Annotated in this window: 45 protein-coding genes and 1 tRNA gene (1 of these 46 cut by a window edge); 25 read left to right on the top strand and 21 right to left on the bottom strand. The window is 39.9% G+C overall.

Features of this window, described 5'->3' with window-relative positions:
- The first annotated feature begins 265 nt into the window (after nt 1-265).
- The 10 genes from allW (at nt 266) to ACPFYS_RS00570 (ending at nt 15091) form a co-directional block, all read left to right on the top strand.
- Nucleotides 266-1750, top strand: a complete 1485-nt coding sequence (gene allW / locus ACPFYS_RS00615; RefSeq protein WP_427876914.1) for an allantoin permease — start codon at nt 266-268, stop codon at nt 1748-1750.
- A gap of 1 nt (nt 1751) precedes the next feature.
- Nucleotides 1752-3128, top strand: coding sequence for an allantoinase AllB (gene allB, locus ACPFYS_RS00610; protein ID WP_427876912.1), 1377 nt, complete (start codon nt 1752-1754; stop codon nt 3126-3128).
- Nucleotides 3129-3190: 62 nt separating this feature from the next.
- Complete coding sequence (thiS, locus tag ACPFYS_RS00605) at nt 3191-3388, top strand: sulfur carrier protein ThiS (protein WP_004106666.1); 198 nt, start codon at nt 3191-3193, stop codon at nt 3386-3388.
- Nucleotides 3389-4012, top strand: coding sequence for a sulfur carrier protein ThiS adenylyltransferase ThiF (thiF, locus tag ACPFYS_RS00600; RefSeq protein ID WP_427876909.1), 624 nt, complete (start codon nt 3389-3391; stop codon nt 4010-4012).
- Complete coding sequence (locus ACPFYS_RS00595) at nt 4002-4769, top strand: thiazole synthase (RefSeq protein WP_427876907.1); 768 nt, start codon at nt 4002-4004, stop codon at nt 4767-4769. The genes thiF and ACPFYS_RS00595 overlap by 11 nt, the downstream gene beginning before the upstream one ends.
- A gap of 315 nt (nt 4770-5084) precedes the next feature.
- Nucleotides 5085-6941 (top strand): zinc-ribbon domain-containing protein, encoded by a 1857-nt coding sequence (locus ACPFYS_RS00590; RefSeq protein WP_427876905.1) that lies wholly within the window; start codon nt 5085-5087, stop codon nt 6939-6941.
- Between the two features lie 210 nt (nt 6942-7151).
- Nucleotides 7152-7227 (top strand) — tRNA-Gly (locus tag ACPFYS_RS00585).
- A gap of 201 nt (nt 7228-7428) precedes the next feature.
- Nucleotides 7429-10872, top strand: a complete 3444-nt coding sequence (locus ACPFYS_RS00580; RefSeq protein ID WP_427876903.1) for a tetratricopeptide repeat protein — start codon at nt 7429-7431, stop codon at nt 10870-10872.
- A 331-nt stretch (nt 10873-11203) separates the two neighbouring features.
- Nucleotides 11204-13948, top strand: coding sequence for an NAD-dependent DNA ligase LigA (gene ligA, locus ACPFYS_RS00575; RefSeq protein WP_427877545.1), 2745 nt, complete (start codon nt 11204-11206; stop codon nt 13946-13948).
- 3 nt (nt 13949-13951) lie between these two features.
- The gene (locus ACPFYS_RS00570) at nt 13952-15091 is read left to right on the top strand and encodes an Mrp/NBP35 family ATP-binding protein (protein WP_427876901.1); all 1140 of its coding nucleotides are present in this window, start codon (nt 13952-13954) and stop codon (nt 15089-15091) included.
- 82 nt (nt 15092-15173) lie between these two features.
- Here ACPFYS_RS00570 and ACPFYS_RS00565 read toward each other — a convergent pair whose 3' ends face one another.
- Nucleotides 15174-16544, bottom strand: coding sequence for a DUF349 domain-containing protein (locus ACPFYS_RS00565; protein ID WP_427876900.1), 1371 nt, complete (start codon nt 16542-16544; stop codon nt 15174-15176).
- A gap of 96 nt (nt 16545-16640) precedes the next feature.
- Between ACPFYS_RS00565 and hisS the strand changes: the two genes are divergently transcribed.
- The 12 genes from hisS (at nt 16641) to ACPFYS_RS00505 (ending at nt 31682) form a co-directional block, all read left to right on the top strand.
- Nucleotides 16641-18041: a histidine--tRNA ligase gene (gene hisS, locus ACPFYS_RS00560; protein WP_427877544.1), complete on the top strand. Its 1401-nt coding sequence runs from the start codon at nt 16641-16643 to the stop codon at nt 18039-18041.
- Between the two features lie 91 nt (nt 18042-18132).
- Complete coding sequence (gene aspS / locus ACPFYS_RS00555; protein WP_427876898.1) at nt 18133-19929, top strand: aspartate--tRNA ligase; 1797 nt, start codon at nt 18133-18135, stop codon at nt 19927-19929.
- Nucleotides 19930-20234: 305 nt separating this feature from the next.
- Nucleotides 20235-21005 (top strand): amino acid ABC transporter ATP-binding protein, encoded by a 771-nt coding sequence (locus ACPFYS_RS00550; protein ID WP_427876897.1) that lies wholly within the window; start codon nt 20235-20237, stop codon nt 21003-21005.
- A gap of 70 nt (nt 21006-21075) precedes the next feature.
- Nucleotides 21076-21909 (top strand): glutamate ABC transporter substrate-binding protein, encoded by an 834-nt coding sequence (locus tag ACPFYS_RS00545; protein ID WP_427876895.1) that lies wholly within the window; start codon nt 21076-21078, stop codon nt 21907-21909.
- On the top strand, nt 21909-22586 hold the full coding sequence (locus tag ACPFYS_RS00540; RefSeq protein ID WP_427876893.1) for an ABC transporter permease subunit: 678 nt from the start codon (nt 21909-21911) through the stop codon (nt 22584-22586). Before ACPFYS_RS00545 ends, ACPFYS_RS00540 begins: the two co-directional genes overlap by 1 nt.
- A gap of 5 nt (nt 22587-22591) precedes the next feature.
- Entirely contained in the window at nt 22592-23683 is a 1092-nt protein-coding gene (locus ACPFYS_RS00535; protein ID WP_427876891.1) for an amino acid ABC transporter permease, read from the top strand.
- Nucleotides 23684-23839: 156 nt separating this feature from the next.
- Nucleotides 23840-25270, top strand: a complete 1431-nt coding sequence (locus tag ACPFYS_RS00530) for a UTP--glucose-1-phosphate uridylyltransferase (RefSeq protein WP_427876889.1) — start codon at nt 23840-23842, stop codon at nt 25268-25270.
- A gap of 307 nt (nt 25271-25577) precedes the next feature.
- Nucleotides 25578-27497, top strand: coding sequence for a helix-turn-helix transcriptional regulator (locus ACPFYS_RS00525; RefSeq protein WP_427896785.1), 1920 nt, complete (start codon nt 25578-25580; stop codon nt 27495-27497).
- A complete protein-coding gene (locus ACPFYS_RS00520; protein WP_427876886.1) occupies nt 27498-27830 on the top strand; it encodes a hypothetical protein in 333 nt (110 codons plus the stop codon). It abuts the gene before it with no gap.
- Nucleotides 27831-27887: 57 nt separating this feature from the next.
- Nucleotides 27888-30503: a DEAD/DEAH box helicase gene (locus tag ACPFYS_RS00515; protein WP_427876884.1), complete on the top strand. Its 2616-nt coding sequence runs from the start codon at nt 27888-27890 to the stop codon at nt 30501-30503.
- Between the two features lie 95 nt (nt 30504-30598).
- Entirely contained in the window at nt 30599-30946 is a 348-nt protein-coding gene (locus ACPFYS_RS00510; RefSeq protein WP_427876882.1) for an RNA polymerase-binding protein RbpA, read from the top strand.
- Nucleotides 30939-31682 carry an HAD hydrolase-like protein gene (locus ACPFYS_RS00505; protein ID WP_427876880.1) on the top strand — a complete coding sequence of 248 codons (744 nt, stop codon included), beginning with the start codon at nt 30939-30941 and terminating at the stop codon, nt 31680-31682. The genes ACPFYS_RS00510 and ACPFYS_RS00505 overlap by 8 nt, the downstream gene beginning before the upstream one ends.
- Nucleotides 31683-31784: 102 nt before the next feature.
- Here the strand turns inward: ACPFYS_RS00505 and ACPFYS_RS00500 are convergent, their stop codons facing one another.
- From ACPFYS_RS00500 to ACPFYS_RS00420, 17 genes are all read right to left on the bottom strand, one after another.
- Nucleotides 31785-32231: a hypothetical protein gene (locus ACPFYS_RS00500; RefSeq protein ID WP_427876878.1), complete on the bottom strand. Its 447-nt coding sequence runs from the start codon at nt 32229-32231 to the stop codon at nt 31785-31787.
- Between the two features lie 51 nt (nt 32232-32282).
- Entirely contained in the window at nt 32283-32807 is a 525-nt protein-coding gene (locus ACPFYS_RS00495) for a MerR family transcriptional regulator (protein WP_427876876.1), read from the bottom strand.
- Between the two features lie 201 nt (nt 32808-33008).
- A complete protein-coding gene (locus ACPFYS_RS00490) occupies nt 33009-33458 on the bottom strand; it encodes an FHA domain-containing protein (protein WP_427876874.1) in 450 nt (149 codons plus the stop codon).
- 18 nt (nt 33459-33476) lie between these two features.
- A complete protein-coding gene (locus ACPFYS_RS00485; RefSeq protein WP_427876872.1) occupies nt 33477-34310 on the bottom strand; it encodes a DUF881 domain-containing protein in 834 nt (277 codons plus the stop codon).
- Between the two features lies 1 nt (nt 34311).
- Entirely contained in the window at nt 34312-34644 is a 333-nt protein-coding gene (locus ACPFYS_RS00480) for a small basic family protein (protein WP_427876871.1), read from the bottom strand.
- A gap of 38 nt (nt 34645-34682) precedes the next feature.
- Nucleotides 34683-35684 (bottom strand): DUF881 domain-containing protein, encoded by a 1002-nt coding sequence (locus ACPFYS_RS00475; protein ID WP_427877542.1) that lies wholly within the window; start codon nt 35682-35684, stop codon nt 34683-34685.
- Between the two features lie 93 nt (nt 35685-35777).
- Nucleotides 35778-36380: a CDP-alcohol phosphatidyltransferase family protein gene (locus ACPFYS_RS00470; protein ID WP_427877540.1), complete on the bottom strand. Its 603-nt coding sequence runs from the start codon at nt 36378-36380 to the stop codon at nt 35778-35780.
- A 176-nt stretch (nt 36381-36556) separates the two neighbouring features.
- Nucleotides 36557-37222 carry a ribulose-phosphate 3-epimerase gene (gene rpe / locus ACPFYS_RS00465; RefSeq protein ID WP_427877538.1) on the bottom strand — a complete coding sequence of 222 codons (666 nt, stop codon included), beginning with the start codon at nt 37220-37222 and terminating at the stop codon, nt 36557-36559.
- A 42-nt stretch (nt 37223-37264) separates the two neighbouring features.
- A complete protein-coding gene (lgt, locus tag ACPFYS_RS00460; RefSeq protein WP_427877536.1) occupies nt 37265-38170 on the bottom strand; it encodes a prolipoprotein diacylglyceryl transferase in 906 nt (301 codons plus the stop codon).
- Nucleotides 38171-38216: 46 nt separating this feature from the next.
- On the bottom strand, nt 38217-39242 hold the full coding sequence (locus ACPFYS_RS00455; RefSeq protein WP_427876870.1) for a phosphatidate cytidylyltransferase: 1026 nt from the start codon (nt 39240-39242) through the stop codon (nt 38217-38219).
- A 42-nt stretch (nt 39243-39284) separates the two neighbouring features.
- Nucleotides 39285-39839 (bottom strand): ribosome recycling factor, encoded by a 555-nt coding sequence (frr, locus tag ACPFYS_RS00450; RefSeq protein ID WP_427876868.1) that lies wholly within the window; start codon nt 39837-39839, stop codon nt 39285-39287.
- A 79-nt stretch (nt 39840-39918) separates the two neighbouring features.
- Nucleotides 39919-40668 (bottom strand): UMP kinase, encoded by a 750-nt coding sequence (gene pyrH, locus ACPFYS_RS00445; protein WP_427876865.1) that lies wholly within the window; start codon nt 40666-40668, stop codon nt 39919-39921.
- Nucleotides 40669-40826: 158 nt separating this feature from the next.
- Nucleotides 40827-41678 carry a translation elongation factor Ts gene (gene tsf / locus ACPFYS_RS00440; protein ID WP_427876863.1) on the bottom strand — a complete coding sequence of 284 codons (852 nt, stop codon included), beginning with the start codon at nt 41676-41678 and terminating at the stop codon, nt 40827-40829.
- A gap of 99 nt (nt 41679-41777) precedes the next feature.
- On the bottom strand, nt 41778-42596 hold the full coding sequence (rpsB, locus tag ACPFYS_RS00435; protein WP_427876861.1) for a 30S ribosomal protein S2: 819 nt from the start codon (nt 42594-42596) through the stop codon (nt 41778-41780).
- 319 nt (nt 42597-42915) lie between these two features.
- Nucleotides 42916-43401, bottom strand: coding sequence for a peptide deformylase (gene def, locus ACPFYS_RS00430; RefSeq protein ID WP_427876859.1), 486 nt, complete (start codon nt 43399-43401; stop codon nt 42916-42918).
- Between the two features lie 96 nt (nt 43402-43497).
- Entirely contained in the window at nt 43498-45549 is a 2052-nt protein-coding gene (locus ACPFYS_RS00425; RefSeq protein WP_427876857.1) for an AMP-dependent synthetase/ligase, read from the bottom strand.
- 224 nt (nt 45550-45773) lie between these two features.
- Nucleotides 45774-46385 (bottom strand): hypothetical protein, encoded by a 612-nt coding sequence (locus ACPFYS_RS00420; RefSeq protein WP_427876855.1) that lies wholly within the window; start codon nt 46383-46385, stop codon nt 45774-45776.
- Between the two features lie 297 nt (nt 46386-46682).
- On the opposite strand from ACPFYS_RS00420, the gene ACPFYS_RS00415 reads away from it, so the two are divergent.
- A complete protein-coding gene (locus tag ACPFYS_RS00415) occupies nt 46683-47813 on the top strand; it encodes a GuaB3 family IMP dehydrogenase-related protein (protein WP_427876853.1) in 1131 nt (376 codons plus the stop codon).
- Nucleotides 47814-47979: 166 nt separating this feature from the next.
- Here the strand turns inward: ACPFYS_RS00415 and uvrC are convergent, their stop codons facing one another.
- Nucleotides 47980-50280, bottom strand: a complete 2301-nt coding sequence (gene uvrC / locus ACPFYS_RS00410) for an excinuclease ABC subunit UvrC (protein WP_427876851.1) — start codon at nt 50278-50280, stop codon at nt 47980-47982.
- Between the two features lie 93 nt (nt 50281-50373).
- A complete protein-coding gene (uvrA, locus tag ACPFYS_RS00405) occupies nt 50374-53331 on the bottom strand; it encodes an excinuclease ABC subunit UvrA (protein WP_427876849.1) in 2958 nt (985 codons plus the stop codon).
- Between the two features lie 226 nt (nt 53332-53557).
- Here uvrA and ACPFYS_RS00400 point away from each other — a divergent pair, with 226 nt between their 5' ends.
- Complete coding sequence (locus ACPFYS_RS00400) at nt 53558-55159, top strand: ABC-F family ATP-binding cassette domain-containing protein (RefSeq protein ID WP_427876847.1); 1602 nt, start codon at nt 53558-53560, stop codon at nt 55157-55159.
- A gap of 74 nt (nt 55160-55233) precedes the next feature.
- Nucleotides 55234-57543 carry a beta-carotene 15,15'-monooxygenase gene (locus tag ACPFYS_RS00395; protein WP_427876845.1) on the top strand — a complete coding sequence of 770 codons (2310 nt, stop codon included), beginning with the start codon at nt 55234-55236 and terminating at the stop codon, nt 57541-57543.
- A gap of 35 nt (nt 57544-57578) precedes the next feature.
- Here ACPFYS_RS00395 and ACPFYS_RS00390 read toward each other — a convergent pair whose 3' ends face one another.
- Nucleotides 57579-57671 carry the 3' portion of a pyridoxal phosphate-dependent aminotransferase gene (locus ACPFYS_RS00390; RefSeq protein WP_427876843.1) on the bottom strand. The gene runs 1107 nt beyond the window's last position, so only the last 93 of its 1200 coding nucleotides appear in the window; its start codon lies off the right edge, out of view; its stop codon occupies nt 57579-57581.

The following is a 57671-nucleotide window of genomic DNA, read 5'->3' as shown; positions in this document are numbered from 1 at the left end:
TTAGGAAGGACACCAAAAGGCATATATTATGCAAACTTCACTGCTTAATTAATCGCAGCGAAGAAAAGTGAATATCGAATGAGAGTACAACACTTATTCACGAATAAGAGGCTGATACGAAGGGGCGCACCACCACGGGTACGACATCCTTTCGTATCTTTTTTTATTTTTGGACAAAATTGTTATCTTTCTTTCGAAAAACCACGAAACGAAACAAAACCACAAAATCTAATTACAAAACAGCAGAACACATAAGGAGGTGTTGATGAAGAACAGCATACTGTTAAAAGACGAATCAGTGAGTATAGAGCAGCTAAAGCGTTATCGCGAGCGCGGCTACACTAACGAAGATTTACTGCCGAAGCCGCAAGAAAAACGCACAATGAGCGCTCTTAATTTTTGCACTTTGTGGATGCAGTCTGTACACAATATTCCTAATTATGCTGCAGTTGGTGCGTTCCTTTTAATGGGATACTCTCCAATTTACGTAATGATTGGTATCATGCTTGGCGCAATTCTTACAGCAATCGTTATGGTTGCTAACGGTGTTGTAGGTTCCAAATATGGCATACCGTTTTCTATGCATTTGCGTGCAACATACGGAAAAGCAGGCGCTCAACTACCAGGATTCCTTAGGGGAGTAGTCGCCGCAATCTGCTGGTATGGTATTCAAACATATATTGGTGCTAAAGCTTTAGAGATTCTAGTTGGCAAAATTTGCCCTGAATTTCTTACGTTTGGAAATAAAATACCATTTGTAGGTGCGCACATACCTATTATTATTTCCTTCACAATATTCTGGTTGCTTAATTTGGCAATTGGTTTAGGTGGAGGAAAAACTCTTAATAAGCTAACTGTAGTATTAAGCCCGCTTATTTACGTTGTTTTTGGTTGCATGAGCGTATGGGCTATTAGTTGTGCTGGCGGATTATCTGCAATCATGCAATATCATGCTGCTGTTCAAGCTCCAACTAATTACGGTCTTGGCCTTTTCATGATGATGGTTGTAAATTCTGTGCTAGGCGTGTGGGCTGCTCCTGCCGTTTCTATTGCTGATTTTACGCAGAATGCAAAATCAACAATGGCTCAGCTAAAAGGTCAAATTGCTAGCTTCTTGCTTAGTTACGCACTTTTTGCTTTTACAAGCGTAGTTATTTTAGTGGGCGGATCGCTTTTTTACCATGAAACCATTACAGACGTGCTTGTTATCATAAACAAGTGGGATAATCTTCCCGCAATTGCAATAGCTACTGGGTTGCTTCTACTCACTACAGTTTGTACAAATGCTACTGGAAATATTGTTCCTGCAGCATACCAACTAACTGCTTTAGCTCCGCGATTTGTAAATTATAAGCGTGGCGTAATTATTGCAGCTCTTGTAAGCACTGTGTTAATGCCGTGGAAGTTTATGGCTAATATTACTGGCTTCTTGAATCTTATTGGCATGCTTTTAGGTCCTATTGCAGGTGTTCTACTTGCTGACTATTACGTGGTAAAACGTAGAAATATTGATATTGATCAAATTTACTACAGTACAAACAGCTCGTCGAAATCTGCTTATTCTGGAACTAACTGGATATCTTATACTGCTACGATACTTGGGCTTTTATTTGCTCTTTCCGGGCAGATAATTCCGCCACTTTCACCGCTTACTCAAATCTCATGGATTGTGGGATGCGCTGTAGGCTTCGTGTGTCAAATATTACTATCAAAAGTTTTTCAGCCAACAATGGCTAAAGAAAGGAAATAATATGAACTACGATGTAGTAATTACAAATGGTTTGGTTGTATTCGATAATGAAGCAACTAAAGCTGATATAGCAATTAAAGATGGCAAGTTTGCTGCTTTCGGAAGCAACTTTGCAGCAGAGAAAACTATTGACGCAACTGGTTTAATAGTTGTTCCTGGAAAAGTTGATTCTCATGTTCATATTAACGCTCCAGGCGGCGGAGTTCGCGACGATTGGGAAGGTTTCGTAACCGCAACTTCTGCCGGCGCAAAAGGCGGTATTACAACAATGCTGCAAATGCCTTGCAATCAGATTCCTGCAACTACTGATGGAAAATCGTTTGAAGCAGTGCTTGAAGAAGCCGACGGAAAGCTCAAGGTTGATGTTGGTCAAACTGGTGGCTTGGAACCACAGAATCTAAACGGTGGAATATGCGAGCAAGATAAGCAGGGTGTTGTTAACTACAAAGCCTTCCTTGGCACTACTGGCGACAAGGATTTGCAAGTTGATTTGTACAATTGCGACGACTACTCCTTGTACACCGGTATGCAGCAAATTGCTAAAACAGGCAAAATTTTGATTATGCATTGCGAAAACGCTCCTATTACAGATCAGCTTGGAAAGAAAGCTCATCAAATGGGAGCTAGAAAACTTTCTGAGTTTGTAGCAACCAGACCTGTTTTCACTGAAGTTGAAGCTATTGAACGCGCTTGCCTTTTTGCTAAAGAAACTGGATGCAGAATTCATATTGTTCATGTTTCTTCCCCAGAAGGCGCTCAAGCTGTTGCTAATGCTCGTAAGAATGGCGTTGACGTAAGCTGCGAAACTTGCAACCATTACCTGTATTTCGACACTTCTGAGCTTGACGAGATCGGAAATATTGCTAAGTGCACTCCGCCAATTCGCGACAAGGAAAACCAGAATGGCTTGTGGGAAAAGGTTTTTGACGGTTCTATTAACTTCATTGTTTCCGACCATTCGCCAGCTCCTCTAAGTTTGAAGCAAACTGATGATGCTTTCACAGCTTGGGGCGGTATTGGTAGTGTTCAAAATGATGTTGATGTGTTCTTTGATGAGGCTGTACAAAAGCGCGGAATGTCGTTAACTCAGTTTGTGGCATTGAATTCTAGCAATTCTGCAAAACGCTTCGATCTGAAAGGAAAAGGCAGCATACGTTTGGGTTATGACGCAGACTTGGCATTCATTAAACCAAATGCTCCTTATGTTCTTAAGGCTGAAGATCTTGAGTATCGAAACAAGTTCAGCCCGTACGTTGGCCGCACTATTGGCTGCCAGGTGGTAAGAACTTTGCTTCGCGGTGAAGAAATTTACAGCCAAGAAAATGGCGTTTGCAAAGACTTCAAGGGCAAGTTTATTCTTCATCCAGCTAAGGATTAGGTAGAATATACAAACGTAATATTTAAAAACTTAAAACATATATCTACAGAAAGGAGGTAAGTGTGCTGAAACTTAATCACGATACTGTGGATTATGTTGAGAACGAGAATTTACTTGAACTACTTAAGCGCGAAGGTTACGACAGTACTTTTGTTGCAATAGAAGTTGATGGTGAATTAGTAAAACGCAAAGATTTTGAAACTTTCATAGTTAAAGATAACGCAAAAATTGAAGTATTTAGCATTATGGGAGGAGGATGAATGGAAAGTGACGATATTCGCGCAAAAGTTCTTAAGCGCCAGCTAAAAGAAGATAATGATTTGTTTGCTCAACAATCAGTTTCAATACTTGGCTGTGGCGGTTTAGGATCAAATATTGCGTTAATGCTTGCGCGAGCCGGCGTAAAAAAGTTGTTCATTTACGATTTTGACAGCATCGAGTATTCGAATTTAAACCGTCAAAATTATACGATTAACGAAATTGGACAGCACAAAGTGTCTGCTACTAAAGCGCGACTTAAGGAAACTTTGCCGTACGTTGAAGTAGAAGCTTTTGTGCAGAAAGTTACGCCGGAATCGTTAGACGAGATTGCTGAACGCTCCGACTTGTTTATTGAAGCATTCGACAATCGAGAATCGAAAGCAATGGTTCTTGACTATTTCATGAATCATCCTAACAAATATGTTATTACTGCTTCTGGCTTATCTGGACTTGGAGATATTAGGAACGTCAAAATTAAGCATATTTCAAACGTGTGCTTAGTGGGTGATTTTAAGTCTTCTCCTGAAGACGGCTTGTATTTGCCTTATGTTTCGATTATTGCGAGTTTAGAAGCGTTAGAAGCGCTGAAATGGATAAAAAATGGAGGAAATTATGGAGAATGAAGATTATTTAGAATTGGGTGGTAAGAAGTTTACTTCTCGATACATTTTAGGTTCTGGAAAGTATTCTGAGGAACTTATTGACGCAGCAGTAAATAGTGCTAAAGCTGAAATGATTACTGTAGCAATTCGCTATAGTGAGAAAGCTGCAGGAATTTTAAAGCATATTCCAGAAGGCGTTACTATTTTGCCTAATACTAGCGGCTGCGTAACTGTAGAGGAAGCAGTAAACACTGCTCATATTGCTCGCGAAATGGGTTGCGGTAACTTCATTAAGTTGGAGATTATTCCAGATCGCAAGTATTTGCTACCAAACAATGAAGCCACTTTGCAGGCAACAAAGATTTTGGCTGACGAAGGTTTTACTGTTCTTCCTTACATGTATCCTGACCTTTATTTTGCTAAGGCAATGCGCGATGCTGGCGCTGCTGCAATTATGCCTCTTGGCTCTTTGATTGGCTCTAACAAGGGTCTTGAAACTAAGAAGTTTATTCAGCTTATTATTGATGAGATCGATCTTCCTGTTATTGTCGATGCTGGTATTGGTGTTCCAAGCCAGGCTGCTGAAGCAATGGAAATGGGCGCTGCTGCAGTAATGGCAAATACTGGCGTTGCTACTGCAAAAGATATCGTGCTTATGGCTAAAGCATTCAAGCTTGGTATTGAGGCAGGCCGCGCAGCTTATCTTGCAGGGCCAGGTCGAGTACTTGAAAAAGGCGCAACACCATCTTCTCCAAAGCGCGATGATGAAAATAAATAGAATAATAACTTTTTGAAATACCTAAATAATACTAAGTAATTTAAATAGTTATTTTTACGAAAGCCTCGCATTATTTGTAACATATTTTGCGGGGCTTCCGTTATAAACATAATTATTTACTATTTTTAGAAAATTTTTGATTTATACAATTTACTAATATTTTTTAATACCAACTGAAAAATCAGCAATATTCTCAAATTTGCTTTTATATTTTATGTATATTTTGTATTCTTTTAGCAGAACAAAAGTAAGTATTACTTTGTATGGCGTATTCTTATAAGAGATGTGATTGACTCAAGCAAAGGAGAGAAGCATATGGTGTACTGCAATTTATGCGGAACTGATAATGCCGATAATATGAATTTCTGTCACGCATGCGGTGCTGCATTAACAAAATACTCATACCAGCAAAATAATCAAGTAGATACTTGGAGTACAGCGCCTTTGGTAAGTCACACATCTTCAAGTTATAATACGCCATTAAGAAATGGCAATTATTCCTCCTACCAGCAGCCTATGCAGCCTATGCAGCCTGCACCATACGGACAGCCTACACAATACGGACAGCCTACACAATATGGCCAGCCGCAATACCAGCAGCCTATGCAGCAAACTTACCAGCCAGCTCAGCCTACTGAATACACTCAGCCAAAACATGCTCAACCAATGAATCCAACTCCTGCAGAAACTGCAGCAGCAAAAAATGAAGAGCCTGTATACGAATCAAATAATCCAACAGAAAAACAGAATACGGAAAACACTGCAAACACTGCAAACACTGCAAACACTGAAGATATCAATTCTGCACAATTAAATACAGAAACTGTAAATCAAACTACATCTTTTGAAGCATCTAACGAGGCAGAAAATAAAAATACTGAATCTGCTAAAGAAATTAACCAAAACGAGAATAGCGAAACAGTTAATTCAGCTATACAAAATAATTTAGCGAATCAACCTGTCAGCAATCAAACTTACCAAAATCCACAACAAGAAGCAGCTGCAAGCAACCCTGTAGCATACTACGAAAATATGCAGCCAGCTACTACAGCACAATCCTATGCGCAAAATCAAGCGTACGAAGCGCCATATAATTCATATGACCAACCGCAGTACAATGTTGCGCCTGTACAAGAGTATGATCCAAATGCTCAAGCGTATCAGAACTATCCTCAAGATGCTCAGCAGCAGTACTATCCAGAAAATCAACAATATTACGACACAAATGCGAATCCAAATCAAGAATATGCTTATACGCCTGAAGACTATGCAAATCAGCAGGAGTATGCACTTAACAATAAGAAGCGCAAGACTAAGCGAAACATAATCATAACAGTAGTAGTTTTGCTAATTCTTATTGCTGGATCCGTGGGAGCATATTTTGCATTAAGCAATTTTGTATATTCTCCTAAAGCTGTAGTCACTAATTATTTGAATTTGCTAGCTCAAGGAAAATATACGGAAGCAACGAACAAATATAACGAAACACAAGCTGATAAATATAAGCTCACGGGAATTGTTACAGACGAATTTGCAAAAGATGCAAAGTCACATATGTACAATCCTCAAGTTCTGTCCGTAAAACCTTATGATTGTGTTGTTGGAACATACTATGAATATAAATATGCTAAATATCTTCCAGGAAAATTCGCGAACAAAAAAACTACTTGCTACAATGCTGATGTAAGTTACTATGTTGGTGGAAATCTTATTAAAAAGAAAATAGTAGTAAGACCTAACGGTACGCAAATGTTTATGTTCACTAAGTATCAGGTATCTCCAAGAAGCATGACAAGATTATTGCGAATAAGAGTTCCTGAAAATTCTAAAGTTATAAAAGTGAATAATAATAATCTTGATCTTTCTACTTCCAGCTTCAGCTCTTCCAATAACGAATACGATGTTCTTGCTTATCCTGGAATTTATAACATAGTTGCGCAAAATAAAGATGGTGAAGAGCAAAGTTTCACAGTAGATACAGAAAAAAGAGTATCAATATATGGTTATTCCGTAGATACTGCAGGAGACGACGATGATACTGATTCAGACACTGATGTAGATGACAGTGATGACGACACTAGTAGCGACGACGACAGTAGCAGTAGCGACGACGACACTAATAGTGACGACAGTAGCAGTAGCGACGACACAAGTAGCAGTGACGACAACTAAAATAAAATCACTTAGGTTTTGCTAGTGATCATAGTGAAACCTAATAAATCATGGTGAAGCCGGCAGTAATATGTCGGCTTCACTGTTTTTTAAAGCACAATCAACACACCGCAGAAACCCAAATATAGCAAAGAATTTAACCATGTAAAATGCAAAAACATATTAAAATTTGCATTCGCAATAAAAAGCAAGTAGAATACTTTATGTTTTGCGGACATAGCTTAGTTGGTAAAGCGCAACCTTGCCAAGGTTGAGACCGCGGGTTCGAGTCCCGTTGTCCGCTCCATTTTTTCTCAATATTCGAAGTCGTCATATTCTCTTATTAGCAATCTATTGATGAAATAATTTCGATAAATAACGTCTCACGTTTTATAACATGCATAATTTCTTATATACTAAAATAATGTGATTAAACGCCACATTATGTGCGCTAAAAATATAAAACAAAAACTCACATGCCACAAAGCAAAGTGAAAGAATGGGGATTATGACTAACAACATGCAAACTACTGAAAATTCAGAATCTCAGGAAGATAGTATGTTGCAACTACAAGAATCTCTTAACTCGTTGTGGTCAGAAGGCAATTCAATAGATATTTCGTCGCGCGCTAAAAAGTGCGTTATTAAAGATTTTCCACAAACAAATATCAACAATCAATTAGGCTGGGTTCAGCTTAGCAAGAAAAAAGAATACACGTCAATTGGATTATTTAAAGAAGACGGAAGAAAATTCCTTCAACTAGCGGTAGCAGACTCAGAAGGGCGAATATTTCTCGGCAGCAAACTTAGCTACGAAGATGTTCAAGACATGAGACCGCAACTTTCTTTTGTAGAAAAAAATAATTCTTCACTGAAAGATTTACACCGTTTTTATGGAAAACAATATAAAAAAACAAAAATTACTCTAAAATGTGCATTTTCGGAAGCGTTTGACGAAACATACATCAAACATACAGACTATGAGATGGATAATATCGTAGAATCCTATTTAAATGGCGACGCAACCGTAAAAGATTTTCTCGCTTCTTTAGAAAGCAGTAAGTCTAAAAGCGCGTTAAAATCAGAACAACGCTCTAAAACTTTTGCTGGAAAAATAAACTACTTTTCTAAAACTTTTTCAAAAATTAGAAAAGAAAACGTATTTTGCGTATCAAATGGAGATTTAGTTTTACAACTTTCAGATGATGACGGTTTAATTAAAATCGGATCATGGATGGCACACGGGTTCGGATCTAAAAAAACTTATACGCTTGAAGAGTTAAGAACTAAACTTCCAGAAAACTTGCGATGCAATCTTACGTACAGAAAAGCAATAACAATAGCATTCTTTGCAGCATTATTCATTCCAGACATGCACAAGTCTTTAACCGGATTTGGCTACAACAATGTACTTCGCAGACTAGAACACGAAGCACCTTTAGGAGCAATACGAAGAAGCGTAGAAGACATAAAAATAGCAAAAAAAGAGAATTTAAGAGTTTCAGGTTTAGAAGAATATTTCGAAAAATTAATGCGCTCAACTGGAGCTTTAGAAACAGAGCGCAGCCTGGAAGCAGTGCACGGTGCAGAACGCCTACACATGCAAAAATATCAGCAAACAGAAGCAAACTACTTACTTTGGGATGACGCATTGGAACCAAATGCTGCACTCAAAGTACTTAAAATAGAAGGCGCTATTAACCGTTTATATTCAATTTATGATTGTCTGCAAATTAACTCCATTGCAGGAGGAAAAACTTGCGAAAATACTATAAAAGAAGAGCAGGCATCACAAATCGACATTGCAATGATTAAAGATGTTGCTTTTGCAGCAAGCGGTTCAATAGGTATGCAATTTTTCGGCAATCCTTTGATGGACGACAAAATAAGACCTATTTTGCACATGTGGAGAAGAGCAAAGCAGGTAAAAAATAACGATAAGTATTTCAATAAGATAGATAACGACAGTGAATGGTCTTATAGACAGCGTCTTTCTAATCTTATTAGAAGCGTATACTTGCCGTTCCGTTTTGACGCGGAATTTAGATCTAATTTAGAAGATGGTAACGTGGCAATAAACCTTACTACAGCTGGCGCTGCACTTATGCCATCTGTAGCTTACGTTAATGAGGATAAATCTTGGAAAAATCTAAACGACGACGATAAAGAAAAACTAGCTACAAACTACAATCTTCAAGTTGGAATGATAATGTCTACTCTAGCTTTTGGAGCAAGCAGCAAAGTAAAAAATGTTTCTATACGCTTAGATTCAATAGGCTTAGAAGAGATGGTTACAGCACAAAACAATGCTATGAACAATCTTGTAAATCGTACTCTTAATGCGCTTAACGTTATGAATAGTGACGCTGCAAATAATGATTCATCTAAATCAAAAGGAGAGCCAAAAGACGGTGACGTTCATGGAGACCCGTCTAAATTGCAAGAAATACAGCAGATTAATCTTAGTAACGCAAACAAGACAAACAATAATGTCATATCAATACATGCGAGCGCAAGTAGCCAAGAATTAAACTCAGAAACAGGCACAAACGCAAATTCTAGCGAAAATCAGCTGTCCGAAAACAGCATGGATAAGTCTAAAGAAGAAAATCCATTTGCAGCTTTTACTACAGCACCATCCATACGAGCTCTAACTACAGTTACGTTTAGTAGAGACAGATTTATAAAAATTATTCACCAAAACGGATTAAATAATCCTATAAAAACATACGAAAAATTTAATGCCAAATTAAACATTGATTCTCATGGAAAATTAAATACCATCGAACCAGATTTTGATGTTCACAGTAGCCGTTTTTCTCCTCATGGATCACAAGAAGAACCTGAATTTTCTGACAAAATTTTTACAGCAGATCAGGAAAACATACTGGGAACGCAATACGCACAAGGGCTTTCTATACAGCGTGAAGATCTTCTGCAACAAGCTGTTGCTGACTTCCATCATATTGCTTCAGAACTTATGCCAACAACTGCACAAAAAGCTCACGAAGCTATGAGTATTATTGAAAGCATTGACGATCCTGAACTTAACGCTCAAGCAGATTCAATAACACGAGCGCTAATTGACGAAACAGATTTACCTAATCTTTCATTTACTTCAGCAAAGCGTATAAGAGATATTCGTACAAAAGCTCACGAACAGTTTATGAATGGGGATCTTAGTGAGGCTTTAAAAGAGTATGAAAATTCTGTGGCACAATTCGATACTATGTTTACTAGTAGCGAAGCTGTACCAAGATACTTTAATTCCTACGCTGAAAGAGTAATTTATAATCATCTATTTGCAACTAAAGAAGAACGAACAAGACTTATTCCTGACGGTCTTTTCTACGCGCATATGGAACTTGCTGATTTGCTTTCGCAATTAAACCAACATGACGAAGCTTTACGTCATTTAAATATTATGGTTTCGTACGCTCCTACTTACGCTCTTTCTCATTTGAGATTAGCTGATATACTTGCGCAAAAAGAGGATTGGCCATCTGTTATTGCGGCTTGCATTAACGCTTTGAATGTGTCTCTCGATAGGGATGACGCTGCTTTTGCTTACTATAAGCTCGCTTATGCGGAATGGATGCAGAATAATTTCCTCATTGCTGCATCTTCGTATAGAATGGCACAATACTTAGCTCCAGGAAAGATTGAGCCACTAGAAATGGAACTTGATGAGCTTCTTTCTAGAATGAGATCGCAGTGCAAGCTAATACCGAGCAATATACATGAAGCACAAATGGCTCTTCTTTCTGAAGACATACCAGCTTGGCCTGATATTGAAGCAGAAGAGATTATTGATAAAGCAGCAAAATTAACTGTGAACGATGGAATGTTTGTTATAGCAAGAACTTTATGTGTTGCAAATATTCGAATGACTTCTAGAGAAGATATAAGTAGCACAGTACAAACACAGTTCTTAAGATCTTTGAACGCTTAAGAAATAGGGCAAACAGTTTTAAAATTTATTAGCTTAATACTCAATACATCATTGAATAGTTTTTACTGTGCTTATACAGTCTTATTAGATACTGTTTATAGGCGTTAGTAAAACGTAGCTGAAGGGAATATTCATGAGTGAAAATAGTATTCGCGAAGAGTCAACAGGGAGCGAACAGTTATCGCTTTTTGACGATTTTGACGAGCAAACTATATCTCATGAAGCGCAAAAAAACGAAACTAATAGCATGAGTACAGTTAAAACAGATACTGTTACTCAGTCTGATAGCAAAACTGACAGTAAAAATAGCAAAACTGATAGCAAAACCTACATGCATGAAGCGAATGAGTGGAACTCAACAATAGACACTGAAAAGTGGATTGCAAACTTGAAGCCTACAGACTCTGATGCTTTAGCTCTTTCAAGTCTACAGCCAGCAATTTTAACCACACAGCAAGCTGCAAAACTTTGGGCAAAATTGGCTGCATGGGTACAATCTGATCAGATCGCGTACTATGTTGAAGATGCTCCTACGAGTTCAGACGCGGCATACGATGCACGCATGCGAATGTTAAATGCTCTTGAAGCAACATTCCCAACTTTAGATACTCCTCAATCTCCAACACATCGCGTGGGCGGAACTTTTTCAAATGATTTTGCTTCTGTAAAACACCCATCTCGAATGATGAGCTTGGATGACGTTTTTTCAATTGAAGAATTGCATGACTGGTATGATGGGGTAATTCGAGATCTTAACTGGCCTGAATCTAAACCTCTTCCAATGACTTGCGAAGTAAAAATTGACGGCCTTGCGTTGAATTTGATTTATCGAAACGGCACACTTGAGCAGGGACTTACTCGAGGAGATGGCGTAACAGGTGAAGATATTTCACTTAACGTTAGGACTATAGAAGCTATACCTACGCAACTACATGCTGAAAATGTAGATGACATTCCAGAATTCGTAGAAATACGCGGCGAAGTATTTATGACCTGGAATGATTTCAGAAAATTAAATGATGAGCAAGAAGATGCTGGAAAAGCACCTTTTGCAAATCCTCGAAATGCAGCGGCAGGCTCTTTACGTCAAAAAGATCCTCGCATTACAGCAACTCGCAGATTAAGTTTCTTTGCACACGGACTAGGCGAGTTACGTTGGAACACTTCATCTAGTCACGAAAATAGTGAAACATCTTTTAATCAGTCGGACGCGTACAAGTTATACAAACAGTGGGGTATTCCTGTTTCTCCATACACCAGAAAAGTTACGAATTTTTCTGAAATTGAGGAAATGATTAACTACTACGGAGATAATAGAGCAAATGTTTTACACGCTTTAGACGGTATTGTAGTTAAAGTTGATGATCGCGCTTTGCAACGTCGACTTGGTGCAACTTCTCGCGCTCCACGTTGGGCAATAGCGTATAAGTACCCGCCAGAAGAAGTAAATACTGTTCTTAAAGATATTGTTGTACAAGTTGGTAGGACTGGAAGAGTAACTCCAGTAGCAGTTCTTGAACCCGTAACTGTAGCAGGTTCCACTATATCTCGCACAACTCTTCATAATGCTTACGAAGTTGAACACAAAGGTGTTCTAATTGGAGACACTGTTGTAGTTCGCAAAGCTGGAGACGTAATTCCAGAACTAGTAGGACCTGTTTTAAAAGCTAGAGAAGGACGCGAAAATGAGCTTCGCAAATTTGTTATGCCGCAATATTGTCCTTCTTGCGGAACTAAATTAGCTCCAGATAAACAGGGAGATAAAGATATTCGCTGTCCAAACGTAGAAAGCTGCCCAGCACAACTTACAGAGAGAATAATTAACTTAGCTTCCAGGAATGCTTTTGATATTGAAAATCTTGGTGATAACGCTGCTTTAGCTCTTACGAATCCTGAAGATTCTAGGCCAAACACTGTGGAAGTTTACTGCCCAAATATGGATAAAATCGTAATAAAACGTGGCTCTTCTCAGCAAACTTACACGCCAGATCCAAATTTAGTATTGCCTGAACCACAAGACCCTGTACTTAGTAGCGAAGCAGAAATTTTCAACATAACCGCAGATGATTTGCGCAAGGTAATGGTTTGGAAAGAAATTCCTCTAGTTGAGGAATGGCAAGAAGTAAGCAAAGATGGAAAACTGAAAAAACGCACGCGCAAAATTGGCGGATCTGGTCTTTGGAGAAAAGTTTCAGCTTTTTGGACTCGCACTTTAGAAGCAAAATTTATAGATAATAGTGTTGAAAATTCTTCAGAGGAAGAAGACAAAAATATAGCTGATAACGAATCCCAATGGAACCCACAATATCCTCAATTTGAGGTTCCAAATGATGCGTTTGTAAATGGTTTTACGATTAAACGTATCAAAAAAGGAAATGATCTTGTAACTGTAAAAGTGCCAACTTACACAAGACCTTCAGAAACAACACGCAGTATGCTTGAAGAAATAGCTCAGAAAGGCAAAAAAGCCACATTGTGGCGTGTGCTAGTAGCTCTTTCTATTCGTAGACTAGGTCCTCCAACTGCGCGCGTTATAGCGGCAAATTTTGGATCTTTAGATAATATTGCTAAAGCTTCTGTTAAAGAGCTTACAAGCATAGACGGCGTAGGCCCTGAAATTGCGCAAGCCGTGTACGACTGGTTTAAGCAAGCACAAATTGCAGAAAACTGGAGATCTGAAATCTTATGCGCTTGGAAAAAAGCTGGGGTAGTAGGTCAAGTTGAAACTTCAACTCTTTTACAAACTTTAACCGGAAAAACTGTTGTTGTTACAGGATCGTTGCAAGGTTTTACTAGAGATACAGCTAAAGAAGCTATTGTTTCTAGAGGAGGAAAAGCCTCAAATTCTGTAAGCAAAAACACTTATTGCGTAATACTTGGCGAAAACCCTGGCTCCAAAGCAACTAAAGCACAAGAGCTTGGAATTCCTATGTTAAATGAGAACCAATTTAATATTTTACTTGAAACAGGCAGTTTAGAAGAAGCATTGCAAGCGGAAACAACACTCGACGAATCTTTTGACACTTCGCTTGACAATGTAAATACAAATACAGGCGAAAACGAAATGGAATCTTAATAAATGGAAGATTCAAATCAGATAGCAACAAAAGTTTACGATCTTCTTAGCAGCGTAATAGATCCAGAGCTAGGACGTTCTGTAACTGAACTAAATATGGTAACTGGCGTGAGTGTATCTAAATGCGACACTTCAACGTGCGAAAATTCACAGCCAACTTACAATGTTGATATCAATCTTGAACTTACTGTACCAAACTGTCCTCTTGCAGAGGTTATAACAGAAAGAGTAAAAGAAGCAGTATCTAAATATCCTAAAATTAAACTTATACCGCAAATAACTACTGCAGCTATGAGCAAAGATAAACTAGAGAAGCTAGTAGCTGACTTAAAAGCGGAGCGTAAAGAAAATCCATTTAATAAATCAGGAAATCACACAAGAATATTTGCAATAGCTTCCGGAAAAGGCGGAGTTGGAAAATCTTCAATAACAGCTAATCTCGCTGCAACCTTCGCTGCTTTAGGATACGATACTGCAGCTATAGACGCAGATGTTTACGGTTTCTCATTACCGCACATGTTTGGTGTTCATAACCAACCTACTAATTTAAACGGCATGCTTATGCCAGTAGTAGCTTGGGGAGTAAAACTTATATCAATTGGAATGTTTGCAGGAACAGACAGAGCGATTTTATGGAGAGGACCTCGATTACAACGCTCCTTAGAACAGTTTTTATCTGATGTTTGGTGGGGAAATCCTGACGTTTTACTACTTGATTTAGCACCTGGAACAGGAGATATGGCATTAGCTGTAGCACAATCACTTCCAAACGTAGAACTTGTTGTTATTACTACGCCTCAGCCAAGCGCATCAGACGTAGCAGTTAGAGCAGGACTTATGGCATTACAAATACCAGTAAAAGTGCGCGGCGTAGTTGAAAACATGAGTTGGTTTGAAAATAATGGCGAGCGCATAGAAATTTTTGGTTCAGGAGGTGGAAAGCGAGTAAGCGAGCAGCTTTGCAACGCACTTAAAACTGATGTTCCACTTCTAGCACAACTTCCTTTAAACACATCCATACGCGAAATAGGAGAAAGCGGACGACCTGCTGTGCTAAATGAGGAAGGAAAATTGTCAGATTCTAAATTAGCTGCTACTTTTGTTAAACTCGCTAATTCTTTAATGGAAAAATCCGACTTATAGTTAATTTCACAAAAAGAGGCTACTTGAATTTTCAAGCAGCCTCATAAATGTATTTAGAGAAGTTTATAAGCTAAAAGCAGAATTACTTAATAGCGTTAAGCCACTGTTCCTTAGTTGCCTTCTCAGCTTCTAACTTAGCTTTGCGCTTCTTGTCTGTTTCTTTGGCAATAGCAGCATTAAGCTCATCAAGCTGTGCCTGCAATTGTGCAGCAAAACTAGACTTACGAGCATTAGCTTCAGGATCTTCATCCTTCCACGCAGCATCCTCAACAGATTTAATCTTCTTATCTACATCGTTCAAACGAGCTTCAACTCGACGCATGTCTTCACGAGGAACATAGCCAATAGTATCCCACTCATCTTGAATAGCAGACAAAGCCTTACGAGCTTTCTTAGCTTCTTCCTCATTTGCTACTGGAAGCAAAGCTTCGGCTTTAACTAAAAGTGCTTCCTTCTTAGCAAGATTTTCTTTCTCGTCAGCATTAAGCTTTTCACGATCAGCTTGACGAGCATGGTAGAAGACATCTGCAGCTTCACGGAACTTAGCCCACAATTCATCATCATGTTGACGGCCAGCATTACCTGCCTTCTTCCAACGATCCATCAAAGCGTTGAACTTCATAGAAGTTTCACGCCAATCAGTGGAATTCTTTAAGACTTCAGCTTCTGCAATAATCTCTTCCTTAGCATGTTTTGCTCCTTCGCGAACATTATCACGCTCTTTAACCCATGCACTACGAGCCTGAGAGAAAGATGAACGAGCTTTAGAGAAGCGCTGCCAAAGAGCATCTGCATCAGCTTTGTTCAAATGAATTGTAGTGCGCTGGTGCTGCTGCCATTTATCGAAGAGTGAACGCAGCTTGTCTCCTAATGAACGCCAATTGGTCGACTCACCCATATTCGCTACTAATGCTTCAGCCTGCTCAACAATAGAAGTTCTCTCTTTCAAAGCCTTTTCCAAAGCTTCTTTACGAGCTTTAGCAATTTCTTCCTTTTTTGCATCAGCTTTTACTTTAAGCTCGGCGTGTCGAGTACGCAAAGCTGCCACATCTCCAACAACTGCAGGATTTTCAAGATCTGCTTCTAAAGTGTTGAGAGTTTCGTCAATTTCTTTTGACTTAACGTTAGAAGCTTCAAGTCGCTTTTCAAAAAGATCAAGCTTAATCTTCAAATCAAGATAACGATGAACATAGAAAGTTAAAGCTTCATCTGGAGTGCCAGTGGAGTACTGTCCAACCTCCCTTTCATCACCATTTTCACGAATATAAACAGTGCCATTTTCGTCAACACGCCCAAAAGTTTTTGCAGCTTTTACATCCTCATCACTATACGAAATAGTTGGGGCTTGAGCTACAACTCTAGTTTTATGGGCAAAGCTCGCAGGCGACGGCGCATGCGGCTTTGTTGTAGCGGTGGATTGGGTATTTTCTTCAGGTTTAGTCTGTTCGGTCACGGGACGACTCCTTACAGCATATGCACGGTAACAGTGTTACGAATAAGTATGACGGTAAGCCATGATTTTTCCGTAACATAACCTATTATAGTGGACATGGTACAAGGCTCATCAATATCTGGTTTTCCCGAATGGCTTCCAAGCGAACGTGCTGTTGAACAGAAAGTAATTGACACACTTAGGGAAGTATTCGAACTTAATGGCTTTATTGGCATTGAAACGCGTGCAGTAGAGCAGGGATCAAGCCTTTTGAAAAAAGGTGAAACAAGCAAAGAAATTTATTTATTATCGCGCTTACAAGAGGTCGGTCATGAGTCCGACACGCCTGTAGAAGATCGCATAGGTTTACACTTCGATTTAACAGTTCCGCTTAGCCGTTACGTTGTTGAACACACTGGTGATTTAGCGTTCCCATTTAAGCGTTGGCAAATGCAAAAAGTTTGGCGTGGCGAGCGTCCTCAAGAAGGTCGATTCCGCGAGTTTGTGCAAGCTGATATTGATGTTGTAGGAAATGGTGAATTACCATCTCATTACGAAGTTGAGCTTCCTCTTGTTATGGTTGAAGCTCTTGAGCGCTTAAGAGAGTTTGGCTTACCAAAAGCTACAGTTCACGCCAATAATCGTAAGCTTTCTGAAGGTTTCTACCGTGGTATTGGACTAAAAGATATTGAGGGTGTTCTTAGAGAAATCGATAAGTTAGATAAAATCGGCTCTGAAGAAGTGTCTAAACTCCTGGTAAAAGAGTGTGGAGCTACAGATTCTCAAGCTGCTGCTTGCTTAGAATTAGCTGAGCTTACTGCAGAAACTGGCGAAGAACTTAAAGAACGCTTTAATGCACTATGCGATAAGCATAATATTTCTAGAAGTGAAGATAATGAATCTTACTCTCTTGCAGTAGAAGGCGTAGAGACTCTCGCAATGATTGTAGATGAAGCAGCTCGCATACGTCCTGGTGCTGTTGTTGCTGATTTGAAGATTGCTCGTGGACTTGACTACTACACTGGATCTGTTTATGAAACTTTCCTTGATAATGCTGCGTCCCTAGGCTCCATCTGTTCCGGTGGCCGTTACGACAATCTTGTTTCTCAAGGAAAGAAAAAATATCCAGGCGTTGGCCTTTCAATCGGCCTTTCGCGATTGATCTCATATATGCTTCACACAGCTAAAGCTACAGTTTCTAGAGTTTCTCCTGCAGCTGTGCTTGTTGCAGTGTGGAATGAGGAAGATCGACCAAAGTGTAATGCTATTGCAAAAGTATTACGCGATCGCGGTATTGCAACTGATGTTGCTCCTACTGCAGCAAAACTTGGAAAGCAAATCAAGTATGCTGACAAGCTTGGTATTCCTTACGTTTGGTTCCCTGCAGACAGTACCGAATCTGAGTCTTCTCAAGATGAAGTAAAGAACATAATTACAGGAGACCAAGAATCAGCAGATGTCACGTCGTGGCAACCAGATACTGTGTATGCCCGGCAGACAGTTTCCTGTGCTAAATAGTTTGCGTGTATTTTTACTCGCATAATAAGCACAGATTTGTGTCAATGAAAAAATGATTACATCATTATTAGAACATAGAGGAAGTGGACTTATGAGCCAAACGGCGTATCGTACGCACCATGCCGTTGAAGTGACTGAAGCATTGGTCGGGCAAAAAGTAACCATCGCAGGTTGGGTTGATCGTCGCCGTGATCACGGTGGCGTTGCCTTCGTCGATGTCCGCGATAATACAGGATTAGTACAAGTTGTTATTTACGATGAGGAGACGGCACGACCATTGCGCAGCGAATTTGTTGTGCAAATAACCGGCGAAGTTCGTCTGCGTCCAGATGGTAACGAAAATGATCACTTGGCAACAGGTAAGATTGAAATTGTTGCTGAAACAGTTACTGTTCTTGCAAAGTCAGATGCATTACCATTCCAAGTTTCGACAGCTTTGGAAAACGAGTCCGAAAACAAGCTTCCTAGCGAAGATGTACGTTTAAAGTATCGTTATCTTGATTTGCGTCGCCCGTTTATGCAGCGCAATTTGAAGTTGCGTTCCGATATGGCCAAGGCTGCTCGTCACGCTTTGGAAGATATGGACTTCACTGAGGTTGAAACTCCAACCTTTATTAAGTCCACTCCAGAAGGCGCACGCGACTTCGTTGTTCCAGCACGCTTGGTTCCAGGCTCTTGGTATGCACTTCCACAGTCTCCTCAGCTCTTAAAGCAGTTGCTCATGGTTTCTGGTGTCGAACGCTACTATCAGCTTGCACGCTGCTACCGAGACGAAGACTTCCGTGCAGATCGTCAGCCTGAGTTCACTCAGCTTGATATGGAAATGAGCTTTGCCAGCCAGGAAGATGTTATGGCTATGGCAGAGCGCGTTATTGCTGCTATTTGGAAGGAAGCAGGTCACGAAATTACTCTTCCTTTGCCTCGTATTACTTGGCAGGAAGCAATGGATAAGTACGGTTCCGATAAGCCAGATTTGCGTTTTGGAAACCCACTTATTGAGTTGACTGATTTCTTTAAGAACACTCCATTCCGCGTGTTCCAGGCTCCGTATGTTGGTGCTGTGCTCTTTAAGGGTGGTGCTGAAACTCCTCGTCGTCAGTTTGACGCTTGGCAGGATTGGGCTAAGCAGCGTGGAGCTAAGGGATTAGCTTACGTTGTGTTTGGTGAAGATGGCGAGTTAAAGGGTCCTGTTGCTAAGAATCTTAGCGAAGAAGAGCGCGCAGGTCTTAAGGAAGCAGTTGGTGCAGAAGATGGCGACGCAGTGTTCTTTGCAGCTGGAAGCCGCGAATCTTCCCAACTTCTTCTTGGAGCTGTTCGCGTAGAGCTTGCTAGCCGCGCAGGATTGCTTCACCCAGATGAGTTTGCTTTTACTTGGGTTGTTGACTTCCCACTGTTTAAGCGCACTGATGATCCAGATGATGACGATGTTGCAGTTGGCCACTCCAAGTGGACTTCTATGCACCATCCATTTACAATGCCATCTGCCGATTGGATTGATAAGTTCGATAAAGATCCAGAGCATGCTATGAGTGATTCTTACGATATCGTGTGCAACGGTAACGAAATGGGCGGCGGATCCGTTCGTATTCACCGTGACGATATTCAAGACCGCGTTCTTAACGTGCTTGGAATCGATAAAGCTGAAGCTGACGAAAAGTTCGGCTTCCTGCTTGAAGCTTTCAAGTATGGTGCTCCACCTCACGCTGGTATTGCTTTGGGCTGGGATCGTACTGCTGCTATTTTGGCAGGCGCAAGCTCGATTCGCGACGTAATCGCCTTCCCTAAGGCTGGCGGCGGACGCGACCCTCTGACTGGCGCTCCAGCCCCAATTTCGGACGAGCAGCGTGCAGAAACTGGCGTTGATTATGATCCAGAAGAAGACGAGTAAATTATTTCGTAACATTTACGAATAATATTAAGAATAGTTTTGTTTACTAATTGTTCTTAATAAAATTTAATTATTAAATACCGCTGAGGGGTTACAAAAACGCCTTTCAGCGGTATTTTTTATATAATAAAAGTAGTTTTGTGTAAATATTACAGAGCAGAGTCAGAATATTACAGTAATTCGCAACATATTAAAGAAAAATTGACTATTTTTAACATATTTTACATATCGATGCAACGAAGTTTAAGTAAAAAAGTAACGTATGCGATAACTACACGTAACACAAATCTACTAGCATTCTTTCCATGGATACACAAAAAAATACTACTAAAAAAACAGTTCTTCCATTGGTAGAACTCAGCCATGTTGAAAAACATTTTGGCAAATTGCACGTTCTAAAGGATATCAACCTTTCCATTAATAAAGGCGAAGTAGTTGTTATCATCGGCCCATCTGGTTCTGGAAAATCAACAATGTGCCGCACTATTAATCGATTAGAAACGATCGACTCCGGAGATATTCGTATAGATGGTAAAGCTTTACCTCAAGAAGGTAAAGAACTTGCTGCTTTACGAGCCGAAGTTGGTATGGTTTTCCAATCTTTTAATCTTTTTGCTAACAAAACTATTCTAGAAAACGTAACTCTCGCACCAATGAAAGTACGTCACATGAGCCAAGACGAGGCAGAAAGCCTTGCAATGGATCTTCTTGCAAGAGTTGGCGTTGATAATCAAGCTCAAAAAATGCCGTCTCAGCTTTCTGGTGGTCAGCAGCAGCGTGTTGCAATCGCTCGCGCACTGGCAATGCAACCAAAAGTTATGCTTTTTGACGAACCAACATCAGCACTTGATCCTGAAATGGTAAACGAAGTTCTTGATGTTATGGTCGAACTTGCAAAAGAAGGCATGACAATGATTTGCGTAACGCACGAAATGGGATTTGCTCGTAAAGCAGCCGACAGAATAGTGTTTATGGCAGATGGTCAAATACTTGAGCAAAACACTCCAGAAGAATTCTTCGAGCATCCACGTACAGATCGCGCAAAAGACTTCCTCTCAAAGATTCTTACGCACTAAACATCACAAGTATTTTAAGTTTTCGTAAGTTTTTCACTGCTAAAAGCAGATATAGAGGGGATTTACAAACATGAAACTATTACACAAACGAATACTACGTTCGCTGATAGCTATGATTTGTAGCATATGCTGCGTGTTCCCGCTCACTGCATGCGATCGTAGCGATGGCAAAAAAGTAATTCGCATCGGCATCAAATTTGATCAACCAGGTTTAGGTTTTAAAAAATCTGGAACATACGTAGGATTCGATGTTGATGTAGCCAAATACGTTGCTAAAAAACTAGGCTATTCAGAAGATCAAATCGTATGGAAAGAATCACCATCGAAGCAACGCGAAGCAATGCTTCAAAACGGTGACGTAGATATGATTGTTGCGACATACTCAATTACTGATGCGCGCAAAAAGACAATTTCCTTTGCAGGACCTTACTTTGTTGCAGGTCAAGATTTGTTAGTTCGTAAAGACGAGCACAAAGTCAGCGGACCTAACGATTTGAATGGAAAACGACTATGCTCAGTAACTGGTTCTACTTCTGCAATTGTTATAAAAAAGCGTTACGCATCAAAAGTACAGCTTATGCAACAACCGGGTTACGCAGAGTGTGCAACAGCATTGTTCTCAGGAATTGTTGACGCTGTAACTACAGATGATATTATTCTTGCAGGCCTTGCAACCGCTTCTAGAGGCAGACTAAAGCTTGTTAATAAACCATTTACTGCCGAATATTACGGAATTGGCATCAAAAAGGGTAATACGAAGCTTGCTAAGCGCATTAATGCCGCTTTGAAAGACATGATTCGAAATGGGTCTTGGCAACGAGCCTTAGATGATAATCTTCGAGGTACTGGATTCAAGCCTAATAAAAAGTACAATCCTCCAGTTCCAGCGGAAGGGGAGAAGTGATGCAAGATTTTATACAATTATTTAGTGAATACAATATTCCAGGAGCGTTTCTTGTAAATATTGAAATAACCTTATGCTGTGTAGTTCTTTCGACTATTATCGGCGTAATTTTAGTAACTATGCGAATATGCCCAGTATCTTCACTGAGGACTATAGCAACTATTTACGTTGAACTGTTTAAGAACATGCCGCTCACTATAATCATGGTTTTCATGGTATTAGGTGTGTACGCTCAGCTGAAAATAGGTTTTTCACAAATTTTCGACATAAACTTCTTCTGGCTTGCAGTAGCAGGTTTATCTCTTTACACAGCAGCGTTCGTATGCGAATCGCTCAGATCAGGATTAAACACTGTTCCTCTTGGACAGGCAGAAGCTTGTAGAGCTTTAGGTCTTAATTTCTTCCAATCAGCTACGCACATAATTTTGCCGCAAACTTTCTGCGGTTCTGTAGCTCCTCTCGGTAACACTTTCATAGCCTTACTGAAGAATTCTACGGTAGCTGCAGCAGCGTCAGTAGCTACTGAAACTTCGTCACTTATGAGCGAAATGATTGAGAAGAACGCAGATCTTATAATCCCAATATTCCTCATATTCGCCGTAGGATACATCATTTTGATTATTCCTATTGGCATTTTAACAACGTATCTTTCAAACAAGCTCGCTGTTAGAAGGTGATGATCATGGCTAAAAATCAAGAACAATCACTCTTATTTGATGCGCCAGGTCCTCGCGCACTTAAGAAAATACGAATAGCTAATATTATTGCAGGATGCTTATTTGCAATCTTTATTATTGCTGTTCTTATGCGATTAAGTAATCCTCCAGACGGCGAAAATCAGCTTTCGCCCGTACTTTGGAATCCTGCAGTAGATTCCGAAGCTTGGGTTGATTTTTATCTTCCAGGATTGTGGATGACATTAAAGGCATCTCTTGTTGCTATTGTCGGATCTATAGCATTTGGCTTATTCTTCGGCATGTGCCGACTTTTACCAAATTTGCTTACTCGTGTAGTTTCCGCAATAATAGTTGAGTTTTGCCGAGCAGTACCAGTACTTCTTCTTATGATCTTCTTGTGGAGAGCTTTTGCGCTTTCTGGAATGAAAGAAGCATCATATTGGGCTGTAGTGTTAGCTCTGATTATGTACAACGGTTCCGTTGTAGCAGAATTAGTTCGTTCTGGTGTTGGTAATTTGCCAAACGGTCAGCGAGAAGCTTCTTTAGCTTTAGGATTAACAGAATATCAGTCACTTACTCAAATAGAAATGCCACAGGCAGTTATTGCTATGCTTCCGGCTGCAATAACTCAGATTGTTGTCGTACTTAAGGATACTGCTCTTGGATCGATTATTATGTATACTGATCTTCTTCAAGAGTCACGCAGACTTGGATCAATGTACTTCAATATCTTGCAAACCTTAAGCGTTGCTGCAGTCTTATACTTCCTGATTTGCCTTGCGCTTTCATGGTTTGCAGAATGGCTGCCATCTCACTTGAAGAATCGTACTGCGGCTCCAACAGAGGCAGATCCAGTTGCACCAATTGCAATTATGGATCCTTCAAATGTGAACCAAATTGCTGTTGCTAAAGAAGTTAAGGAACTACCTTATGGTGGAACTCCAAGAAAGTATCACGTTCACCACCGTGGAACTAATGCTTCTATTCATCACTGGCAGCGGACGCGCTACATTCAGGGATACGATGAGCATCATCTTAAAACTGGAGATGAAACAGAACAGGATGACGCTGACAACAACATTAAAGACAATTCTTGATTTAAAGAATTAACACTAGAAAAAGCGTAGTGGATACTAAATAAGCATTCACTACGCTTTTTGTTTTACATTTAGGTTATAAATCCCAAACCGTTTGCACGAAAGAGCACAAATCGCTAAACTATTAGGGTCACATGCATACGAGGAGGCTTTTACATGGACGACACCTTTGAGTTGTCCGCTGCAAAGATGCGCGAACACAATATGAGCGATACTTCTATTGAACAATTTGCTCACCTCTACGAAGTTTGGCGCAATAATCAATCTGGAGAGTTTATTCGCGAAAGCACAGTAGAGCCTATAAAAACTGTTCCAAATTTTCATGAAATTTACGAAACGATTGATCATGATAATGCTGTAAAAGCATTTGGAAAAACTGCTTTTATTAAACTTAACGGCGGATTAGGAACATCTATGGGTTTGTCATGCGCAAAATCTTTACTTCCTGTTCGTAGACATAAAGCTCGACAAATGCGTTTTATAGATATAATAATCGGTCAAGTTTTAACTGCCAGGAAACGTCTTGGAGTGGATCTTCCTCTTATATTTATGAACTCATTCCGCACTTCTCGCGATACTTTGCAAGTACTTAAACGAAACCGCAAGTTTGTGCAAGAAAATATTCCTGTAGAAATTATTCAGCACCAGGAGCCAAAATTAGTAGAAAAAACAGGAGAGCCTGTATCTTACGAAGCGGATCCTTCTCTTGAATGGTGCCCACCTGGACATGGAGATATTTTCTCAACCATATGGGAATCAAACATACTCAGCACATTAAAAGAGCATGGTTTTAATTATCTGTTCATATCGAATTCTGATAATTTAGGAGCAAGGCCTTCTCGCACACTAGCGCAGCATTTTGAAAATACTGGCGCGCCTATCATGATTGAAGTTGCTAGACGAACTCAAGCCGACCGAAAAGGCGGACATATAGTTAGAAGCGTAGAAACCGGTAGATTATTGCTTCGCGAAATGACACAAGTTCATCCTGAAGATCGCAGAAGCGCTCAAAGTATTAAAAAGCATCCGTATTTTAATACAAATAATATTTGGATTCGTATTGATGCGTTGCAAGAAAAATTAGAAGAGTACCATGGGATACTTCCACTTCCTGTTATTTGTAATAGAAAAACTGTTGATCCTACAGACGAAAACAGCATTCAAGTAGTACAGTTAGAAACTGCAATGGGAGCAATCGTATCACTGTTTGACGAAGCAATTTGCGTAGAAGTAGACCGCATGCGCTTCTTACCAGTAAAAACTACTAACGATCTTTTTATTATGCGCTCAGACAGATTCCATTTGACAGACTCTTACGAAATGGAAGACGGAAATTATATTTTCCCAGACATTGACTTAGATCCAAGATATTACCGTAATATAAATGATTTCAACGAGCGTTTCCCTTATTCAGTACCAGCATTAGCTGCTGCAAAATCAGTAACTATTAGGGGTGATTGGACTTTTGGTAACCAAGTTTCTATGTTTTCTGACGCTGTTTTAGAGGACATGGGAGAACCAAGTTATGTACCAAATGGAGAGTTTGTGGGACCACAAGGAATTGAACCAGATTCTTGGATAAAATGATCCCGCAAAAGAGCATTTTGCTGTAAATAACGTTAAAAAACGTGCAATAGTAGTAATTTTTAAGAAAAAATTACACTATGGCGTGTCGCCTGAAAATGGCGGATTTTCAACGTTATTAGAGTGAACTGTGGATTTTATTTAAAGAAAAATTATTAGTTTTTTAAGAAATGTCCACACGTACCGCAAAATGCCACTAAAATAGAAAAAGCATGCGCGCATTCGCATACTGTGCAAACCAAGTAATTGTAGCAGATGCGGTAGTGTGCATATTAGAAGAAATTAACAATAAAACGATACGTGAGGACCGATGGCTGAAGGAAGTAACGGAAGACGACGCTTTTCCGATAAGTGGGGCAAACATGAGCTAGATGTGCTAGCTGTATTGTCTTCCGCATTCCCACAATGGTTGACTTCGCGTCAAATAGCACAACGAGTAAAAGCTTACGCTGATTCCTACGGTGAGCTTGCCGATCAAGCCGCTAAAGCAGCATTTGCAAAACAGTTCCAGCGAGATAGAGCCAAACTATCTGCAATGGGAATTGCAATAGAATCTCGGCAGCCGGAGTACTCATCAAAGTCAGAGGGCCAGGATTTTGCTTCATATCGTCTTCAGCTAGGAGATGAACCTCGCGTAAGACTTCGTTTTGCACAAGATGAACTTCCTGTACTTGCAGCTGCGAACTATTTAGCTCGCTCTATGTCCATATCTTCTTCTGAATGTGAGCAAAGAGAGCAGCAGCAACGCACTTCTAGAACAGCTCCTCGCGTTCCTCAGACCCCTATTCCGGGTCTAGGTTTGGACTCTATTGCTCCTGGTCTTGGTACACAAACTATTCCAGACGCATTGGTAAAGGTTATTGATTCTCGTAGATTTGCAGCAACAGTTGATGTTGATGGGGAGCATCTAAACGTTGCTTATACAGATTCAGACGATTTAGCAATGTTCGTTCTCGAACATCCTGGTTCTAGCGTAGTAAGCCCACAGGAAGCAGTTGATGCTTTCCACCGTAGACTTCATTCTGCTACGCAATTTACTAAATGTGATGAGTCAGTTTCCGAAAATTCAAACGAGAATTCGCAAAACGAAACATTAGAGAACGAATCTCAATCTGAATCAGATAATTCTCATCAAAAGAAAAGTTCTTTCCAAACCGGAAGTGAAGTAGATCGTAGACTTCGCTTAATGCTTTTCCTCTCGGCTCACCTCGGAGAAGAATTCCCATTAGATGAGCTTGCAGAAAGGTTTATTGGCAAGCCAAAGAATGATGACGAACTTCATAGGTTTGTGACAATCCTGCATAAAGATATTAATACTCTTACAACCGTTTCTGATGACGGCGAAATGGCAGGAAGCCAGTTCTTTGATATTGATTGGTCCCTTCTTGAATCAGAGAGTATTGTTTCTGCAACAAATTCTCTCGGTTTGGAACGACTTGCAGGCGTATCGCAACAGTATATGAGTATGCTAACAGCGTCTGCTAATTATCTAGCTCATTCTCCACTGCTTCCAGACGATCAGCGCGAAAAAGCCGAATCACTTTACATGCGCTTGCGTAGACACGTTCGTCCGGGAGAAACTCCGTGGTTAAGCCTAACCGGGTACGAAGTAGAACCTCGTAATTGCTCTGTAGTTCGTAGCGCAATTAATTCCGGTTCTTTGCTAGATATGGAATATACTGATGGAGCTGGTCGTACTCGACGTAAAGTTGTTGCACCTTCTAAAGTTTTTGTAGATGAAGGCGTTTACTACGTTGCAGTGTGGACTGATGTAGAAAATCAAGCTCCTGAAGATAAAAAGTCTTTAGTTAAAAAAGATACTTCTATTAATAAAGCAAACGGTTTGCCGCGAATTTGGCAAGTGCTTCGTATAGCTCGTATTGAGCATGCTGAAGTTGTAAAGCCTGTATCTCCTGTTGAAGTACCTGATGTTCCAGTAAGCGAACTTCGTAAGTGGAGTTTCGACAATGGCACTGAAACTTGCTTTATTACTGATGAAACTGATCTTAACTTCCTGAAAAAGCTTTCGGGAGCAGAGATGCAACCATACGGTGATGGTGTAAAAGTACATCTCACTGTTTCATCTGACTCGTGGTTTGTGGCGTTCTGCATTGCACATTCCCGCCATATTACTGCCGTTGCTCCTGAAACACTTCGCAGCATGATTATTGCTAGAGCAGAACGCGAACTTAGCGTAAATCATGCCGATACTCCTCAAACGGAGGAATAAATGCCTTGGTGGGTCTGGTTACTTATAACACTGTTCATGCTATGCATGATTGTTTTGGGAATATTTTTAGTAGTAGTTTCCTTACTTCGCATAGTAAAAAATTGCAGCGCACTTTCTAGTAAGATCTCCTCTAAATTCGAGCATCTTAATACTTGCGAAAATAGTGTTGAAATTAATCGCGACCCACTTTTTACAAGGCCTTTGAAAGATGCTGCAGATCTTCACGAAGAGACTTTAAAATTTGTTATCGCAAGGAAAAATCTTAAGCGAGAAAAGCACAAAGCAGTATGGGAAAGATGGAGTAAAAAGTCTTTACGAGAAGAAGACCTGTAATACTAGATTACGCATACTTCACATTTACGTTTTATATGATCAAGTAGGAGATACTTTATGTCTTCGCGCTCGTCGCATAATGCTAAGCAATCAGACATAGATACAGAAGACGAATCACTTTCACCTTATCAAAGATATCAAGCTTTCAAAAAATTACAGAAACGAGAGCTTACAAACTTAGCTAAGTTTGAACGCACTTTGCCATTTGAGCTTGATGATTTTCAGAAGGAAGCAAATGAATCTTTAGAGAATGGCGATAATGTTCTGGTAGCAGCTCCTACCGGAGCAGGAAAAACAGTTATTGCTGATTTTGCTGTATTTTTAGCGCAAAAACGTGGTGTTAAAGCGTTTTACACTACACCAATGAAAGCTCTTAGTAATCAGAAATACCATGATTTATGCGAAGTTTATGGAGTTGATAAAGTAGGCCTGTTAACAGGAGATACTTCCGTAAATTCCGAAGCAGATATTGTAGTTATGACTACAGAAGTTCTTAGAAATATGCTTTACGAGAAGTCTATTACACTGCAATCTCTTGGTTTCGTTATTCTTGATGAGGTTCATTATTTAGCCGATAAGTTCCGTGGTGCTGTGTGGGAGGAAGTTATTATTCATCTTCCTAAAGATGTGCAAATTATTGGCTTATCAGCTACTGTTTCTAACGTAGAAGATTTTTCCGCTTGGCTTACTTCAGTACGTGGCAATACTCATCTTGTTATCGATGAGCATCGTCCTGTTCCTCTTGAAAGACACGTTGTAATACAAAAAGATGGGCAAACAGAACCTGAACTTTTAAATCTTTACGATTCTAAAAGCGTTACAAGCGCTAATAAGCGTGTTAATCCTACTCTTGCTAGACGTCTTTTGGAATTAGATCGTTATGCCTCTAAGAGAGCTAAATTCTCTAGAAATAGCAAACACGGTAGGGGAAAACTTTCTAAGTATTCTAATGGCCGTAACGAATCTAATAATAGTTCCAACGCTAAACGCCATACTCCTAAACGTTGGGCTGTTATAGATGAGCTTGATTATTTGAATATGCTTCCTGGAATTTATTTTATTTTTTCTCGCTCAGGCTGCGATCAAGCTGTACAGCAATGCTTAAACGCTGGTTTGACTCTCACAAGCGACGATGAAATGTATGAAATTCGCAAGATTGTGGATTCTATGGTGTCAGACCAGCTTTCCAAGGGAGATCTTCATGCTCTTCGATTTGAGCAATTCCGTTACGCTTTAGAACAGGGATTCGCAGCGCATCATGCTGGAATGATTGCACTATTCAGACATATTGTTGAAACTCTTTTTGAGCGCGGTCTTATAAAAGTTGTGTTCGCTACTGAAACTCTCGCTCTCGGATTAAACATGCCAGCTAGAAGTGTGGTTGTTGAAAAACTTGTTAAATTCGATGGAACTGGTCATGTTCCTCTTACTCCTGGAGAATTCACTCAGCTTACTGGCCGTGCTGGTAGAAGAGGTATTGACGATATTGGTCATGCTGTTCTTGTAGATAATGCTGATTTTGTGCCTCAACAAGCTGCAGCGCTTTCCAGTAAACGCGTTTATCCTCTTCACTCAAGTTTCGCTCCTACGTTTAATATGGCTGTGAATCTTTTGCACACTAGTGACACTGTAACTGCGAGAGAAACGCTTGATAAGTCTTTTGCTCAGTGGGAAGCAAATGAATCTGCTCAACGACTTCAAAATCGTATGAAAGAGCTTCAGGACGCTCTTAAAGGTTACGAGTATGCGTTCAAATGTGATAAAGGCGATTTTTCTGAATTTTTGAAATTGCGTATGCAGCTAAAAGATGCTCAGCATGATCAACGCCGTAAGTTGAAACACACTATATTTCGCACTGAATCTGAAAGAAGTGCTGCGTTTAAAGCTTTAGACGATAAGATAGATAAGCTTCGCAAAGAAGAAAGGAATCATCCTTGCGCAAGTTGTACTGATATTGTTGATCATCTTCGCTGGGGATATCATTGGATTCGCGAAAATAAAGAGCTTAGTCAAGTAAGTGAACGTTACGAAGCTCGTACTGGATCAGTAGTTAGAGAGTTTGACCGTATTTGTAACGTTCTTCGAGAACTAAATTATATTACGCAAAGCGATGATCATAGTGCAATGCAGCTTTTAACTGAACGAGGTCAGCTTTTAAGAAGACTTTACAATGAGCTTGATATAGTATTTGCCGAATGTATTTGTGGGGGAGTTTTCAATAATTTACGCCCTCAAGAGCTTGCTGCATGCCTTTCGGCTCTTGTATATGAGTCTCGTGGTTTTAGCGATGGAGAACCGCGAAGATATCCTGGAGGGCAAAAAGGAATAGTGTTTGAAAGAGTGTGCGCTATGAAGGATGTTTTCATGCAAACACAAGCCTTGTGCGATAAATCTCATTTGCCTGAACTTAGAACACTTGAATTTGGTGCAGTAGATATGATGTACGATTGGGTTCAAGGTGCTGAGTTGTCGGAAATTCTGCGCGATCATACTGATATTACCGGCGGCGACTTTGTTAGACAGTCTAAGCGACTGGTAGATATACTTACACAGCTTTCTGTTGCAGGAGAGTATCTTAAAGCTATCGACGGCGTAGATCCATATCTTGCCGATTGTGCTAGTGAAGCTGCAAAATTAATGAAAAGGGGAGTAGTAGCATATTCAGACGTATGATTATGCGAAATTATACGAAAACGCAAAATTTTAAATTCTTGAATATAGTCCGTATTATTAGATATTTTTGTAAGTAGATTTTTTAAGGAGTTACTATGGCAGAACGTAGTTTGCGCGGAATGAGTATTGGCGCAAAGTCGCTTGAATCTGATGACAATGTAGATTTTGCTGAGCGTAATGATATAGCATATGTGTGTCCTAAAGGTCATCGTACTATTCTTCCTTTTGCTCAGGGAGCTGAAATTCCAGAAGAATGGGAATGCCGCTGCGGAGCTATAGCTCATCGTGAAGGTGAAGACGATCGCCCTGAAGACGATTTTAACAAGCCAACTCGTACTCACTGGGATATGCTTTTGGAACGACGCAGCGAAGAAGAGCTTAAAACTTTGCTTGAGAAGCGTCTGAAAATGCATCATGAAGGTTGGATTCCTGATTATGAGTGATTGCTACTCAAAGATTTCCAGCGAGAACAAACGCAAGATTCTGCTGCTGGATCTTGATGGCACATTAACACAATCTGATGCTGGTATTATTGCTTGTGCAAAACTCGCAATGAGAGAATTAGGCCAGCCAATTCCTGATGATGCCGAAATGCAACGCTTTATCGGGCCGTCAATTCTAGAATCTTTCCAGCGTAATCATATGCCTGAAAGCCTGCAGAAAAAAGGCGTTGCTTTATATCGCAAGTATTATTCAGAAGTAGCAACTTTTGACGATCCCAAAAATCCTGGTCATAAAATTCCTGGATGCTTGCTTAATAGAGTGTATGATGGCATTCCTGAGCAGCTTGTAGCTTTGCGAGAATCGGGTTTTTATATGGTTACTGCTTCTTGTAAGCCTGAGTATCAGATTAAGCCTATTTGTGATTATTTTGGATTAACAACGCTTATTGACGGCATTTACGGCGCAAGTCGCGATATGTCTAGAATTACGAAGCCTCAAGTTATTCGTTACGTTTTTGACAACATTCATTACGATCCGTCTTGTGGAGATTTGGCACTTATGATTGGTGATCGTTGGACTGATGCTGACGGCGCAAAAGATTGTGGACTTGATTGCTTAGGTTGCGCTTGGGGTTACGCTGAGCCGGGTGAATTGGCTTCTCACGGATCATACAGGATTATTGATACTGTAAGTGAACTTTGTAGCGCAGTTAACGAGTATTTCAAAATCCGATAATGTACGTTATGTCAAATTAGATATTTTTTATAAAAGTAACTACATAAAAGTAACTCTGCAAATATCAACAATCCACTATTTATACATTTGATTCTTATAGATCTACTTCTTATCTGTTACAGAAACAGAATAAAAAGAGTAAACAATCATGCAAATTAAAATCACAAAAGCAAAACCAACGCTAGTAAATTCTACAGGAACAACAAAAGCATGCAGCTGCTCAAAAGTTTCATCAGAAATAAGATTATAAAAATCGCAAACACACACGAGAATATACGACAAAATCATAAGCGGCCACGCACTGCAATATAAAGCAATACAATTCCAAGAAACTAACGGCGGCCGGTAAGAAGGCTTATACGAGGAAACATCCCCACCAATACTCTTAATATATTTCCTATCTCTACTTAACTTTTCCCTATATTTAGAAATTGGTATAAGGAACATAAAAAAGCTAATTAAGAAAATAATCAAAACCGAAACCCACAAAACAATTATTGCACATGCAAGAATATTACTAAGAGCATCATCGCTAAACATGTTAAACATAATTAGATCCCTAAACTTTACCTGTACTATATTCTTGTACTAAAAAATATTCTAATCATCTTCAATACACGTAGAAAACTCTTCAGATTCAAGAGAAGACTCTACTTTGCTCATAATATTAGAAAGAGACAAAACAACAACAGCATCACCATCAGCAAGCATCTGCTGCATATTTCGCTGATTTGCATCACACTCTTTAACACAGCAGCCATTACACAATATAGTCATATCACTAAGTCGAGCAAAAGAATGACGATCTAAAAACATGATAGCAGTAGTAACATTCTGCAAATTCATTCCAGCATCAAGCAAACGTTTAGCAACAGCCATAATTGCTATATCTTTAGTAGAATACAAACGCCTAGATCCAGAACCATGAGAAGGATTAACAGAAGGTTCAATAATACGTTTACGAGCCCAATAATCAAGCTGACGGTAAGTTATACCCGCAATTTTCATAGCAACACTACCACGATAACCGCGTATATTCTCACTCTCAGGAGCAAACGCAAACAACTCCCCCTGCACTGGAGTCTCAAAAAACTGACTCTCAGAACCTTCCACGTTTGCTCTCATATCCAACCTTGAAATATAAAAAAATATAAAAAACCGAGAAGCAGTGTGAGCAACGCAACTCTTATATTAAAATCACGCAGCTCACACAAGACTCTATCACTCACATAAAGTGAATAAACAAACACTCTACATAAGTTAATCGAACATACACGAAACTCGCAAAAAATGTGTTCTATAAAATTACCGAATCATTCTACTAAATCATTCAGAATAATTATTAGGCAACGCATCATAAGAGAAAAATACCAAGCGGAATTTACCAATCATGATCTCATCGCCATTACGCAACACAGCCTCATCGACACGCTTCCTATTAACGTAAGTACCATTCAAACTACCTGCGTCAGTAATTGTGAAAGTATCACCGTAACGGCGAAAAACAGCATGCGAACGAGAAACAGTAGAATCATCTAATAAAATATCAGCATGAGGATCTCTACCAACTGAAACAACATTCTCATCAAGCAAATAACGAGAACCAGACACAGCTCCCCTAGTAGAAATCAACAGTGCAGTACCAGGCGAAAGCTTAGAAATAGTATCAAGATCATCCTGCCTTAAAGGACGATCTGAAGTAGAAGTAATAGGAATACGTATGGCTGGCATACCAATAATAGTGGTTTCGCCAGCGGTAGGAATCGGTTCAGTCATAATTGCTATTCTACCTTGTTACTCGACCGGTTTTGCATATTGATACTGTTTTGGTTCGCGTGTCGTAGTAATTTCTACTTCCTCAGGCGTTGACACGTAAACTGACGCGCCGAATTTAACTTTTAGCCTAGAGCCAACACCACCAGCAATATTGACAGCATTTTGCAAATTCTGAGGGTCTCCGATAGCTTTTACAACATACGGAGGCTCAATAGAAACACCATCACAAAGCAATCCATGTTTAGTATCTGAAATATATGTTGATGTTACAATGCGTATGTCATTAATAGACATAACCTCTACCCCAGCGTTACGCAGCTCCTCAATAAGCTGAAACATTGTGGCAGAATCAACCCTATCTTTATCACCATCAGTAATATTAATAACTACGCCTTTACCAACAGCAGGAAGACGGCCAGAAATAATTCCGTTAGTCTCAGCATTTTGACGCGCAATGCGACGAGCTTCTTTCTGCTTATCAACTGAAGCTTGTAAAGAATTAAGCTGACCGCTCAACTCACTTTTTCGTTGCTCTAAATTTTGAATTTGCGAATTAGTTTCAGTAATAAGTCTAGTAAGCTCCTCCTCATTCATAGTTTCATAAAGAGAAGTTGTACTGTTATTAATCTGAATCATGTACGCAAAACCAAGCAAAGCGCACAAAAACATCATAAGCAATCCAGTAATAATACGAGTACGAGTGGTGTGCTCACTTAAAGAAGGCTTAAGTTTACGACGAACAACAGGAAATGACCCAGTTTGAGTTAAATCACTTTCCTTATCTTTCGCATGCTGACGGTGAAGCTTACGAACTATATCATCTTTATTAGGCGTAGAGAAAAGAGGTGCCATCTTAACTCCTGAAAATAAAACGTCTAATTGCAGAAACGTTAGAGAAGATACGAATACCTAAAACAACAATAACCGCAGTCTGAAGTTGAGCTCCAACACCAAGCTGATTACCAAGCAGAACAAGCAAAGTAGCAGCAATAACATTAGAGAAGAATGAAATAACAAAAACTTTATCAGAGAAATTACGCTCACAGTAAGCTCTTGCAGCGCCAAGCAAAGCATCTAACGCAGCAACAACCATAATTGGCAAATATGGTTGAATAACAATTGGTATATCAGGATGGACAACAATACCAATCAGTGCTCCTATAATCAAACCAAGAATTGCTGCCATAATCTACCTTCTGCCTTCCTTGTTCTCTTTTCCCATAATCATTTTTCCTTTGCAAATTTCAAATCGCCAGTTCCAGCGGCAGATAATTTAATCATATCCGAAGTCGTAATTTGCGGATTCATACCAGCATTAGTCAAAGACGCATACCATGGCGAAAGTTTAGCCTCATCAAGTTTCCTAATAATATTGTCACGATTACCAATCGCCTCAATAACATAAGGACTTTGAGTTTGATTTACACCAACTAATACAGTTTGACCGGCAGTACGAATTGAAGTTTGAGCACCCAAACGATGACCATTAACAGATATAGCTTCGGCACCAGCATTCCACAATATTGATACAAAAATTTGTATATCTCGATCGGTAATAACTCGAACTTTAGCGCCCTTAGCCTCACGAGGCAATGTCGAACCAACAGCATCAGAAGTAGCAACCATCGGATTTGCTACAGTAATCACAACTCCTGAGCCAGAAACAGCTCGCGTACCATTAGTAATATCGTCTGATTGAACAAGTTTATCTTCTTCAGGCGTAATCATACGCTGAGATTCTTTATTAACACTATTCTTTAGCGATGAAACTTCCTGAACTAAACTATCAAAACGATTAGTATGCTCAACTAACTCGTTAGCAAGAGAATTACGAATCGCTTTACGAGGATCAGTATGAAGTCTACGAACAAACTGACTACCAACTGTTCCTATAGCAATACAAATAATAAATACTACAATTCTAGTAATCCAGCGGCTTACTACACCAACTTCTTGCCTACCCAGCCTAGAATCCATAAAAAGCGGATCTACAGGTCGATTAATCAAATCGTCAATAAGCTTCAACGAATAGTCATCAACATAACGCCTACGATCATGCTGACTAGCAAAACGGTTCACATTCCGAGTTGCGTGATGAGTATCGATATTAAAAATTGAAGTAGAAAAAACTGCACGCCTACGCGCAAGAGAAGAACCGTCTTGAGCAGGAAACGACACGGGAATCGGAGCTAACACTTCAGGCAAAAACTCACTATGCACGCTCAAATCTTGAGCATGCTCTACAGAGTTTTCAGCATCATCACGATATCCCAAACTGCCACACCTCGCATAACTAAATTAATACTCTGCAATCAGCGCTTAGCGCTTTTTGAAAAGTAAACAATATGCTTGACGAACATACATGATTCCCGCACACCAATACAAGACAATACCCCAAATTCCGCAAGAAAGAGCTGCAGCGTAAAGGAGAGAAACAATCACGGAAGCAGGAGAAGCATAAACGACCATCAGAGACACAATAGTGAGCATAATTAACGCAGTGCCAGTTTTACCCATAAAGTTAACAGGTAACGGTCCATAACCGTATTGAGCTAATAGCAAAATCACTACAGCCATAGTAGCATCTCGCAATATAATCAATCCCAAAGCTGCCCAAGGAATGACATTAGCGTAAGCAAGAGCAAGAGTACTAAAAACAATAAGCAAACGATCAGCAATAGGATCAAGAATCTGACCAAGCTTACTTACCTGATTAAAAGTCCTAGCTATATAACCGTCTACGCAATCAGAAAAAGCAGAAACAGCAAGAATAATCAACGCCAATAACATGTCATGATGCGCAATAAGCCAAGCAACGTATGGTATTGAACAAATACGCAAAAAACTTATTAAATTAGGCACAGTAAAAACGTTATTACGCGCTTCTGGACTATACTCCTTATCCGAAGCAGATGTAGTCATAAAAAGTCCTCCAATGCACCATAACGCGTCTAATACTGCCATTGTACATGCTATAGCACTACAATCAATCCAACTAACTTACAGCAGAAACCCACATTCAAAATAAAACACTGCACAATCTAAATAATCAGAAAGTACAAAATCGGGGACATTACAAATGCCCCCGATTTAAAAAACTATGCGCGCCAAGCGGCTTGAGCAGTTTGACGAATAGTCTCAATAGCCTCAGATGGGCTTTCAGCTCCGTAAACTGCAGATCCTGCAACTAGCACGTCAGCGCCAGCTTCAGCAACCGTTGCTGCAGTCGAAGGGCTAACTCCTCCATCAACCTGAATATGAGTCTGCAATCCACGACGAGTAATTTCGTCACGCAAACGACGAACCTTATTCATCTGATTACTCAAAAACTTCTGACCACCAAAACCTGGCTCAACGGTCATAATAAGAACCATGTCAAATTCGTCAAGAATGTCGAAAATAGGTTCCACAGGTTCTGCAGGACGCACAGCAAAACATGCTTTGCAACCCATAGAACGCAACTGACGAGCTAAACGCACAGGAGCATGAGTGGCTCCCATATGGAAGCTTACAGAATCAGCTCCAAGCTTCGCGTACTCAGGAGCCCAACGGTCAGGATCCTCAATCATAAGATGCACGTCAACAGGCAAATCTGTAACTTCACAAATACGCTTAACAATAGGTTCGCCTAAAGTTAAGTTCGGTACAAAGTGGTGATCCATCACATCAACGTGAACAAGATCCGCATTTGAAATCGCAACAAGATCTCGTTCAAGATTGCAAAAATCTGCGGAAAGAATACTAGGTGCTATTTGTATATTCATGGGTTCCATTCTAAGAAATACAAGAGACTACAGCATAAAACTTTATTTTGCTTGACGCTGAATTTCCATCTCATCAGATGTAATATCAATAAGTTTTTTAGAAAGCTCACTGCGAGTTTGTTTACTCTTCTGCAAATAAGCAAAAACAAATACCGAAAGAATAAACACGATGATAGAAACCCACACATTAATTCTCACACCCAAGAAAAGATGCGAAAAATCAATACGCAACGCTTCAATCCACGCTCTTCCAGCAGTGTACCAAATCACATACAGAACAAATATTGAACCAGCTTTCAAACGTTCAGAAAGCATTTTACCGAATCCAATAAGCAAAGCAGCACCAACAAAATTCCATATCATTTCGTACAAAAAAGTTGGATGGAAAAGAGTTCCAGCAGGACAAGTAGAACCATCGTAGCAACTCTCAAAATTACCGATAGCGCTACCCGTATTATTTATCTTCAATCCCCAAGGAAGAGTTGTAGGAGCACCATAAAGCTCTTGGTTAAACCAATTGCCTAAACGACCTATGCCCTGCGCTATAAGCAACGCAGGAGCTGCAGCATCAGCTAACAAAGCAGTAGGATAATGTTTATGCATGCACCAGAACCATGCAGCCAATGCACCTAAAACAATGCCACCCCAAATACCTAAGCCGCCATTCCAAATACGAAATATTTCGAAAAAATCTCCATGAGAACCAAAGAAACGTTCAGGAGTTGTAATCACATGGTATAAACGAGCACCAATAATGCCAAAAGGAATACTTACTAAAGAAAGATCAATAATCTGATCGAAACTGCCGCCACATCGTTTCCAACGGCGAGAAATAATATACATAGCAACAGCAATACCAAGAAGTATAGCTAGTGCATAACAACGAATAGTAATTGGGCCGATAGAAAACTTTGAAAAGCTCGGCGAAGGAATATAAGCGAGATACATGGGCAAAATTCTAGTATTAGCCCATGATTGATAAAAAATAAATATATTACAGTTTTGCAAATCCAAGCAAAACCATAAGAACTGGGCTACAAAGAAGAATAGAATCTACGCGATCTAATACCCCGCCATGACCCTTAAGTAAATGACCCATGTCCTTAATGCCAATATCACGCTTAAGCATAGAAGCACATAAGTCTCCAAAAGTTCCAACTACGCCGGAAAGAGCACCCATAACGAATGGAATCCACCAATACGATAACCAACTATTACCGTAGAATCCGGCGACAATAGCATAAGCTCCTATAATCGCCAAAAACATTGAGCCAAGCAAACCCTCAACTGACTTTTTAGGAGAAATTCTCGGAGAAAGCTTATGCTTGCCAAGCCACGCACCAGCAAATAATCCGCCTGTATCACTTAAAGCAGGTAAAAACACTAGCAGCATGGCATGTGCCATAGAATATTTAGTATCCGTTAAGGTAAGAATTAGACAAGACGCAAGAAGAGGTATATATAAAACAACAAACAGAGAAGCAGACATATTAGTAAGAGTATTGCGCTCTAAATCAAAAGTAGAAGTTCTCTGTAATTTTTTCTCAACAGCCTGCATAGTTCTAGCAGATACAGTACTACTAAGAGTTGCAGCAATAACAGTCAACAGCAAAGAAGCCGCAATACCACTAGCCATTGCTACAGCATGCCATTTAGCGTAGTATGTTGCGAATATTGTTGATAAAGAGCATAAAGATAAAACAACGAAAGGAATATGTAATCCTATAGTTGCAAAATCTACATGCAATTCCCAAAGTGCTAATACCATAAAAACAGACAGCAGCACAACAAAAGCATCAGTACTAATAAGCAAGCATCCAACAATAACCGCAATTAAAACTACAGCAGTCGCAATAGCTTGAGGCATATTGCGACCTGTACGACGATTAATATCATCTAATGTTTCATGGGCGTTGTAAGAATTCTTTTGCGACGATAACTCAGCAGAAGCTAGCTTACTGGAGTTATCATTAACTAATTCATTTTTCGCACTTATATCATCATGATTAAGTTGATTCATACAACACCCATTTATTAATACTTATAGGAGATCTTACTAAAATCAGACTTCCATAATTTCTTTCTGCTTACCTTCAAGCAGAGAATCTAAGGAATCAGTGATTTGCTTAGTAAGCTTATCGAGATCCTTCTGTAAACGATCGCCTTCATCTTCGCCCATATCGCCATCTTTAACAGACTTGTCGATATTTTCCTTAGCCTTACGACGAATATTACGAACAGCAACCTTGCCTTCTTCAGCCTTAAGCTTAGCGAGTTTAACGTACTCTTTACGACGTTCTTCTGTAAGTTCTGGCATTGTTACTCTAATAACATTGCCGTCACGATTTGGACTTACACCCAAATCAGAGTCACGTATAGCTTTCTCAACAGCGTTAGCCTGCGAAGCGTCAAAAGGAGTGACAGAAAGCGTACGAGGCTCTGGAACTCCAATAGAAGCAACAGCTTTAATTGGTGTTGGAGCACCATAGTAATCTACCATAATGCCGTTAAGTAATGCAGGATTAGCACGACCAGTTCTAATACCAACAAAATTTTCCTTAGTAGCTTCAACAGACTTATTCATCTGTTCACGAGCCTGGTCAATAATACCTGACATGTGTGTTCTCCTGTCATCAGTCAATTTTCACAATATAATTTACGAAATTACAATATTCAAATGCTACGCAAATTTCGTTTTAAGCAAATGTAGGTTCAGCATCGGATACAAGAGTACCAATTTGTTTACCAATCAGTGCGCTTGTAACATTACCATCGCCTTCCAAACCAAATACTCGAATCTTCTGCTTATTATCTCTAGCCATAGAAAGAGCAGAAGCATCCATAACAGCTAAACCATCAACAAGAGCTTTATTGTAGCTAAGTGTGACAAATTTTCTAGCATTTGAATCTTTACGAGGATCCGCACTATAAACTCCATCAACACCATTCTTGCCCATGAGAACTTCATCACAGTGAATTTCCAAAGAACGCTGAATAGATACAGTATCTGTAGAGAAGTATGGCATACCTGCACCGGCACCAAAAATAACTACACGACCTTTTTCAAGATGCCGAATTGCTTTCAACGGAATATACGGTTCAGCTACTTGCCCCATTGTAATAGCAGTTTGTACGCGAGTTGCCTGGCCAGCTTGCTCAAGAAAATCTTGAAGTGCAAGACAGTTCATAACAGTGCCGAGCATTCCCATATAATCGCCGCGGCTACGATCTATACCAGCCTGCTGTAACTCAGCACCACGGAAGAAATTACCGCCACCAACAACGATAGCAACTTGAACACCCTGCTGCACTGCAGTAACAATCTCACCAGCGATTCTACGAATCACATGAGTATCAATGCCAACAGCTCCACCACCAAATGCTTCTCCCGAAAGTTTTAATAACACTCTACGGGACTTGCTTTCCTCCGCTTGTGCGATAGTCATAGATCCTCCAGTCCTCACAGCGAATGCAAGCATATCATTGCTATGGTATCCGTCAACAACGACACCTAAAACACAAATATAAAAAATGAGCTACGCGCAAAGATTGCACATAGCTCATTTAATTAAGAACCAGATTTGATTCTTATTATAAGCGATGCTTATTCAGCAGCACCCTTGCCAACCTCAAGACGAGCGAAAGCCAAAGCGGTACCGCCAACTTCCTTGAACAAGTCACCAACGCTCTTGGAAGGATCCTTTACGTAAGCCTGCTCGAGAAGCACAGTTTCCTTGAAGAAGGCATTCATACGGCCTTCAACAATCTTTGGAACAATCTTCTCTGGCTTGCCTTCAGCCAAGGACTTCTCGGTAGCAACACGACGCTCAGATTCCAAAACTTCCTCTGGAACATCTTCGCGACGAAGCCACTGAGCACCCATAGCGGAAATCTGCAAAGCAGCTTCATGAGCGACCTTAGCGCCAGCTTCATCAGTAGCAATCATGGACACGATGCTTGGAGGCAACTCCACGGACTTCTTATGAGCATAAATCTCAACGTGTGGACCGCTTACCTTAGCAACCTGGCCAACCTTGACGTGCTCACCGAACAAGGCAGCTGCTTCTTCAACAGCTTCCTTAACGGTTGCATCTCCAGCCTTAGCTGCTAAAACTTCTTCCGCAGTGGAAGCAGAAGCATCAATAGCATGGTTAAGAACAGTTTCAGAGAACTCAACAAACTTTGGAGTCTTAGCAACAAAGTCAGTTTCAGAGTTCACTTCAACTGCGTAACCGGTTTCGCCTTCATCGGACTTTACAACCTTAGAAGCGATGGTGCCTTCCTGAGCCTTTCGGCCTTCACGCTTACCAGCGGCCTGAATACCCTTAGCGCGGATAATCTCCTTAGCGCGAGCAACGTCGCCTTCAGCTTCAGTAAGAGCTTTTTTAACGTCCATCATGCCGGCGCCAGTTTCTTCACGCACCTGCTTGATCAACGCTGCAGTAATTGCTGCCATTTTGTTCTCCTCATATCAATATGATTCACAGTAAAGATGCAAACGTACTAAAAATAAGCAATACGATTAACACAGCTTTACTGAATGAATCTTAGCTTATCAGGCCTTTGCTTCAGACTTCTCTTCCTTAGCAGGCTCAGCCTCAGCTTCACCTTCCTTGGTAAGAAGTTCCTTCTCCCAAGCTGCCATTGGCTGTGCCTCAGCACCATCAGCCTTAGCACCCTTGCCAGCATGCTCAAGCAAACCTTCAGCCACAGCATCAGCCATCAAGCTGGTAAGAAGTTCAACGCCGCGAATTGCATCGTCATTAGCTGGAATTGGATACTCAACAGCTTCAGGATCAGTGTTTGTATCAACAATAGCTATAACAGGAATACCAAGCTTATGAGCTTCTTCAACAGCCAAAGCTTCCTTGTTGATGTCAACCACGAACATAGCAGAAGGCGTACGGTTCATGTTACGAATACCGCCGAGCTGCTTCGAAAGCTTATCCTTCTCACGCTCAAGAAGCAAAAGCTCCTTCTTAGTTAATCCGGATCCACGCACATCGCTGAAGTCCATTTCTTCAAGTTCCTTCAAGCGCTTTACGCGAGTGGAAACGGTCTGGAAGTTTGTCAACATACCACCAAGCCAACGTTCGCTAACATAAGGCATGTTTACGCGAGTTGCTTGATTCTGAACAGCTTCCTGAGCCTGCTTCTTAGTGCCTACGAATAAAACAGTACCGTTGTGAGCAACAGTCTGCTTAATGAAATCGTAAGCCTTGTCAATCATGTCGAGTGACTTGAACAAATTGATGATATGAATACCATTGCGCTGAGTAAGAATGAACTGCTTCATCTTTGGATTCCAGCGACGAGTCTGATGTCCGAAGTGCAAACCAGCCTTCAGCATTTCACTCATGGTAATCTGTGCCATATCATTATACCTTTCTTGTCGGTTCTTGCCTGGCCATGTCTGTTCGCATGCAACTTGGTTTAACTTACGTATAAAACCCAAGCCGACCGACACGAACGGACGCGTACATGGCGCGTATTTGCGTGTCTGATAGACAATAAAAAGCGAGCAATCATATAACGCGACAATACTCATGCTCAAAATTGACACGCGAATGTTGATTATACCAGAAGAGCACTACTAAAAAGTCAGTGTTGTTACCGCAAAACACGGCAGCAACACTGACTGAATAAATTAATAAAAACGAGACTAAAAAGCGATTAAAACAAAATAGTAAAAATTAACGCGTTTTACTTCTCAGATCTCGCAACGCTTGTTTACGAACATCTTTTTCGAGTCTATCAAGATAAATATGCCCATCAAGATGATCGCACTCATGCTGCAACATGCGCGCCATAAGACCTTCACCCTCTAATACTATTTCTTTACCGTCAAGATCTATGCCACGAACACGCGCATAATTAGCTCTGCGAGTCTTGTACCATAAACCTGGAACAGATAAGCAGCCTTCATCGTCGTACTGCTCTCCGCTGAGCTCCTCAATAACAGGATTCAGAATATATCCAATACGACCATCAATATTGTATGAGAAAGCTCGCAAACTCACGCCAATCTGATTTGCAGAAAGCCCTGCACGACCAGGATCATTCACAGTCTCAAGTAAATCTTCAACTAAATGCCTAACAGAGGCATTAATATCACGTATTTCGTCGCAAGTAGTACGAAGTACAGGATCTGGGATTACTCGAATAGTACGAATAGTCACAAAAATCTCCTTAACACATAGAAGCACAAGTAAAATCAGAAAACATACCAACTAAAGATAGTACACATACTCAGCTTACTTTCAAGCTAAAAACTACTATTTTTGTTTACTATTATCTTCAGCAGATTCAGAATTATTATCACAATCTTCATTTAATTCTGAAGAGTCTTCACTAAAATGCTTCAAATGAGTGGTAGCTTGATCCAAAGCCTGACGAACACGAGGAGTAACAGCCTCTTGTGCCTGCTTAACCGTTTCCTGAGCTTGCTTAACTGTTTCAGTAGTCTTATCTAATATTTTCACAGTCGCAGGAAGTGGACGAGTGTTAGGCTTAGGAGCATACAGCTGCGTTTCAATAATATCTGCGTAGCGAGCAAGAATCTTTGGACGAACTATTTTCATGCTAGGTGTCAAAGTACCATTATCTTGAGTAAATTCCTCACTCAAAACAACAAACTTACGGACAGACTCAGCCCTAGAAACTGTACTGTTCGCCTGATCTATAAACTGTTGCACAACAGAGCGAACAGCATCATTACTTGCAACTTTCTCCATAGATAATGAAGTATCCATACCCTGATTCTTTAGCCAAGAACGAACCATATCAGGATCAAGCTCAATAAGAGCAGATACAAACGGCTTGCCATCACCAACTATTACCGCATGAGAAACTAGCGGACACTGAGAAATAATATTTTCCATAGGAGCTGGACTAATATTCTTTCCACCTGCAGTGATAATTATATCTTTCTTACGACCAGTAATAGAAAGGAATCCTTCATCATCTATTTCACCAAGATCACCAGAATGCAGCCATCCATCTTTATCAAGAACCTCATCAGTAAGATCAGGCCTATTATAATAGCCCATAAAAACGTTAGGACCTTTAATCATAACCTCATCATCATCAGCTAAACGAATAGTAATTCCAGGACCTGGGCGACCAACAGAACCAACTTGATTAGCATGCTCGAAATTAACAACACATGGAGCTGCAGTTTCAGTCATACCATAACCTTGAATAAAAGTTATGCCATCAAGACCATTGAAGAAATGCGCCAAATCAGCATTAATAGGAGCACCACCGCATGCAAGCCAAGCTAAATTAGGACCCAATGCTGAGCGAATAGAAGATCCTACAGTGCGCATATAGAAATTGTGATGTATACGCGCTGATAAAGAATGCGATCTACCTTCTACGCTGTCTTTAGACCATTTAATGAAATGCTTAACAGCCTTGGCAAAAATACGTCCACGAATACCCGCTCCAGCTTTTTGAGATGCTGCGTTATACACCTTCTCAAACACACGTGGAACTCCCAAAAGATATGTAGGTTTGAAACTGCGCAAATCTGCAAGTAAATGCTTCGCATTAGGAACGTAAGCAATAACTCCGTGCGCACCAATAGCAACATACTGTATATAGCGCGCAAAGCAATGTGCCAACGGAAGGAATAAAAGCAAACGACTTGGTTTATAAAGCATTTCGTTTAGAACATCATAGCCTGCGAAAACAATATGAGTAAAGTTGCGATGCGAAAGCATAGCTCCCTTAGGTTTTCCTGTTGAGCCAGATGTATAAACAATAGTAGACAAATCATCTGCGTGAACTGCATTGATTGCATTATTAAGTTCTTCATCTGCAACAGACTTACCAAAATCAGTTACAGCACCAATACCGCCAGCTTTAAAATTAAAAACTGCTTTAAGAGTAATTTTCTTATTGTCTTGACGGACTCTCTCTAAACATTGCGCATGCTCACTGTCACCAGCAAAAGCAATTACTGGCTTCACTTCCGCAATAATATCAGCAGCTTGTAAAGCAGAATCAGTTTCATAAATTGGGATACTTACAGCGCCAATACAAGCGCAAGCAAAATCGACAACACCCCACTCATAACATGTTGCTGAATAAATAACAACTTTTGATCCATGAGTAACGCCAAGAGCAATTAATCCTCTTGCTACCGAACGAACCTTTGAAAGCATGTCAGCAGCAGTAACATCATGCCATTGACGAGTATCATCATCTTGCCACTGTGCAATTAAACCTTGAGGGTCATGCATCGCCCTATTGGCAAGCAATGAATAAATTGTGTCACCATCTTTAGTTGGGTGAATAGACTCTACAGAAAATTCTCGCAGCATGCTTTTTATTGTACGTGATTAAATATGCCGACACGAACAAAATATATACAAAAATATTCACACAAAATTATCTATTTTTACAAAAACATTCGTACAAACGACAATACAACTAAAAGATATCTTGACTTTTTGAATGAGATCCGTTACCGAATATCAAACAAAAAGTCAAGATAAAAAATGAAAACTGACTTAAACACGCATAATTATGACTTAATCTCGCAAGATTAGCCTAAGTCTGCGTAAGTGCATATCCATGCTCCATGACGATACTCTAATGACAGTGATTCCCAATAGCGCATTACGCCAACCATAACGCACACCACTCCTTCAAAGCGGTTTGGACTTACCATCATACCGTTAATCATGTTTGGTATAGCAGGGAATCTGCGCAGTCTTGAACGACTTTCAGAATCTTCAATTTCCTTAAAAAAGTTGTCCAAAACTGACCACATATTCTTCAATTTTGCCGAACATTCAGGCGTAAGCAAATCCCTCATTGCCTTCGGGACTGGACGACCGCGAGAAATATCAGCAACAACACAAGCGATTCTGCACGTTCTTAAAGCGAGTGATAAGAATAACTTTTCGTCATCCGTGCTATTAAAGCACACGCCTATATGATACGGCACAGAAGAGTTCACAAAACCAATAGGTAATACTCCCTCATGAGCTGGTAACGGTTCTCGCGAACGATATGGAAATTGTGGAGGTGGTTCTTTTTGCCATCCACAATTTCCCATACCACATGCCCATTCGTTTCCGCACTTTTCATTTTCATTTCTACCGCTTTGATTCTCATCAAATGGCTCTTTCATTGTTCCCATAACAGAAACCATTTTTATCTTCCCATCTCTTTTTTTCTCTATCTTTCTTAATCCAATTTTTAGTAGAAAAATATCGACTTAAAATCGGATTAGAAATAGCATACACCGCGATTAAGTAGCATTTTGAATAAAATCAAAAAATGTGTATAAATTATAACTGGTGTCGGTGTGTTCCTTGAAAAATCAAGGTTTTTTTAAAATAAAGTTATACACATTACGGTTTATAAAATCACAACTTCCGTGATTTCAGTATTAGACAATAAAACATGCGTACTAATTTCGTCAATATACGGCATTAGCCTGGTAAGTATGTCTCAGGAAATTGAAATAGGTTTGGGCAAAAAAGCCCACGTCGCATATTCTCTCGACGATGTTGCTATCCTCCCTTCACGACGCTCACGCGACCCTAAAGCCGTATCAACCACTTGGCAAGTAGACGCGTACACATTTGACGTTCCTGTTATTGCAGCTCCTATGGATTCTGTTACAAGTCCAGATACTGCTATTGCAATGGGTCAAATGGGTGCTCTTGGTGTTCTTGACTTGGAAGGCTTATGGACTCGCTATGAAAACCCAGAGCCTCTTCTTAAGGAAATATCTGAGCTTCCTGACAATATAGCAACGAGGCGTATTCAGGAAATTTACGAGGAACCAATTAAACCAGAGCTTATTGCTGAACGTTTGCACACAATACGAGAAGCTGGAGTCACTGTAGCCGGCGCTCTTTCTCCACAGCGCACTCAAGAACTTTATAGCACTGTTATTGAAGCAGGCGTTGATCTTTTCGTAATTCGTGGAACTGCAGTTTCTGCCGAACATGTATCAAAAGATCACGAGCCACTCGATTTGAAGAAGTTCATTTACGATTTAGATGTTCCTGTTATAGTAGGTGGCTGCGCTGATTATACTTCTGCACTTCACCTAATGCGCACTGGAGCTGCTGGCATTCTTGTTGGTTTTGGCGGAGGCGCAGTATCTGCAACTATGAACACTCTTGGCGTTCAAGCTCCATTAGCCACGGCTATTGCTGATGTTGCTGAAGCTCGTCGTGACTACATGGATGAGTCAGGCGGACGCTACGTGCAGATTATTGCAGATGGCGGAATGGGAACTTCCGGCAACTTCATAAAGGCTTTAGCAATGGGAGCGGACGCTGTAATGCTAGGCACTCCTCTGGCGAGAGCAACTGAAGCACCTGGGCGCGGCACTCATTGGGGTGCTGAAGCTCGTCATGCTTCTTTGCCACGCGGAATGCGCAGTCATGTTGGAACAGTTGCTCCTTTGGAAAATGTTCTGTTTGGGCCAAGTCATGAAGCTGATGGCACAACTAATTTTGTTGGAGCTTTACGACGCACTATGGCTTCAACAGGATACGTGGATGTTAAAAGTTTCCAACGTTGCAATGTTGTTATAAACCCGTTCCACAGTGATATTCGCTAATAGTTATATTAACTTACAATATTTGAATTTAAAGATAAATTTACAGCCTGGCAGCTTGTAGTATGTCAGGCTGTAATTTTATTAGTAATACTAATTTTAATCGTCAGTAGAAGTTATATTTTGCTATCTATACGAATTATGCTTCAATATTATGCTTCAAACATTCTCACTTATTTTTGAAGTATTCGTATATTATTTCAGCTTTGCTCTCTCCTATTCCTTCCACTTGTTTTAACTGTTCAACTGAAGCTTCACGCAAGTTTTTTACAGAACCAAAAGCGCCAATAAGTCGCTTTCTATATACGGCTCCGATTCCAGGTATAGAATCTAATGAAGATTTAATTAATCCTTTACGTCTACGATTGCGATGGTAAGTTATAGCAAAACGATGAGATTCATCGCGTGCGCGCTGTAGCAAATATAATCCTTCCGAACTTCTTTTAAGAATAATAGGGTAATCACTATCTGGAAGCCATACCTCTTCTAACTTTTTAGAAAGTCCACATACTGCTACTCCTGTTATAGAATTATCTTCTAATGCTTTCATAGCTGCTTTGGCTTGTTCTCTACCTCCATCAACAACTATTAGGTTAGGAGAATAAGCAAAACGGTGATTTCTCTTTCCTGTATTTTCAGTATTACTATTTTCAGAGCCAATATTATTTTCGTTCTCGCAATTGCTTATTGAGGAGTCAGCATGTTTAAATCTTCTCGAAATTGTTTCATAGACTGCACTTAAATCATCAAGTCGACCGTTACCATCATCTCCACGAATAGCAAAATGCCTGTAGTCACTTGGTTTTGCTATTGCATCCTCAAAAACAACCATTGAAGCTACCTGGTAAGTACCATCAACAGTATTCGAAATATCGTAACATTCTATACGCAGAGGTGACTTAGATAATCCTAAAGCTTTAGCAACTTCATTCATTGCTTGGCTGCGCTTTTCTAAACTATTTATGCGGCTGGCTTTTAGTCTTGTTAAAGCCTGATTAGCATTATCGTTTGCTCTCTCAAGTAATTCACGTTTTTCTCCACGAGAAGGCACTCTAATAGTTACTTTTGAACCTCTTAATTGCGTAAGCCATGATTCTATTTCACTTCGTCTTTCGTCTTGAATAGCGATAGGAACAATAATTTCTCTCGGTATTGGAGAAATTGGTGCAAGAAAATCTTCTCTACCAGTTGTCTCTTGTCTTTCTCGTCTCATTTTTGTTGCTTTCGCACGCAAATTAGAATCCGTAGCAGTAGCATTCTGAGTATTAGACACTGCGTTACGCGTTTCTTCTATTCGAGAATTTGAGTTCTTTGATTTTAAACTTTCTACGATGCTTTCATAATTTTTTTGATCAATTTGCGCATTTTCTTGATATTCTCCATACAAGTGCACTAATAAGTCGGCAAGAAGATCTGCATCGTCTTTATCGTCGGCACGTTCAACCCCCCAATTTCGTTCACCTCGAATAATTCCGGAACGTACGAAAAAGACGTGAACTGATCCTTCTAGTTCGTCACTGCTTAAACCAAAAACATCTGCCTCTACATCTTCATCTAGAACTACAGAATTTGATTGCAAAACTGTACTAAGCAAATTAATTTTGTCTCGTAATTTTGCTGCTCGTTCAAATTCCAATTCTTCACTTGCTTGCTTCATATCACGATTGAGTTGTGCTAAATATGATTCGCCCACGCTGCCAGTAAGCACTCCAACGAGTTGACTTACATAACTTCTATGAGTTTTAAAATCAATACTTCCTACACAAGGTGCCGAACACTTTCCTATTGAAGCAAGCAAACATGGTCTACCTGTTCTTCTTGCTTTATTAAATGCGCTTGAAGTGCAAGTGCGAACTGGAAAAGCTTTTAGTAATGAATCTAAGCTGTGACGAAGTGGCCATACTTTAGCGTAAGGTCCGAAATACTGCGCTCCACGACTACCACGGTTTCTAGTAATCCATACTCTTGGGAATTTCTCTCCCACACTTACAGCCAAATAAGGGTATGTTTTATCATCTCGAAATACAACATTAAATCTTGGATTAAACTCTTTAATCCACGTGTATTCAAGACTAAGTGCTTCTATTTCAGTTTCTACAACAGTCCATTCCAAACTACGAGCAGTTAAAACCATAGTTTGAGTTCTAGGGTGAAGCTGATAAAGAGGCTGAAAATAATTAGCAAGACGATTTCGCAAATTCTTAGCTTTACCAACGTAAATTACACGGCCTTCTTCATCTCTCCACTTATATACACCAGGTTGCGCAGGAATATCTTTAGAAGCCGGCCTGAATAAATCTCTAGTGTCACCTAATAATGGTGCTCCTAAAGCGTTTACATGATTCTCATTAAAATCAGAAACCATATTAAAATCAGTTTTAGTTTTATGCCAATTAATATTTTCTGCAGACTTATCATCTTTCAAATTATCTAATAAATTATTTCTTATAGAATTATTCGAACTATCCATTATTCACCTCCTTTCACATAAGAAAATCTCATTTATTTGCTTAAAAATTTATTTACCTAAAAGTTGCAGCAGACTGTAAAGGTTGATCGCATTCTATTTATTGTTAAGCATTTGCTTAAGGAATTTACCAGTCCAACTTTTTTCGCATAGTGCAACACTTTCTGGACTTCCTTGAGCAACAACAGTTCCTCCAGAATCTCCCCCTTCTGGCCCTAAATCAATAATCCAATCAGCAGACTTTACAACATCAAGATTATGCTCAATAACAATAACACTGTTACCTTTATCTACAAGGGATTGAAGAACTGTTAAAAGTTTTCTAACATCCTCAAAATGAAGACCTGTAGTAGGTTCGTCAAGAATATAAACAGTTTTTCCTGTAGATCTACGTTGCAATTCTGTGGCAAGTTTTACTCGCTGAGACTCACCGCCGGAAAGTGTTGTGGCACTTTGTCCTAAACGAATATAACCTAATCCAACTTGTACAAGAGTGTCTAAATAACGTGAAATAGAAGGGTAAGCTTTGAAAAATACTGCTGCCTCAGAAATAGACATGTCAAGAACATCAGAAACAGACTTGCCATTATAAGTAACTTCCAAAGTTTCTCTGTTATATCTTTTTCCGTGACATGTTTCACATTCTACGTACACATCCGGCAGGAAATTCATCTCGATTTTTAAAGTACCGTCACCATGACACGCTTCGCAACGACCACCTTTAACATTGAATGAGAATCTTCCAGGGCCGTAACCTCTAACTTTTGCTTCTGCTGTTTGCGCAAAAAGCGAACGGATTTTATCCCATACTCCCGTGTATGTTGCAGGATTAGATCGAGGCGTACGGCCTATAGGATTCTGATCTACATGAACCACTTTGTCGCAATACTCTAGGCCTTCTACTCTCTTGTGCTTTCCTGGAACAATTCGTGCTCCATTAAGCTTATCTGCAAGAACTGGGTAAAGAATAGAATTTATTAGTGTTGATTTACCAGATCCTGACACTCCTGTAATGCAGGTAAATACTCCCAAAGGTATACTTACATCAATATTTTTAAGATTATGCTCCTTAGCACCAATAATATTAAGCATGCGTTCTGAATCAACCAAACGCCTATTTTTAGGCACTTCTATTGATTTTCTTCCTGAAATATAATCTCCAGTAATTGAGCGTTTTGCTTTAACAATATTTGTTGAAAGACCAGAATAAACAACTTCACCGCCATGCTCTCCAGCTTCAGGACCAATATCTACAAGCCAGTCTGCTTGACGAATTGTATCTTCATCATGCTCAACAACTATAAGCGTGTTGCCAAGGTTACGTAAGTGATGAAGTGTTGCAATTAGACGCTCATTATCTCGTTGATGCAACCCAATAGAAGGCTCATCCAGTACGTACATTACTCCTACTAAACCTGAACCTATTTGTGTAGCTAATCTTATTCGTTGCGCTTCACCACCAGATAGTGTTTTTGCGGCTCTTGAAAGAGTTAGATAGTTTAAACCAACATCATTTAAAAAGCCAAGTCGAGCACGTATTTCCTTTAGAACTTCTCCTGCAATAAGCGCTTTTGAACCTTCTAACTTGAGTGAATTTATCCACTGCAAACTTTTTTCAACTGGCATATCGCAAACTTCAGATATTGAAGTATCTAATACCGTTACTGCAAGAACTTCTGGACGTAAACGCTTTCCCTGACACTTTTGGCACGGTACTTCACGCATGTATGACTCATAATACTGTCGCATTTGATCAGAATCAGTTTCATCATGCTTTCGCATAAGAGTACGTACAACACCTTCGAAACCTGTAGAGTATTCGCGTTGCCTACCCCACCTGTTTTTGTATGAAACTTTTACGCTGAAATCATGACCATACATGATTGATTTCTGAACACTTTCTGGCAAATCTTTCCAAGGAGTGTTCATACTAAAACCTAAATCTTGTGAAAGACCGGAAAGTATATGCTGATAGTACATACCTGCAGCTTTATTCATTGACCAAGGTTCAATAGCGCCTTGAGCAAGGGATTTATCAGGGTCTGGAATAACTAGTTCAGGATCAATCTCAAGATTGTACCCAATTCCGGAACATTCTGGACATGCTCCATAAGGAGCGTTGAACGAAAAGGTTCTTGGCTCAATTTCATCAAGTTCTAGTTGATGATTGTTAGGACATGAACGATTCTCAGAAAAAGATTGACGACGATTAGAAGAATCTTTCGGCTCATCGACAAAGTCAGCAATCATAACGCCCTTTGAAAGTTTCAAAGCCGTTTCTATAGAATCTGTAAGACGAACTCTAATACCATCTTTTATAACTAGACGATCAATAACAACTTCAATAGTATGTTTTTTCTGCTTTTCGAGAGTAATATCTTCAGAAAGCTCACACATATTACCGTCAATAATTGCGCGCGCATACCCGTCTGATCTCAATAATTCGATAGTATCTTTAAACTCTCCTTTTCTTCCTCTGACCACTGGAGCTAAAATTTGCAATCTCGTGCGTTCAGGCAATGACAGTAATGTATCTGTCATCTGTTGAGGTGTTTGAGCATTAACAAGTTGACCACATTCAGGGCAATGAGGAATACCAATTCTAGCAAATAATAATCTTAAATAATCGTATATTTCTGTAATAGTTCCAACAGTAGAACGAGGGTTACGATTCGTAGTTTTTTGATCAATAGAAACAGCTGGACTCAATCCTTCAATAAAATCAACGTCAGGCTTATCCATTCTTCCTAAAAATTGCCTAGCGTACGCGCTTAAAGATTCAACATACCTACGTTGTCCTTCTGCAAACAATGTGTCAAAAGCTAAAGAAGATTTGCCAGATCCTGAAAGTCCGGTAAATACCACCATACGGTTCCTAGGAATAGACAAACTAACATTTTTTAGATTATGTTCGCGAGCGCCTTGAATTGTTATTTTCCATTCAGCAGGAACTTTAGATAAATCTGATACTATAGTGCCGTCATGCTCATTAAGTGGAGCATTATTAAGCAATACTTGTAATATATCAGATTGCTGACTTACTTTATTATTCACAACACACCTCCACGCATACGCTACTCCCCCAAAAACAAATTACACTTACTAAGTATAGAACAAGTGTTCGAAAAAGTAAAATTTACTTTATTTTGTTGAATGGAGCACAAAATAATGTTCTAAGTAGCTCTTCGTGACAGCCTAACAGTATAATGGTGAGTTTGGCTAATACTTTATTAAATACACACACAACAGAAGCCTAATTTTTGGGAAACGGATACATATTATGCCTATTGACGCACAAGCATTGACCATACAAATTGGTGCGCGCACACTGCTAAACCCTACCGATTTTCACGTTACTAAAGGAGATAAAATCGGTTTAGTTGGTCGTAACGGTGCAGGCAAAACTACTCTTACACGCGTGATTACAGGAGATATGCTTCCTGCTGGAGGTTCTGTTCGAGTAAGTGGGGGTTTAGGATATCTTCCTCAAGATACACATGCAGCTGATCCTGAGCAAAGCGTAATTGATCGCATTATGAGCGCTCGCGATATTTCTTCTATTGTTTCTAGAATCCGCAAGGCTGAAAAAGAAATGACAGACCCAGACCCGGATGTCATGACTAAAGCTATGAACCGCTACGACAAAGCTATGCAAGATTTTGAAAAAGCAGGCGGTTACTCTGTACAATCCGAAGCAATATCAATGGCAACAAGCTTAGGTCTTCCGCAAGAAGTTATGCAGCAATCTTTAGGAACTCTTTCCGGCGGCCAGCGCAGGCGTATTGAGCTCGCACGTATTCTGTTTTCTAACGCAGACACATTAATTCTTGACGAACCTACAAACCATTTAGATGCAGACTCTATTATATGGTTGCGAAACTATTTGAAACGTTTCGAAGGTGGATTCCTTGTTATTTCGCACTCAACTGAGCTGCTTGATGAAGTAGTAAATAAAGTGTGGCATTTGGATGCTCAGCTTGCTCAAATAGATATGTATTCTATGGGCTGGAAGGCTTATTTGCATCAGCGCGTAGTAGATGAAGAGCGTCGCCGTAGAGAGCGCGAAGTTGCCGAAAAGAAGGCAGAACGTCTTATGAAGCAAGGTATTCGCTTGCATGCAAAAGCTACGAAAGCTGTTGCTGCACAGAATATGATGCGCAGAGCCGAACGTTTGCTCAGTGAAACAAGTGAGGCTCAAAGCCGCGAAAAAGTTGCAGACATTCGTTTCCCTGAACCAGCTCCTTGCGGCAAAACACCTATTATGGCTAAAGATATTTCTAAAGCTTATGGTTCTAATATTGTTTTCGCGGGAATTAATCTTGCAATAGACAAAGGTTCTCGAGTTGTTATTTTGGGATACAACGGTGCTGGTAAAACTACAACATTGCGCATTTTAGCAGGAGAAGAAACAGCAGATACTGGCGAAGTAAAATATGGTCACGGCTGCAAAATCGGATATTTTGCTCAGGAACACGATACTTTGGATTTAGACGCGACTGTGTTGGAAAATCTACAGCATGTTGCACCAAATTTGGACGATACTCAAGCGCGTTCTATGCTTGGAAGCTTCCTGTTTTCAGGCGACGACGCTATGAAACCTGCTCGAGTGCTTTCAGGCGGCGAAAAAACGCGTCTTGCGCTCGCAACACTTGTTACATCTCAAGCTAACGTACTGCTTCTCGATGAGCCTACAAATAATCTTGATCCTGCTTCTCGTGACGAAATACTTAAAGCTATTGCAAAATATGAGGGCGCAATAGTTTTAGTTACACACGATGAGGGTGCTGTTGAAGCATTACAGCCGGAACGAGTTCTTCTTATGCCGGATGGCGATGAAGACTTGTGGAATGACGAGTATCTTGACTTGGTAGCAGAAGAGTAGCAACTAAAATAGTTACTAAAGTAGCTACTAAAGTAGTAAGTGCGCAAACAAAGAAAACAATATGAGGTGCAATTATGGGATGTGAACAGACACTAGATTCCGCGTCTCAAACGCAAACTCAGTCTAATGATAATATTTCTCACGCACACAATTTAGCGAAAGTAAACTGCGTAAAAAAATCTACAGTAGAGAACTTAAGCAGTTCATTTGATAATTGTAATTGCACTCATCATGTACTGAAACGTGTTTGGCACACTATACGCATACCACTTCTTATTGTTCTACTTATCAGCGCCTTTGAATGCACGCTTGGAAATATACAATTTTGGAGCAGTATTTCTGCAAGTACAGACAGTGCTTTCGCACACAATACTCTAGGTTCTGGCGTAACAAGATTAAAAACCGGAGGTCTTCTAATAACAGATCCTACTGAAGCGTACTTAGAAGTTGTTTCTGACGGATCTTCACCTTACATAAGACTGCAACGTTCAATAAAAGAGCCTGCTAAAAATTCTAAATACAATATTACTTGTGATATTCATGTACGAATTGACGTAAATAAGTATGCTGGAAAACCTTTACACGCCAATCCGTGCATTCTTGATGAAGCTTTACTACCTATGCCGCCAAAATCACGCGGAGCAACTAATACTCTGCGAGTTTGGCTAGAACATCCTGCTGGTACAGTTCTAGACATAGAAGATGTTAGAGCAAATGCGCGCGCACAATTTACGTGGTCTTGGTTGCGTGTAACAATACTAGCCTTAATTTCCATAATGTTAGCTTTGTGGAATCCTTGGTCAAGATTGTGGAGCATGCCACTTAATACGCGCAGTCGAAAGCAAAGATTTGCTCTTGTAGTGTCTTGGATTCCTTCAATCGTTATAACAATCGCAGTTATTATCTGGTCAATCCAAGCTGCAACTAGAATGCGTTTCTACATTCCAGGAAATTACACATACGATTTTGATCAATACGCTCACACTGCAGACGCATTACTTCACGGAAAAACTCATCTCATGCTTCCAGTTCCTAAAGAACTAACTCAGTTGAGTAACCCTTATGATCCTGCTGCAAGAAATGAGCTGCTTAAAAACGGTGTAAGCAACATTTACTGGGATTACGCATATTACAACGGTCACTGGTATTCATATTTTGGACTACTCCCAGCAGTATTACTTTTCTTACCGTATCAACTAATATCACAGATTTGGGTTCCTGGTGGAGCAATGCTACCAACCTCCGCAGCAACTTTGGTTTTCCTAACTTTCTTCTTCATTGCAGGTTCACTTCTTGTAATAAGACTCTTACAAAAAACTGTTAAAAATCCTTCTTTAGCATTAGTAACTCTTTCGCTAACTTTCTTCTTCATTGCTTCAAACACTTCATATCTGCTGTTCCGCACATCGTTCTATTCAGTACCTATGGCTGCCTCGCTAGCTTTCACATCATTTGGATTATGTTTCTACTGCGGTGCAATACGAGAAGAAGATAATAATCTTTCGCTTAAAAGACTAGCTTTAGGTTCTTTCTTTATAGCATTAAATATTGGTTGCAGACCAACTTTTGCAATAGCAATACTTTTGGCTATTCCGCTTATATATAAACGCGTATTATCATGCGTTATTAATATTTTTAATCATACAAAAGTTGCTTACAATTTTAGTAAATTACTGCGCTTACTTTGCGCTTGGATTATGCCAGTTGTGCTAACTGCAATTCCTTTCGGAATTTACAATATGCTTCGTTTCGGCTCTCCACTGAACTTTGGTAACGAGTATCAAATCACTATTACGGATATGACTACCATGAAACTGCCGAAGAGCAACATTATACCGTCAATATTAAGTTATTTAGCTCTTCCTTTGCGATTCATACCAACCTTCCCTTGGATTGGAATTCAACCTATTGCTTTTGACCGTTGGCAATACGCAGAGCCTATGATTGGCGGTCTTTTTGCACTATGCCCTCTAGTGTTTATAGGAGTTGTAGCGGCGCTTATAATGCGAAAAAATTATAAGAGCAAAATATCGTATTTTTATTCTGCACTATACGTATTTGCAGGAATAATTTTAGTAATTTTTGACAGTCTTAAAGCTGGTATAGGTTGGCGTTATATTGCTGATTTTGCTTGGTCTTTCGCACTTGCTGCAGTTATTGGTATCGCTGTGCTTGTTCAAAAATATGCTACTTTATCAGATGAAGATACGATTATAAAAAAGATTTTCGTATACGCATTAAGAGCTGCAATACTTGCTTTCTTGTTCTTCTCTATAGCAATTAATTTCTTAAGCTGGTTCGTAACAGGACGAGAAGATTCAATGATACGCTTCTACCCTTCACTGTGGCATATTGCAAAAAATCTGTTTACTTTCATGTATTAATTAAAATATTTAAAAGTAATTAAAATACTTTTAAATCAAGAAAGTTCAGAAATCATTCTATCTACAGTAGTAAGCAGCGAGCGAACACCAGCCTCAAATTTCTCAGTTTCAGGTAGAAGAGAAAGAGC

This window comes from Gardnerella sp. 2492 (genome assembly GCF_050320365.1).
Lineage (GTDB): Bacteria > Actinomycetota > Actinomycetes > Actinomycetales > Bifidobacteriaceae > Bifidobacterium.
Note: the sequence above shows the minus strand (reverse complement) of the source record. Positions and strands in the feature narration are given on the sequence as shown.

Coding starts and splice junctions, on each gene's coding strand:
- pyrH (WP_427876865.1), bottom strand. CDS start 40,668: ATGACTATCGCACAAGCGGAGGAAAGCAAGTCCCGTAGAGTGTTATTA.
- ACPFYS_RS00530 (WP_427876889.1), top strand. CDS start 23,840: ATGGACGACACCTTTGAGTTGTCCGCTGCAAAGATGCGCGAACACAAT.
- ligA (WP_427877545.1), top strand. CDS start 11,204: ATGCATGAAGCGAATGAGTGGAACTCAACAATAGACACTGAAAAGTGG.
- ACPFYS_RS00480 (WP_427876871.1), bottom strand. CDS start 34,644: ATGGCAGCAATTCTTGGTTTGATTATAGGAGCACTGATTGGTATTGTT.
- uvrC (WP_427876851.1), bottom strand. CDS start 50,280: ATGGATAGTTCGAATAATTCTATAAGAAATAATTTATTAGATAATTTG.
- ACPFYS_RS00470 (WP_427877540.1), bottom strand. CDS start 36,380: ATGACTACATCTGCTTCGGATAAGGAGTATAGTCCAGAAGCGCGTAAT.
- ACPFYS_RS00535 (WP_427876891.1), top strand. CDS start 22,592: ATGGCTAAAAATCAAGAACAATCACTCTTATTTGATGCGCCAGGTCCT.
- ACPFYS_RS00570 (WP_427876901.1), top strand. CDS start 13,952: ATGGAAGATTCAAATCAGATAGCAACAAAAGTTTACGATCTTCTTAGC.
- ACPFYS_RS00540 (WP_427876893.1), top strand. CDS start 21,909: ATGCAAGATTTTATACAATTATTTAGTGAATACAATATTCCAGGAGCG.
- ACPFYS_RS00595 (WP_427876907.1), top strand. CDS start 4,002: ATGGAGAATGAAGATTATTTAGAATTGGGTGGTAAGAAGTTTACTTCT.
- ACPFYS_RS00500 (WP_427876878.1), bottom strand. CDS start 32,231: ATGTTTAACATGTTTAGCGATGATGCTCTTAGTAATATTCTTGCATGT.
- ACPFYS_RS00495 (WP_427876876.1), bottom strand. CDS start 32,807: ATGAGAGCAAACGTGGAAGGTTCTGAGAGTCAGTTTTTTGAGACTCCA.
- ACPFYS_RS00425 (WP_427876857.1), bottom strand. CDS start 45,549: ATGCTGCGAGAATTTTCTGTAGAGTCTATTCACCCAACTAAAGATGGT.
- tsf (WP_427876863.1), bottom strand. CDS start 41,678: ATGGCAGCAATTACTGCAGCGTTGATCAAGCAGGTGCGTGAAGAAACT.
- ACPFYS_RS00510 (WP_427876882.1), top strand. CDS start 30,599: ATGGCAGAACGTAGTTTGCGCGGAATGAGTATTGGCGCAAAGTCGCTT.
- rpsB (WP_427876861.1), bottom strand. CDS start 42,596: ATGGCACAGATTACCATGAGTGAAATGCTGAAGGCTGGTTTGCACTTC.
- ACPFYS_RS00590 (WP_427876905.1), top strand. CDS start 5,085: ATGGTGTACTGCAATTTATGCGGAACTGATAATGCCGATAATATGAAT.
- rpe (WP_427877538.1), bottom strand. CDS start 37,222: ATGAATATACAAATAGCACCTAGTATTCTTTCCGCAGATTTTTGCAAT.
- ACPFYS_RS00395 (WP_427876845.1), top strand. CDS start 55,234: ATGGGATGTGAACAGACACTAGATTCCGCGTCTCAAACGCAAACTCAG.
- hisS (WP_427877544.1), top strand. CDS start 16,641: ATGGTACAAGGCTCATCAATATCTGGTTTTCCCGAATGGCTTCCAAGC.
- ACPFYS_RS00515 (WP_427876884.1), top strand. CDS start 27,888: ATGTCTTCGCGCTCGTCGCATAATGCTAAGCAATCAGACATAGATACA.
- ACPFYS_RS00420 (WP_427876855.1), bottom strand. CDS start 46,385: ATGGTTTCTGTTATGGGAACAATGAAAGAGCCATTTGATGAGAATCAA.
- lgt (WP_427877536.1), bottom strand. CDS start 38,170: ATGTATCTCGCTTATATTCCTTCGCCGAGCTTTTCAAAGTTTTCTATC.
- ACPFYS_RS00400 (WP_427876847.1), top strand. CDS start 53,558: ATGCCTATTGACGCACAAGCATTGACCATACAAATTGGTGCGCGCACA.
- ACPFYS_RS00485 (WP_427876872.1), bottom strand. CDS start 34,310: ATGGCACCTCTTTTCTCTACGCCTAATAAAGATGATATAGTTCGTAAG.
- allW (WP_427876914.1), top strand. CDS start 266: ATGAAGAACAGCATACTGTTAAAAGACGAATCAGTGAGTATAGAGCAG.
- ACPFYS_RS00415 (WP_427876853.1), top strand. CDS start 46,683: ATGTCTCAGGAAATTGAAATAGGTTTGGGCAAAAAAGCCCACGTCGCA.
- ACPFYS_RS00580 (WP_427876903.1), top strand. CDS start 7,429: ATGACTAACAACATGCAAACTACTGAAAATTCAGAATCTCAGGAAGAT.
- ACPFYS_RS00545 (WP_427876895.1), top strand. CDS start 21,076: ATGAAACTATTACACAAACGAATACTACGTTCGCTGATAGCTATGATT.
- thiF (WP_427876909.1), top strand. CDS start 3,389: ATGGAAAGTGACGATATTCGCGCAAAAGTTCTTAAGCGCCAGCTAAAA.
- allB (WP_427876912.1), top strand. CDS start 1,752: ATGAACTACGATGTAGTAATTACAAATGGTTTGGTTGTATTCGATAAT.
- frr (WP_427876868.1), bottom strand. CDS start 39,839: ATGTCAGGTATTATTGACCAGGCTCGTGAACAGATGAATAAGTCTGTT.
- ACPFYS_RS00455 (WP_427876870.1), bottom strand. CDS start 39,242: ATGAATCAACTTAATCATGATGATATAAGTGCGAAAAATGAATTAGTT.
- ACPFYS_RS00550 (WP_427876897.1), top strand. CDS start 20,235: ATGGATACACAAAAAAATACTACTAAAAAAACAGTTCTTCCATTGGTA.
- ACPFYS_RS00520 (WP_427876886.1), top strand. CDS start 27,498: ATGCCTTGGTGGGTCTGGTTACTTATAACACTGTTCATGCTATGCATG.
- ACPFYS_RS00505 (WP_427876880.1), top strand. CDS start 30,939: ATGAGTGATTGCTACTCAAAGATTTCCAGCGAGAACAAACGCAAGATT.
- ACPFYS_RS00490 (WP_427876874.1), bottom strand. CDS start 33,458: ATGACTGAACCGATTCCTACCGCTGGCGAAACCACTATTATTGGTATG.
- ACPFYS_RS00525 (WP_427896785.1), top strand. CDS start 25,578: ATGGCTGAAGGAAGTAACGGAAGACGACGCTTTTCCGATAAGTGGGGC.
- aspS (WP_427876898.1), top strand. CDS start 18,133: ATGAGCCAAACGGCGTATCGTACGCACCATGCCGTTGAAGTGACTGAA.